The organism is Luteibacter mycovicinus (genome assembly GCF_000745235.1).
Taxonomy (GTDB): domain Bacteria; phylum Pseudomonadota; class Gammaproteobacteria; order Xanthomonadales; family Rhodanobacteraceae; genus Luteibacter; species Luteibacter mycovicinus.
In genome coordinates this window covers 1936730-1992223 of the sequence record NZ_JQNL01000001.1, presented here as the reverse complement: position 1 = coordinate 1992223, position 55494 = coordinate 1936730, and the positions used below count along the sequence as shown (strand labels likewise).

At 65.1% G+C, this 55494-nt stretch carries 58 protein-coding genes and 1 tRNA gene (2 of these 59 only partly in view); 34 read left to right on the top strand and 25 right to left on the bottom strand.

Annotated features, from left to right (window positions below):
- The 4 genes in view from FA85_RS09005 to purD are tightly spaced (at most 33 nt apart) and all read left to right on the top strand, a layout consistent with a single transcriptional unit that may run on beyond the window.
- Positions 1-2124, top strand: partial view of a DNA topoisomerase I gene (locus FA85_RS09005; RefSeq protein ID WP_036109494.1) — the 3' portion only. 414 nt of this gene lie to the left of the window's left edge; only the last 2124 of its 2538 coding nucleotides appear in the window; its start codon lies off the left edge, out of view; it ends in the stop codon at positions 2122-2124.
- Between the two features lies 1 nt (position 2125).
- The gene (tsaC, locus tag FA85_RS09000) at positions 2126-2695 is read left to right on the top strand and encodes an L-threonylcarbamoyladenylate synthase type 1 TsaC (RefSeq protein WP_036109497.1); all 570 of its coding nucleotides are present in this window, start codon (positions 2126-2128) and stop codon (positions 2693-2695) included.
- Positions 2696-2709: 14 nt separating this feature from the next.
- Positions 2710-4074: an AMP-binding protein gene (locus FA85_RS08995; protein WP_036109503.1), complete on the top strand. Its 1365-nt coding sequence runs from the start codon at positions 2710-2712 to the stop codon at positions 4072-4074.
- A gap of 33 nt (positions 4075-4107) precedes the next feature.
- Positions 4108-5391 carry a phosphoribosylamine--glycine ligase gene (gene purD, locus FA85_RS08990; protein WP_036109505.1) on the top strand — a complete coding sequence of 428 codons (1284 nt, stop codon included), beginning with the start codon at positions 4108-4110 and terminating at the stop codon, positions 5389-5391.
- A gap of 19 nt (positions 5392-5410) precedes the next feature.
- Here purD and FA85_RS08985 read toward each other — a convergent pair whose 3' ends face one another.
- Positions 5411-6928 carry an RICIN domain-containing protein gene (locus tag FA85_RS08985; protein WP_036109506.1) on the bottom strand — a complete coding sequence of 506 codons (1518 nt, stop codon included), beginning with the start codon at positions 6926-6928 and terminating at the stop codon, positions 5411-5413.
- A 196-nt stretch (positions 6929-7124) separates the two neighbouring features.
- Between FA85_RS08985 and FA85_RS08980 the strand changes: the two genes are divergently transcribed.
- Complete coding sequence (locus FA85_RS08980; RefSeq protein ID WP_036109507.1) at positions 7125-8999, top strand: MFS transporter; 1875 nt, start codon at positions 7125-7127, stop codon at positions 8997-8999.
- A gap of 45 nt (positions 9000-9044) precedes the next feature.
- On the opposite strand, the gene FA85_RS20865 is transcribed toward FA85_RS08980, so the two are convergent.
- The 9 genes from FA85_RS20865 to FA85_RS08925 form a co-directional block, all read right to left on the bottom strand.
- Positions 9045-11078 carry an RICIN domain-containing protein gene (locus FA85_RS20865; RefSeq protein WP_051943212.1) on the bottom strand — a complete coding sequence of 678 codons (2034 nt, stop codon included), beginning with the start codon at positions 11076-11078 and terminating at the stop codon, positions 9045-9047.
- 141 nt (positions 11079-11219) lie between these two features.
- Positions 11220-12086 (bottom strand): cobalamin biosynthesis protein, encoded by an 867-nt coding sequence (locus FA85_RS08960; RefSeq protein WP_036109511.1) that lies wholly within the window; start codon positions 12084-12086, stop codon positions 11220-11222.
- A 45-nt stretch (positions 12087-12131) separates the two neighbouring features.
- Entirely contained in the window at positions 12132-13118 is a 987-nt protein-coding gene (gene nudC / locus FA85_RS08955) for an NAD(+) diphosphatase (RefSeq protein WP_239739743.1), read from the bottom strand.
- Positions 13119-13131: 13 nt separating this feature from the next.
- The gene (erpA, locus tag FA85_RS08950) at positions 13132-13518 is read right to left on the bottom strand and encodes an iron-sulfur cluster insertion protein ErpA (protein WP_036109513.1); all 387 of its coding nucleotides are present in this window, start codon (positions 13516-13518) and stop codon (positions 13132-13134) included.
- 31 nt (positions 13519-13549) lie between these two features.
- Positions 13550-13984 carry a bactofilin family protein gene (locus FA85_RS08945; RefSeq protein ID WP_036109514.1) on the bottom strand — a complete coding sequence of 145 codons (435 nt, stop codon included), beginning with the start codon at positions 13982-13984 and terminating at the stop codon, positions 13550-13552.
- A complete protein-coding gene (locus FA85_RS08940; RefSeq protein ID WP_051943214.1) occupies positions 13971-14717 on the bottom strand; it encodes a DUF6776 family protein in 747 nt (248 codons plus the stop codon). Before FA85_RS08940 ends, FA85_RS08945 begins: the two co-directional genes overlap by 14 nt.
- 132 nt (positions 14718-14849) lie before the next feature.
- A complete protein-coding gene (bfr, locus tag FA85_RS08935; RefSeq protein WP_036109515.1) occupies positions 14850-15332 on the bottom strand; it encodes a bacterioferritin in 483 nt (160 codons plus the stop codon).
- A 103-nt stretch (positions 15333-15435) separates the two neighbouring features.
- Positions 15436-15627 carry a (2Fe-2S)-binding protein gene (locus FA85_RS08930; protein ID WP_428977043.1) on the bottom strand — a complete coding sequence of 64 codons (192 nt, stop codon included), beginning with the start codon at positions 15625-15627 and terminating at the stop codon, positions 15436-15438.
- 89 nt (positions 15628-15716) lie between these two features.
- Positions 15717-16259: an RNA pyrophosphohydrolase gene (locus tag FA85_RS08925; protein ID WP_036109517.1), complete on the bottom strand. Its 543-nt coding sequence runs from the start codon at positions 16257-16259 to the stop codon at positions 15717-15719.
- Between the two features lie 174 nt (positions 16260-16433).
- On the opposite strand from FA85_RS08925, the gene FA85_RS08920 reads away from it, so the two are divergent.
- A tRNA-Met gene (locus FA85_RS08920) sits at positions 16434-16510 on the top strand.
- 44 nt (positions 16511-16554) lie between these two features.
- Here FA85_RS08920 and FA85_RS22630 read toward each other — a convergent pair.
- Positions 16555-17187 carry a LuxR family transcriptional regulator gene (locus tag FA85_RS22630; RefSeq protein ID WP_051943216.1) on the bottom strand — a complete coding sequence of 211 codons (633 nt, stop codon included), beginning with the start codon at positions 17185-17187 and terminating at the stop codon, positions 16555-16557.
- A gap of 209 nt (positions 17188-17396) precedes the next feature.
- On the opposite strand from FA85_RS22630, the gene queD reads away from it, so the two are divergent.
- From queD to glmU, 13 genes are all read left to right on the top strand, one after another.
- Complete coding sequence (queD, locus tag FA85_RS08910) at positions 17397-17753, top strand: 6-carboxytetrahydropterin synthase QueD (protein ID WP_036109518.1); 357 nt, start codon at positions 17397-17399, stop codon at positions 17751-17753.
- Positions 17754-17846: 93 nt separating this feature from the next.
- Positions 17847-18173 carry a phasin family protein gene (locus FA85_RS08905; RefSeq protein ID WP_036109519.1) on the top strand — a complete coding sequence of 109 codons (327 nt, stop codon included), beginning with the start codon at positions 17847-17849 and terminating at the stop codon, positions 18171-18173.
- Between the two features lie 169 nt (positions 18174-18342).
- Positions 18343-18708 carry an ATP synthase subunit I gene (locus FA85_RS08900; RefSeq protein ID WP_036109520.1) on the top strand — a complete coding sequence of 122 codons (366 nt, stop codon included), beginning with the start codon at positions 18343-18345 and terminating at the stop codon, positions 18706-18708.
- Between the two features lie 3 nt (positions 18709-18711).
- Positions 18712-19551 carry a F0F1 ATP synthase subunit A gene (atpB, locus tag FA85_RS08895; RefSeq protein WP_036109521.1) on the top strand — a complete coding sequence of 280 codons (840 nt, stop codon included), beginning with the start codon at positions 18712-18714 and terminating at the stop codon, positions 19549-19551.
- An 85-nt stretch (positions 19552-19636) separates the two neighbouring features.
- Positions 19637-19924 (top strand): F0F1 ATP synthase subunit C, encoded by a 288-nt coding sequence (atpE, locus tag FA85_RS08890; RefSeq protein ID WP_036109522.1) that lies wholly within the window; start codon positions 19637-19639, stop codon positions 19922-19924.
- An 82-nt stretch (positions 19925-20006) separates the two neighbouring features.
- Complete coding sequence (locus FA85_RS08885; RefSeq protein ID WP_036109523.1) at positions 20007-20477, top strand: F0F1 ATP synthase subunit B; 471 nt, start codon at positions 20007-20009, stop codon at positions 20475-20477.
- Between the two features lie 2 nt (positions 20478-20479).
- A complete protein-coding gene (locus tag FA85_RS08880) occupies positions 20480-21013 on the top strand; it encodes a F0F1 ATP synthase subunit delta (protein ID WP_036109524.1) in 534 nt (177 codons plus the stop codon).
- A gap of 50 nt (positions 21014-21063) precedes the next feature.
- Complete coding sequence (gene atpA / locus FA85_RS08875; RefSeq protein WP_036109525.1) at positions 21064-22614, top strand: F0F1 ATP synthase subunit alpha; 1551 nt, start codon at positions 21064-21066, stop codon at positions 22612-22614.
- Between the two features lie 71 nt (positions 22615-22685).
- The gene (atpG, locus tag FA85_RS08870; RefSeq protein ID WP_036109526.1) at positions 22686-23594 is read left to right on the top strand and encodes a F0F1 ATP synthase subunit gamma; all 909 of its coding nucleotides are present in this window, start codon (positions 22686-22688) and stop codon (positions 23592-23594) included.
- Between the two features lie 76 nt (positions 23595-23670).
- A complete protein-coding gene (atpD, locus tag FA85_RS08865) occupies positions 23671-25083 on the top strand; it encodes a F0F1 ATP synthase subunit beta (protein WP_036109527.1) in 1413 nt (470 codons plus the stop codon).
- A 42-nt stretch (positions 25084-25125) separates the two neighbouring features.
- Positions 25126-25551 carry a F0F1 ATP synthase subunit epsilon gene (locus FA85_RS08860; RefSeq protein ID WP_036109528.1) on the top strand — a complete coding sequence of 142 codons (426 nt, stop codon included), beginning with the start codon at positions 25126-25128 and terminating at the stop codon, positions 25549-25551.
- A gap of 110 nt (positions 25552-25661) precedes the next feature.
- Positions 25662-26738 carry an AsmA family protein gene (locus FA85_RS08855; RefSeq protein ID WP_036109529.1) on the top strand — a complete coding sequence of 359 codons (1077 nt, stop codon included), beginning with the start codon at positions 25662-25664 and terminating at the stop codon, positions 26736-26738.
- 67 nt (positions 26739-26805) lie between these two features.
- Positions 26806-28185 (top strand): bifunctional UDP-N-acetylglucosamine diphosphorylase/glucosamine-1-phosphate N-acetyltransferase GlmU, encoded by a 1380-nt coding sequence (gene glmU / locus FA85_RS08850; protein WP_036109530.1) that lies wholly within the window; start codon positions 26806-26808, stop codon positions 28183-28185.
- Positions 28186-28190: 5 nt separating this feature from the next.
- Here the strand turns inward: glmU and FA85_RS08845 are convergent, their stop codons facing one another.
- Complete coding sequence (locus FA85_RS08845; RefSeq protein ID WP_239739745.1) at positions 28191-29177, bottom strand: chorismate transformation FkbO/Hyg5 family protein; 987 nt, start codon at positions 29175-29177, stop codon at positions 28191-28193.
- Positions 29178-29354: 177 nt separating this feature from the next.
- Between FA85_RS08845 and FA85_RS08840 the strand changes: the two genes are divergently transcribed.
- From FA85_RS08840 to FA85_RS08825, 4 genes are all read left to right on the top strand, one after another.
- A complete protein-coding gene (locus FA85_RS08840; RefSeq protein WP_036109531.1) occupies positions 29355-29627 on the top strand; it encodes a phosphopantetheine-binding protein in 273 nt (90 codons plus the stop codon).
- Positions 29628-29694: 67 nt separating this feature from the next.
- The gene (locus FA85_RS08835; RefSeq protein ID WP_051944160.1) at positions 29695-30009 is read left to right on the top strand and encodes an ApeI family dehydratase; all 315 of its coding nucleotides are present in this window, start codon (positions 29695-29697) and stop codon (positions 30007-30009) included.
- Complete coding sequence (locus FA85_RS08830) at positions 30006-30962, top strand: lysophospholipid acyltransferase family protein (protein WP_036109532.1); 957 nt, start codon at positions 30006-30008, stop codon at positions 30960-30962. The genes FA85_RS08835 and FA85_RS08830 overlap by 4 nt, the downstream gene beginning before the upstream one ends.
- Before the next feature lie 8 nt (positions 30963-30970).
- Entirely contained in the window at positions 30971-31405 is a 435-nt protein-coding gene (locus FA85_RS08825; RefSeq protein ID WP_036116984.1) for a hotdog family protein, read from the top strand.
- A 108-nt stretch (positions 31406-31513) separates the two neighbouring features.
- On the opposite strand, the gene FA85_RS08820 is transcribed toward FA85_RS08825, so the two are convergent.
- From FA85_RS08820 to FA85_RS08805, 4 genes are read right to left on the bottom strand one after another with little or no spacing between them, the layout of a single operon-like run.
- Positions 31514-33109 carry an NAD(P)/FAD-dependent oxidoreductase gene (locus FA85_RS08820; RefSeq protein WP_036109533.1) on the bottom strand — a complete coding sequence of 532 codons (1596 nt, stop codon included), beginning with the start codon at positions 33107-33109 and terminating at the stop codon, positions 31514-31516.
- A 38-nt stretch (positions 33110-33147) separates the two neighbouring features.
- Complete coding sequence (locus FA85_RS08815; protein WP_036109535.1) at positions 33148-33918, bottom strand: glycosyltransferase family 2 protein; 771 nt, start codon at positions 33916-33918, stop codon at positions 33148-33150.
- Positions 33915-34715, bottom strand: a complete 801-nt coding sequence (locus tag FA85_RS08810; RefSeq protein WP_036109537.1) for a beta-ketoacyl synthase chain length factor — start codon at positions 34713-34715, stop codon at positions 33915-33917. Before FA85_RS08810 ends, FA85_RS08815 begins: the two co-directional genes overlap by 4 nt.
- Complete coding sequence (locus FA85_RS08805; protein ID WP_239739747.1) at positions 34712-35914, bottom strand: beta-ketoacyl-[acyl-carrier-protein] synthase family protein; 1203 nt, start codon at positions 35912-35914, stop codon at positions 34712-34714. The genes FA85_RS08810 and FA85_RS08805 overlap by 4 nt, the downstream gene beginning before the upstream one ends.
- Positions 35915-35949: 35 nt before the next feature.
- Between FA85_RS08805 and FA85_RS08800 the strand changes: the two genes are divergently transcribed.
- Positions 35950-36741, top strand: a complete 792-nt coding sequence (locus FA85_RS08800) for a YdcF family protein (RefSeq protein ID WP_239709128.1) — start codon at positions 35950-35952, stop codon at positions 36739-36741.
- A 109-nt stretch (positions 36742-36850) separates the two neighbouring features.
- Positions 36851-37753 carry an oxygen-dependent coproporphyrinogen oxidase gene (gene hemF, locus FA85_RS08795; RefSeq protein WP_036109541.1) on the top strand — a complete coding sequence of 301 codons (903 nt, stop codon included), beginning with the start codon at positions 36851-36853 and terminating at the stop codon, positions 37751-37753.
- Between the two features lies 1 nt (position 37754).
- On the opposite strand, the gene FA85_RS08790 is transcribed toward hemF, so the two are convergent.
- A complete protein-coding gene (locus FA85_RS08790) occupies positions 37755-38405 on the bottom strand; it encodes a DUF4097 family beta strand repeat-containing protein (protein WP_036109544.1) in 651 nt (216 codons plus the stop codon).
- A gap of 158 nt (positions 38406-38563) precedes the next feature.
- Between FA85_RS08790 and gpmA the strand changes: the two genes are divergently transcribed.
- Both gpmA and FA85_RS08780 read left to right on the top strand, forming a co-directional pair.
- Positions 38564-39301 (top strand): 2,3-diphosphoglycerate-dependent phosphoglycerate mutase, encoded by a 738-nt coding sequence (gpmA, locus tag FA85_RS08785; RefSeq protein WP_036109548.1) that lies wholly within the window; start codon positions 38564-38566, stop codon positions 39299-39301.
- Between the two features lie 183 nt (positions 39302-39484).
- A complete protein-coding gene (locus FA85_RS08780) occupies positions 39485-40012 on the top strand; it encodes a CcdC protein domain-containing protein (RefSeq protein WP_036109552.1) in 528 nt (175 codons plus the stop codon).
- Between the two features lie 15 nt (positions 40013-40027).
- Here the strand turns inward: FA85_RS08780 and glnK are convergent, their stop codons facing one another.
- Positions 40028-40366, bottom strand: coding sequence for a P-II family nitrogen regulator (gene glnK, locus FA85_RS08775; RefSeq protein WP_036109554.1), 339 nt, complete (start codon positions 40364-40366; stop codon positions 40028-40030).
- A gap of 182 nt (positions 40367-40548) precedes the next feature.
- Between glnK and ubiK the strand changes: the two genes are divergently transcribed.
- From ubiK to FA85_RS08755, 5 genes are all read left to right on the top strand, one after another.
- Positions 40549-40803, top strand: coding sequence for a ubiquinone biosynthesis accessory factor UbiK (ubiK, locus tag FA85_RS21425; protein ID WP_079522345.1), 255 nt, complete (start codon positions 40549-40551; stop codon positions 40801-40803).
- A gap of 176 nt (positions 40804-40979) precedes the next feature.
- On the top strand, positions 40980-42479 hold the full coding sequence (locus tag FA85_RS08770; RefSeq protein ID WP_051943218.1) for a YifB family Mg chelatase-like AAA ATPase: 1500 nt from the start codon (positions 40980-40982) through the stop codon (positions 42477-42479).
- 486 nt (positions 42480-42965) lie between these two features.
- Complete coding sequence (locus FA85_RS08765) at positions 42966-44282, top strand: ABC transporter permease (protein ID WP_036116987.1); 1317 nt, start codon at positions 42966-42968, stop codon at positions 44280-44282.
- 7 nt (positions 44283-44289) lie between these two features.
- Positions 44290-45540: an ABC transporter permease gene (locus FA85_RS08760; RefSeq protein ID WP_036109557.1), complete on the top strand. Its 1251-nt coding sequence runs from the start codon at positions 44290-44292 to the stop codon at positions 45538-45540.
- Positions 45541-45886: 346 nt separating this feature from the next.
- On the top strand, positions 45887-47674 hold the full coding sequence (locus FA85_RS08755) for a cation:proton antiporter (protein ID WP_036109561.1): 1788 nt from the start codon (positions 45887-45889) through the stop codon (positions 47672-47674).
- Between the two features lie 112 nt (positions 47675-47786).
- Here the strand turns inward: FA85_RS08755 and aceA are convergent, their stop codons facing one another.
- Together aceA and aceB are read right to left on the bottom strand one after the other, a co-directional pair.
- Positions 47787-49076: an isocitrate lyase gene (gene aceA / locus FA85_RS08750; protein ID WP_036109563.1), complete on the bottom strand. Its 1290-nt coding sequence runs from the start codon at positions 49074-49076 to the stop codon at positions 47787-47789.
- A gap of 24 nt (positions 49077-49100) precedes the next feature.
- A complete protein-coding gene (gene aceB, locus FA85_RS08745; protein WP_036109568.1) occupies positions 49101-50699 on the bottom strand; it encodes a malate synthase A in 1599 nt (532 codons plus the stop codon).
- A gap of 154 nt (positions 50700-50853) precedes the next feature.
- Here aceB and FA85_RS08740 point away from each other — a divergent pair, with 154 nt between their 5' ends.
- The gene (locus FA85_RS08740) at positions 50854-51867 is read left to right on the top strand and encodes a LysR family transcriptional regulator (RefSeq protein ID WP_428977042.1); all 1014 of its coding nucleotides are present in this window, start codon (positions 50854-50856) and stop codon (positions 51865-51867) included.
- Positions 51868-51870: 3 nt separating this feature from the next.
- Here the strand turns inward: FA85_RS08740 and FA85_RS08735 are convergent, their stop codons facing one another.
- On the bottom strand, positions 51871-52338 hold the full coding sequence (locus FA85_RS08735; protein WP_036109571.1) for a hypothetical protein: 468 nt from the start codon (positions 52336-52338) through the stop codon (positions 51871-51873).
- Positions 52339-52772: 434 nt separating this feature from the next.
- On the opposite strand from FA85_RS08735, the gene FA85_RS08730 reads away from it, so the two are divergent.
- Complete coding sequence (locus FA85_RS08730; RefSeq protein WP_036109573.1) at positions 52773-52958, top strand: hypothetical protein; 186 nt, start codon at positions 52773-52775, stop codon at positions 52956-52958.
- 10 nt (positions 52959-52968) lie between these two features.
- Here FA85_RS08730 and FA85_RS08725 read toward each other — a convergent pair whose 3' ends face one another.
- The 4 genes in view from FA85_RS08725 to ubiB are tightly spaced (at most 29 nt apart) and all read right to left on the bottom strand, a layout consistent with a single transcriptional unit that may run on beyond the window.
- Positions 52969-53568, bottom strand: a complete 600-nt coding sequence (locus tag FA85_RS08725) for a 1-acyl-sn-glycerol-3-phosphate acyltransferase (protein WP_239709127.1) — start codon at positions 53566-53568, stop codon at positions 52969-52971.
- Complete coding sequence (gene arfB, locus FA85_RS08720; protein WP_036109575.1) at positions 53565-53987, bottom strand: alternative ribosome rescue aminoacyl-tRNA hydrolase ArfB; 423 nt, start codon at positions 53985-53987, stop codon at positions 53565-53567. Before arfB ends, FA85_RS08725 begins: the two co-directional genes overlap by 4 nt.
- 29 nt (positions 53988-54016) lie before the next feature.
- A complete protein-coding gene (locus FA85_RS08715) occupies positions 54017-54745 on the bottom strand; it encodes a pseudouridine synthase (RefSeq protein WP_036116989.1) in 729 nt (242 codons plus the stop codon).
- Between the two features lie 5 nt (positions 54746-54750).
- Positions 54751-55494, bottom strand: the 3' portion of a protein-coding gene (ubiB, locus tag FA85_RS08710) for a ubiquinone biosynthesis regulatory protein kinase UbiB (RefSeq protein ID WP_036109579.1). 906 nt of this gene lie beyond the right edge of the window; only the last 744 of its 1650 coding nucleotides appear in the window; its start codon lies beyond the right edge, outside the window; the stop codon is at positions 54751-54753.

Genomic DNA, 55494 nt, shown 5'->3' with positions numbered 1-55494 from the left:
GCCCAGCAGGCGCGTCGCGCGCTGGACTACCTGGTCGGCTTCAATCTCTCGCCGGTGCTCTGGCGCAAGGTGCAGCGCGGCCTGTCGGCTGGCCGTGTGCAGTCGCCCGCGCTGCGGATGATCGTCGAGCGCGAGCTCGAGATCGAAGCGTTCCAGGCCCGCGAGTACTGGACGATCCAGGCCAACCTGAACCACAAGGACGGTGCGTTCGACGCCCGCCTCGTGCGGCTCGACGGCAAGAAATTCGAGCAGTTCGACCTCACCAACGAGGCCGATGCCACCGCCGCGCGTTCCGCGCTCGAGCGTGCCGCCGCCGGCAATTTCACGGTGGGCGAGGTCGCCAGCAAGGAGCGCAAGCGCCGTCCCGCGCCGCCGTTCACCACCTCCACCCTGCAGCAGGAGGCCGCGCGCAAGCTCGGTTTCTCGACCAGCCGCACCATGCGCGTGGCCCAGGGCCTCTACGAAGGTGTGAGCATCGGCAGCGAGGGCAACGTCGGCCTCATCAGCTACATGCGTACGGACTCCGTGGCGCTGTCCGATGACGCGGTCGCCGAGCTGCGCGGGCTGATCGCCAGCGAATACGGCAAGAACGCCCTGCCTGACGCGGTACAGGTCTACAAGTCCAAGTCCAAGAATGCCCAGGAAGCGCACGAAGCGATCCGCCCGACCTCAGCCATGCGTACGCCGCGCAGCGTCGCGTCGTTCCTCAATGACGACCAGCGCAAGCTGTACGAGCTGATCTGGAAGCGCACCGTCGCCTGCCAGATGATCCACGCCACGCTGAATACGGTTTCCGTGGAATTTCCGGTCGGCGACTCCGCGTTCCGCGCCACGGGCACCACGGTCATCGACCCCGGCTTCCTGGCCGTCTATGAAGAGGGCAAGGATCAGAAGGGTGACGAGGATGAAGATCAGCGTCGTCTGCCGCGCCTGAAGCAGGGCGAGGTGGTGCCTGTCGCCGCCATCGTGGCCGACCAGCACTTCACCGAGCCGCCGCCGCGCTTCTCGGAAGCGAGCTTGGTCAAGACGCTCGAGGAATACGGCATCGGTCGTCCGTCGACCTACGCCAGCATCATCCAGGTGCTGCTCAGTCGCGAATACGTCCTGCTCGAAAGCCGGCGCTTCAAGCCGACCGACGTCGGCCGCGCGGTCAGCCAGTTCCTGTCGGGGCACTTCACGCAGTACGTCGATTACGACTTCACCGCCCGGCTGGAAGACGAGCTCGACGCCGTCAGCCGCGGTGAGGAGGCGTGGGTGCCGCTGCTCGAGCGCTTCTGGCAGCCGTTCAAGACGCTGGTCGACGACAAGACCGAATCGGTCGACCGAAACGAGGCTACCGGTGCGCGAGAACTGGGCGACGATCCGAAATCGGGCAAGCCCGTGTCGGTGCGCCTGGGCCGCTACGGCGCCTACGCCCAGATCGGCACCAAGGACGACGAGGCCAAGCCGACCTATGCCAGCCTGCGCCCCGGCCAGAGCATGCATACCATCACCCTCGAAGAGGCGATGGAGCTGTTCAAGCTGCCGCGCAACCTCGGCCAGTCGGAAGCCGGTGACGATGTCACGGTCGGTGTCGGTCGTTTCGGGCCGTTCGTGAAGCAGGGCAGCACCTATGCCTCGCTCAAGCCGGAAGATGACCCGTACACCATCGAGCTGCCGCGGGCCCTGCAGCTCGTTCAGGAGAAGCTCGAAGCCATCGCGAACCGCATCATCACCGACTTCGGTGACGGCGTGCAGGTGCTGAACGGCCGCTACGGGCCGTACATCACCGACGGTGAGAAGAATGCGCGCATCCCGAAGGATAAGGAGCCCAAGTCGCTGACCGAGGCCGAATGTCGCGAGTTGCTCGCCGCCGCACCGGTCAAGAAGCCGCGTGGTGGTCGCGCCGCCAAGAAAACCGCGACAAAGAAGGCCGCGGCAAAGAAGACGGCAACGACCAAGGACGCCGCGGTGAAGAAGACGGCCGTGAAAAAGACGGCCGCCAGGAAGACCGCGACGAAGAAGACGGCCACGAAGAAGACTGCCGCGAAGAAGGCCGCCACGAAGAAAAGCGCAACCAAAAAGGCGGCGGTGAAAAAAACCGCGGCCCCGGCATCGAAAACGGCGGCGCCTGCCGCGGACTGATATGCGACGTTTCACTCTTCCCGACGTCGCCCTGGCCGCCGACCGGCTTCGCGAGAGTGGCGTCATTGCCTACCCCACCGAGGCCGTTTTTGGCCTCGGTTGCGATCCCCACGATCAAGGCGCGTTCGAGCGTCTGTTCGCGCTGAAGGGGCGTCCGCCGACCCAGGGCGTGTTGCTCATCGCGGCGGACTTCGCGCAGGTCGAGCCGTATATCGACGTAGCCGCCGTTTCTTCGGAGATCCTTCGCGATGTCCGCAGCTCATGGCCAGGTCCACATACCTGGGTGTTTCCGCGTAGCGCGCGCGTACCCGCATGGGTGGCGGGCGCACACGCCGGCATCGCCCTGCGCGTGACGGCGCACGAGCCATCGGCGGCGCTCTGCCGGGCGTTCGGCGCACCGCTGGTGTCGACCAGCGCGAACCCGCATGGCGAGCCGCCCGCTCGCGACGTAGCGACCCTCGAGCGCTATTTCGGCGACCGCCTCGATGGTGCGCTGGACGCTCCGCTGGGCGGCCAGGAGCGCCCGACCACCATACGCGACGCCCTCACCGGCGCTATCATCCGCGCCTGACAGGGGGAATCACGTTGTCGACCGTTTACGAAATCACCGGGCGCGAGACCGCGCCATCGTTGCCGCTGCTGGTAGGCGCGCCGTCGCGCGCGATCGCCTGGCGTGACGGCCGGGCCGTCACCGCGTCCACCTTCCTGGCCCACGTCCGCCAGGTGGCCGCGTTGCTTCCCGAGGCCGACAGCGCCGTCAACCTCTGCGAGGACCGTTACGCCTTCCTCGTCGCCTTCGCGGCGCTGGTCACGCGTGGTCAGATCAACCTCTTGCCCCCTTCGCGCGCGACGCATGCGGTCGACGAGGTCATGGCCAGCCACCCGGGCTCCTACGCCATCGGCGAGCTGGCCCTGGCGCCCGCACCGGCCGGCTACCTGCGCATGCCGACGCTGGACGATACGTCGTTGGCCGGCGGTGAGGTGCCCTCGATCCCGACGGACGCCGTGGTCGCCATCGGTTACACCTCCGGGTCCACCGGCAGGCCCAAGCCCAATGTAAAGACCTGGGGCAGCTTCGTCGCCAGCAATGCCGGTAACGCCGCAATGCTCGGTGGCACCATCGGACGCGCCTTCGATGTCGTCGCCACGGTGCCCCCGCAGCACATGTACGGCATGGAGATGTCGGTCCTGATGCCGTTGCTGTCCGAAGTGAGCGTCCATTCGGGGCGTCCGTTTTTCCCGGCCGATGTCGCCGCCGCGCTGGCCTCGATGCCGGAACCGCGCGCACTCGTGACGACGCCCGTGCACCTTCGCGCGCTGGTCGAATCCGGCGTCGTTCTGCCGAGCCTCGCCGCGTTCGTCTCCGCGACCGCACCGATGCCGGTGGAGCTGGCGCGTGCGGCGGAAGAGCGCTTCGGCGCACCCCTGCACGAGGTGTTCGGTTCGACCGAAACCTGCGTCTTCGCCAGTCGACGCACCGCGACCGACGACGACTGGTCGCTCTACCAGGGTGTGACGCTGCATCCGCAGCCGGACGGGACCCTGGTCGACGCGCCGCAGCTCGCTGAACCGATCGCCCTTGCCGACATCGTCTCGCTGCACGACGGCGGGCGCCGCTTCCAGCTCCGCGGCCGGAACACCGATCTGCTCGAGATCGCCGGCAAGCGCGCTTCGCTGGGCGACCTCAATCGCCGTCTGCTGGCCATCGACGGCGTGCGCGACGGCGTACTGTTCCAGCTCGACGATGCCGACGCCTCCGGCATCCGCCGCATCGCGGGCCTCGTGGTAGCGCCGGGGATGACCGAGCAGGCCGTACTGGCCGCCTTGCGCCAGGCGATGGACCCGGTGTTTCTGCCGCGCCCGCTGCGCGTCGTGGAGGCGCTGCCGCGCAACGAGACCGGCAAACTGCCGCGCGGCCTCCTGTTGGAAATGCTGGCCGCACGCGGCTGATAGAATCTCCGGCTACTTGTCGGGAGAAGCAGCATGAAGGTCCTCGTTATCGGCGGCGGCGGTCGCGAACACGCGCTTGCCTGGAAACTCGGCCAGTCGGGCCGCGTCGACGAGGTCATCGTCGCTCCCGGCAATGCGGGTACGTCACGTGAGCAGGGCCTCCGTAACGCGGCGGTCCCGGTCACCGACATCGACGGTCTCGTGGCCCTGGCGAAAGCCGAAGGCGTAGGCCTCACCGTGGTCGGCCCCGAAGTTCCCCTCGTCGCCGGGGTGGTCGATCGCTTCACCGCCGAAGGCCTGCGCTGCTTCGGCCCGTCCGCCGCCGCGGCGCAGCTGGAGGGCAGCAAGGCCTTCGCCAAGGACTTCCTCGCCCGCCACGGCATTCCTACGGCGCACTACGCGGTCTTTACCGAGCTGGCGCCTGCGCTCGCGCATGTGCGCGGTACCGGCGCCCCGATCGTCATCAAGGCCGACGGCCTCGCCGCCGGTAAAGGCGTGGTGGTCGCCATGACGCTCGCCGACGCGGAAGCCGCGCTCGAGGACATGCTCGGTCAGCAGGCCTTCGGTGACGCTTCGTCCCGTGTGGTCATCGAAGAATTCCTCGACGGGGAGGAAGCCAGCTTCATCGTCATCGCCGATGGCAGGCATGCGCTGCCGATGGCGACCAGCCAGGATCACAAGCGGCGCGACGACGGCGATCTCGGCCCGAACACGGGCGGCATGGGCGCGTATTCGCCTGCCCCGGTCGTGACCGACGAGGTCTCGGCACGGGTCATGCGCGAGATCATCCAGCCCACGCTCGACGGCATGATCGCCGACGGTGCGCCGTTCACCGGGTTTCTCTATGCGGGGCTGATGATCGACAAGGCGGGCGCGCCGAAGGTCATCGAGTTCAACGTGCGCTTTGGCGATCCGGAAACGCAGCCGATCATGCTTCGCCTCCGTTCGGACCTGGTCGATCTGATCGAGGCGGCGCTGGATGGCCGCGTCGGCGACGTCACCGCCGAGTGGGATCCGCGCCCCTCGCTGGGCGTGGTGCTCGCCGCGGGCGGCTATCCGGGCAAGGTCCGCGCCGGCGATGTGATCACCGGCGCGGAGGGTGACTTCGGTGCGGACGTGAAGGTGTTCCATGCGGGTACGGCCGACAATGCCGACGGGCAGGCCGTCACCGCCGGGGGCAGGGTACTCACCGTCTGCGCGCTGGGCGTGGACGTGGCGGCCGCCCGCGCGTCGGCCTACGAGGCGCTCGGCAGCGTGCGGTTCGCCGACATGTATTTCCGCCACGACATCGCACACCGCGCGCTCTCGCGAACGTAAGGCAGCCACGCCACATCGGCTAACGGTTTGAATCGATCGGCAAGGGTTGCCAACGTTCTTCCGCACTGACCGCCTTGTGCCGCAGCAGTCCCTGGGAGATGGCGGGTGAGGCACCCGCGACAGCCGGGACGACATCGCCCGGTGTCGGTGCCTGCGGATACGACGACCACGGTCGCAGCAGATGATGGAACGGGTTGCTGCCGATCTCCTGGTGTCGCACGGGATCGAAGATAGCCCGGGGTACGCCGTCGCGTACATGAAGGCGCCAGGAACCTCCGTCCATGTAAGTGGAGTGCAGGCGGTCGGCGCGCCACTGCCACTGCTTGTTCAGCATGGAGCCTGCGCAGGATTCGGTCCTGACGCCGCCACCCGCCGGATCCGCGGCAAGGCAGAGCCGGCTCGCGACGTTGCGGTAGGTATGGTCGCTGTCGAGATACCACTGCTGCTCCGCACCGTCGGTGCCGCCTTTGCACGGCGCCAACGCCACGGCAGGCTGGTCCCGCTGAGGCTGGGTGAGGCAATGGCCCTCGCCTGCGAGGGACTGCAATCTCACGACGGGTTGCCGTTCGAGATGCGGCGAGCCGAGGTCGATGCGCGTCAGATGGCCGATGCCGGCGTCGTCGTCGCGCCATGTCTCCATCGATGACGTCGGCGCGAGCCGCGTGGAGTTGTCCACGGAGCTGCGCGTGGCGATGTCGATGGGACCGCTGTAGCCACCCGGGAGGCGCCACTCCGAGACGGTCTCGATCGTGGCTCGCTGCATCATCGGAGTCGTCGTGGGGAGCGTGAACAGCCAGCCTGGCCCCACCCGATAGTGCGAGTACGAATACCAAACGTCGTTGGCGATGTCGGGCGCCAGCCGGAATCGCCACAGCGCCGATGCCTCACCTGCGGCGTTCTTCGTGACGGCGCTCTCGGTGAAGTAATCTTTCAGCGTCATTGTGACGCTGCGCTCCGATGTCTGCTCGAATCCCGCGTTGAACGAGACAGGCAGTTTTCCCCACGAGAAACCGCTGTCTTTCGACACGGCCGCCGTCAGTTCCGTACTCGCGCCCGCGCCCACGCTGGTCTTCACGCCGACCTTGTCCACGAAGGTGCGATCGGTCGCGCCATCCGAACGGGGTGCCTGCGATATCAGGCGCACCTGTCCGTCCTGCAGGTCCGGTGCGGTCAGGGTGGTTTCCACCTCGTAATGCAGGGGCAGGGTCAGAATGTTTCCGTAGTTGTCTTCGCTCTCCCGCCCGCCCCACATGTGGAGACCCTGCACTGTAGGCAGCTGGTTGACGACGGTCTTCACGATGACGACCTTCTCGTCGACGCTCGGACTCACTTCCCGGACGACGACGATGTCGTGGTGGATGCTCCGGCCGTTGTCGAAGACGTCACTGTCGCGTACTTCCAGGCGTGGCACGTATCCGCCGACGGTGCGCGCGTCCTGGGCGACGACGGCCGCGAAAGGCGCCGCCGCGAGCACGGTGGCGACAAGCCAGGGTTCGGGGTGGCGCGTGCGGTCCGGTGCTCTCTTCCTTCTTGTCATGGGATGTCTTCCTTGGATCGTGGGCAATCATGCCGGTCAGGATGGCATCTGCTGGCAGGCGGCGAGGTAGGAACCCGACGTTGCTGTCCGTGAGGTTTTTCCTGAAAACGCAGCGCACCGCGACGAGACCGGGTGTGCCGGCCACGGTGACCCACGTCTCAGCTACACTCCGGAAAAATCAGAGGGTCGATCACGGATGTCCCAGTTCTCACTGCTCGCCACGCGCCGCTTCGCACCTTTTTTCTGGACCCAGGCGCTGGGCGCCTTCAACGACAACGCGTTCCGCAACGCGATGGTGATGCTGGTCGCCTTCCAGATGAGCCTGCCGGACGCCGAGGTCTCGCTATACACGAACCTCGCGCCCGCGCTCTTCATCCTGCCGTATTTCCTGTTCTCCGCCACGGCGGGACAGCTGGCCGAGAAGTTCGAGAAAACCCGGATCATCCGTTACGTGAAGCTCTTCGAAATCGCAGCGATGACCATCGCGGCCGTCGGCTTCTTCACTCACCACGTATCGCTGCTGCTCGTCGTCCTGTTTCTGATGGGTATCCATTCGACCGTCTTCGGCCCGATCAAGTATTCCATTCTTCCGCAGACCCTCGATCGTAGCGAACTCGTCGGTGGCAATGCGCTGGTCGAGATGGGTACGCAGCTTGCGATGCTGATCGGCATGATCGTCGGCAACTCGCTGATGCTGATCGCCGGCTACGGAACGCTCGCGGCATCGCTGACGACCATCGCGATCGCGGTGACCGGTTACCTCGTCAGCCGGTCCGTACCTCCCGCGCCCGCGACCGCGCCCGATCTGAAGTTCAACTGGAACCCGCTCAGCGAAACCTGGCGGGTGCTGAAGATCACGAACGCCGATCGCGCGGTCTTCAACGCCGTGCTCGGCATCTCGTGGTTCTGGTTCTTCGGCACCGTCATGATCGCGCAGCTGCCGAACTACACGCGCCACATCCTCGGCGGGGACGGTTCGGTCAATACGCTCGTGCTGACGTTGTTTTCGCTGGGTACGGGCGTGGGCTCGCTCATGTGCGAGAGGCTGTCGGGCAAACGCGTCGAGATCGGCCTGGTGCCCATGGGCGCGTTCGGCCTGACTGTATTCGCTGTCGATCTGTTCTTCGCGCGGCCCGGTGTGACGCCCGGCGCCTCGCTCGACTGGCTGGCCTTTCTCGCCGTGCCTGGAGCGTGGCGCGCCGCGCTCGACCTGACCATGATCGGAGCCTTCGCGGGCTTCTACGTCGTCCCGCTGTTCGCTTTCGTGCAGAGTCGCGCGCCTCGCGACCGCCTGTCGCGCGTGATCGCGGGCAACAACATCGTCAATGCGCTTTTCATCTGTGCCGCTTCCGGCTTCGGCATCGGCCTGACGGCGCTGGGACTCTCCGTGCCGACGATCTTCCTCGTGACGGGGCTGATCAACATCGCGGTCGCGGTGTACATCTTCACCCTCGTTCCCGAATTCATGATGCGCTTCATCACCTGGGTGCTCGTGCACACGCTTTACCGGGTGCGGGTGGACGGTCTGAAGAACGTGCCGGACGAAGGTGCCGCGCTGGTCGTGTGCAACCACGTGAGCTTCATGGATCCGTTGATCCTGATGGCCAGCGTGCGCCGCCCCATGCGTTTCGTCATGTACTACAAGATCTTCAACATCCCGGTGCTGCGCTTCGTCTTCCGCACCGCGAAGGCGATTCCCATCGCCGGGCGTAACGAGGATGTGGCGCTGATGGACAAGGCGTTCGACGAGATCGACGAGGCGCTGGCGGCCGGAGAGGTCGTCTGCATCTTCCCGGAAGGTGGTCTGACGCGCGACGGTGACATCCAGACCTTCCGCCCTGGCGTGGACCGCATCCTTGCGCGTCGGCCGGTGCCCGTCGTGCCGCTGGCGCTGCGAGGCATGTGGGGCAGTATCTTCAGTCGCCGTGACGGTGCCTTGCGCCGTGCGCGTCTGCCACGCCGGTTCTGGTCGAAGATCGAACTGGTGGGTGGTGCACCGCTGCCTGCGGAGGCCGCGAATGCAGCGTCACTGGAAGCGCGTGTCAGCGAACTGCGGGGCGACAAAGCCTGAGGGCATCGCCGGCGCGTTGAGCGCCGGCGATTCGATTTTCCTGCTTCAGCGACTGAGGGGGATCGTCTGCCAACGCTCCGTTGCCGGTACACGACGGTAGCTCAGGTAGCTGTCCGGCACCGTCGGCGAATTCGTCGACAGGCGTGGAATGGTGCTGCCGGGTGACGGTGCCAGCGGATAGTTGCTCCACGGTGGCAGCAATGCGTTTTCCGTGTTGACCACGACTTCATCATGTCGCACGGCATCGAACTTTGCGATCAGCGAGTCATTCGACACTTCGAGGCGATGATGCGTGCCCCCGTCCATCAGGGACACGACGCGATCCGCGGCCCACTTCCAGCGCTGGTTGTGACGAATGGCGCACTTCGCCGTGCCGACCGTGCCACTCTTCGTGTCGATCTGAAGGCACTGCGCACTCTCGCGGTTGCGGTATCGGCCTTCCGAATCCATGTTCCATTGCTGGGCGCGATGGCTTTCGGCTTCGTCGCATTCCGTGAGCTGGGCGGCGCCGGCTTTCTCGTCAAAGGGGCCCTGGGTGATGCAAAGGCCTTCGCCGCTGCTCGACTGAATCAGCACCGTCGGGCTGGACGTGAGAAAGGGTGAGCCAAGGTTGATCTTTACCACTTGCGTCGGCTGCGCGGGTACCTGGCGGAGATGCGCCCACGGGTCGTTGCCCTTGTGCCAGAACCACCATGGAATGTCGGCCGTGTAGTCGGGATGGACATCGGAGCTGCGGTCCCAGGAAACGCCCATCGATCGGTTCCATCCGTAGCGTCGATTCTCGACGCGCCCGCCCGTACCGATCAGCAGATTTCCTTCGTAGTCGCCACGGACTCGCCATACCGACATAAGCTGGGCGGAGGCTTTGCGCATCATCGGCGTGACCATCGCCGTGCTGACTTTGTACTTGCTCTTCGCGTTGAAGTATCCGGGGCTGCCTGCGACATCGTTGGCGAGGTGCATGTTCCAGGTCACGCCCTGGGCTCGGCCGTAATTCTCGGTCACGGCGTCGATGTAATAGGACTCCGTCTCCATCGATACCGAGGTGGAGTCGGTGTACGTGCGATTGGCGGAGAATTCGAACGGGACCTTGCCGATGGCGGAGATGCCGATACCCTTGAGTGCATCCTCAGCCTTGAATGCGGTGCTGACGCCATAGGACGTGCTCACCTGGCTGCTCTTCGCAACGGAACGATTCACGTCCGGCGAGGTGTCGGGAACCATCCGGTCCAGACGGAGCTCCGGGCCACGGTCCTTGCCTTCCCAATCCACAAGCGTCCTGAATTCGTAGCGACCCGCGATGGCGAGGAAGTCGTGGATACCATCACGTTCGAAGGCGGGGCGGTTTTTGCCGTAGACGCCGTTGTCCCATGGCGCGATATCGACTCCCGCCTTGACGACGATAACCTTGCTGTCCCCGCTGGTGCGCGCATCGCGCAGTACGACGATGTCGTGGACGACCTTGTTTCCATGGGCGCTGATGGGTTTGTAGCGGAAGCGCTCGTGTGGCACGTGGTCGGGTATGTCGTCGGACGCGGAGTTCGCACCGTTCAGGGTGGCGCTGCGCGCGAATGCCCTGAACGCTGGAGCCGCCGCCAGCTCGCGATAGAGCCGTTGGGACGTTTCGACGTCGGCTGTGGTGTCGTCGAGGGTCGAGACTTCCAGTACGCCATCCTTGCCACGCCTGTACAGCGATGTCCGTCCCTGGCCTTCGATGCCGAAGACTTCCGCCTCATGACGGGTGGTCCCTTCGGGCGAGGTCACCAATACGCCGATGCCCTCGTGGAGAGCCTTGCTTGCAAGCGAACGAACGGTGGCGTCGCTCAGGGCGTCACCGGAGATCCACGCGACGACGGGTTCTCGCTCCGCGGCGGCTTCCCGGTAGGACAGGCCGCGGAGTTCGTCGGGGGTTCGCCAGCGAGCCGGATCGCGTTGAGCCGTGGCCATGGCCTCGGGGAGCGCCTTCAGTCGCAGGAAGTGGATGGCGCTGTCGTTCGGTGCGGAGGCGGGCGGCGAATGGGCATGTACGCCAGTGCTCAGGCTGGCCATCAGGACCAGGGCAAGGGTGCGGGTTTTCATGGTTGCCATATCCTTGGCAGGGGGGAGTACGAAGCGTGCCGCATTCCCCTACGAGGCGAGGTCAGTCCTTCGCCCCGAGTCTGGCTCAGTCAACCCTTCACTTGCGCGTAGGGCTTCGCCTCAGATCAGCGTAAGTCGATATCACGCCACCCAGGCGGCCAGCACGATCAGCGCAACCACTGCCAGCCAGACCACAAGCACGCGCCGTATGACCCGGCGAGCATCTTCGAGTTCGACGACGGGGTCGCTGACGTCCTGCGCGTAGCCGTCGCCGGCTTCCACGTCGGCATCGACACCGGCACGGGCGACGGCACCCAGGAAGTCCGGGTCCAGCCGCGAGCGCGGGCTCCCCGAGGTGCGATGCCACTGCTTCCATGCGCCCATGACGGCGTCGAAATCGGAGACCAGCGCCATCGCAAAAACCATCAGGTGGGCGGGAATCCAGTCGAGCGCATCGGCCAGACGACGTGCCGCGGTACGCGTGTCCGTGTCGACGGATAGCGACGCGTCGCGACCCAGCAACTGCGCGAGGCGATAGCCGAGCGCGCCGGCCGGCCCGAGCAGCAGGAACCACAGCAGCACGCCGAAGCGACGACGAAGCGCGCCGTAAAAGGCGGCCTCGACCAGAGCCGGCGCAAACCACGGAAGGGTCTCTTCGTCGTGGCGGAGCGCGATCAGGGCCTCGTCGCGGCGAAGCGTATCGCTCGCACGCAGGATCGCGTCGATATCGGTCTCGATTTCGCGGGGTCCGAGTGCGTAGGTCAGCACGACGATCGCGAAAGCCAGCCATGCCAGATCGAAGAAGGGCAGGGCACGGAGTACGCCGGCGATGATCGCCGCCGCGATGACGGGAACCAGCAGCACGACCGCGACGCGACCGGGACCGGAAAGATCGCTCAAGCGGGAGACCCAGCCCCGGAACCAGCGGTCGTCACGCCAGCGCGCCAGCCGGGGCACGCTCCAGACGATGGCCAGGGAGATGAGAATCGCGAGGAGACGTAGAGCCATGGCAAGCGGAATCCGCAGATCGATGGCCCGATTGTAGGCGAACCGTCAGCGGGCCGGCGAACTCGCGATCAGTTCCTCGAGGGAGATATTCCGCTGCGCCAGCCAGTGTCCGATCAGGCGATACGAGACCGATAGCGGCGGCGGTACGCCCAGTTCACCCGAACGCATGCCGGACACGATGTCGTCGGCGGTGAACCAGCGGGCGTCTTCCAGCTCGTCGTCGCGGAGGATGATCTCGCGGGTTCTGGCCGTGGCCGTGAAACCGACCATCAGGGAGGCCGGCAGGGGCCAGGGCTGTGACGAGTGGTAGGTCGCGTGAAGTACCTCCACGCCGGACTCTTCGCGCACTTCGCGCCTGACCGCATCCTCGAGCGACTCGCCCGGCTCGATGAAGCCGGCCAGTGTGGAATACCGGCCCGCCGGCCAGCCGCGCTGTCGGCCCAGCAGGCAACGGTCGCCGTCCTCCACGATCACGATGATCGCGGCGTCGGTGCGGGGAAAATGCATGTGCGGACCGTCGGGATTCGTGCACTGCACGCGATGTCCCGAAGCCACGACGAGCGTGGGAGCACCACAGAGACTGCAGAAACGCGTCTGCCGCTGCCAATGCGTGATGCCCTTGGCGAACGCGAAGAGTCCCGCTTCGAAGGCCGGCAGGATCAACCCGGCTTCGCGCAGCGACATGCGTCGCGCGGAGGTCAGGTCGACGAAGATCTCAGCATGCGCCTCGTCGAGCACCAGCGCGAACCATGCCGTTCCGTTGGCGATCCCCAGCAGCGTGGAGACCACATCGCCGAAGCGTTCGGCCCGCATCACGGGAGTCATCCACTGAGGATGCTCGCCACGCTCGTCGACGAAGGCCTGCCCTTCGCTGTCCAGCACCAGGAAGCGCGTGTCGTCGGCGCGTTCGGTTTCTTCGACCCAGAGACGATCGTCGCGGCGCTCGGCCATACGGTCGATGGCGACGCCGGCGAAGACGTTATCCCGCACGCGACCTTCTACGGGCGTGTGGCGCTCCGTTCCGTAGCTCACGCGGTACGACCGGTCATGCGCTGAACGAGGAGCCGCAGCCGCACGTGGTCTTCGCGTTCGGATTGCGAATCACGAACTGCGAACCGCTGAACGACTCGGCGTAATCGATCTCGGCGCCGGTCAGGTACTGCAGCGACAGCGGATCGACGACAAGGGTCACGCCCTCGCGCGATACGGCCAGGTCGTCCTCGGCCTGCTCTTCGTCGAAGGTGAAGCCGTACTGGAAACCCGAGCAGCCGCCTCCGCTGATATACACGCGGAGCTTGAGCGAGGGGTTGCCCTCTTCGTCGATCAGCTCGTGCACCTTTCGTGCGGCGGCCTCGGTAAAGATCAGGGGCGAACCCGCCGAGCGGTAATCCGGCGCGGCTGCCGACGGAGCCATGGGGAAGGGGTTGTTCATGCCTCCCATAATGGCGCCGATCGGCTACAGGTCAAGCCTCGGACAGCGTCGGGGTCTTCTCGATACCCGCCTGGGCCAGCTGCCGTACGGTCGGGGGCGCCCGATGGATCATCTTGCCGTTGACCTGTGCACCGGCGGCCATTTCCAGCACCTGGTAGTGAACGTCGCCTTCGATACGCGCCAGCGGCGCCAGTTCGAGCCTTTCGGACACATCAATGTCGCCGGTCACGCCGCCGTTGATGCTTGCGTGTGGCACCTCGATCCGCCCGGTGACGCGTCCCGTCTCACTGATGGTGAGAAAGCCGTCGCTACCCGTGTCGGCGTGGACGGAGCCCTCGACCGCGCCATCCAGGTGCAGCGAGCCGCTGAAAAGCACGTCTCCACGAATGATCACGCCCCGCGCGATCAGGCTCGTGGCGGCGATACCGACGGCCGGCCCCTGGTTCTTCCCCTTACTGTTGAACATCGCTTGCCTCGTCGTTGCGTGTTGCCTCGGCCCAGGGCACGGTGGCGCTGACGGTGTCGTCCCCGGCAGGCCGCGCTTCGAGGCGCAGCCGCGTCGGCTGGAACCCAGCCGGCAGCGTGAAGCTGCCCTGGATCTGTTGAAAATACCGGAAGGCGAAGGGCAGACCATCCACGGATGCGGCCTGGCCGAGAGCGGCGCCTTCGAGGGTACGCACCTTGTTGTCCTGGATACCCTCCACGGCGAGGTGGACATCGCCTTTGACCTCATCGCCCCGGCGCGCGTTCTGAGTCAGAGTGATCACCACGTTCCATCCGTTCGGCGCGCCCTTGATCGCCGTGGTGCGTGTGCCCTGGATTTTCAGGCCGTCGCGCTGCCCGTTACCGCCGACCAGGCGCGAATAAAACGCCAGATCCGTACGCAGACCACTGATCTCCTCATCGCGCTCAGCGAGGTTTCTCCTGAGTTCCCTGGCGGCGATCTCGCTGACCTGGCCCGCCCGCTGCAGGTTGGCGACCTGCTGGCGCAGGTCTTCGGCCTCGGTCTCGTGCGCCACGATGGGGCCATGGCCTGGCTTGCCGGCCGGCGCCTTGCCCGCCGTCAGACTCAAGGTCAGCAGCGTGGTCAGGAACAGGCTGCCCAGCCACGCGGCGCCCATCAGCAGCCGTTTTCGCCGCTCGACGGACATGTCGTCGAGCCGGCGCACGACGAAGCGGGGTGGATGGCTTGGGGCCATGAATGGATCCGTGGAGAAGGCGTGAAGGCCGGATGGTATAGCCCCCGGCTTCCGCCGCGGTCAAGGAACCCCGCCTCGTTCCACGAAAAAGGCCGCCTGGCGGCGGCCTTATGTGGCTTTGTAGCGACCTGATCAGTGCTTGTCGAGCGAGCCGACCTTGCTGAGCATGTAGCGCTCCGGACCGATGTCCGAAATCAGACTGAACTGCGTCTCCAGCCAGTCGATGTGCTCTTCTTCCTGGCCCAGGATGAACTTGAAGAGGTCGCGGCTGACGAAGTCGTGGATGCCTTCGCTGTAGGCAATGGCCTCGCGCAGATCCTTCGTCGCGATCATTTCGAGATCCAGGTCGCCCTGCAGCGCTTCGACCACGTTCTCGCCGATGCGCAGCTTGCCCAGGTGCTGAAGGTTCGGCAGGCCGTCGAGGAACAGGATCCGCTCGATCAGCTTGTCGGCGTGCTTCATTTCCTCGATGGACTCCTCGTACTCGTGCTTGGCGAGTTCGTTGTAGCCCCAGTCCTTGAACATCCTGTAATGCAGGAAGTACTGGTTGATGGCGGCCAGCTCGTTGTAGAGGACCTTGTTGAGGAATTCGATGACCTTCGCGTCGCCCTTCATGGGGGTGTCTCCCTGGATATTCAGCGGCGACTATACGACTCGCGGAGAAGCGATGACGTAACGAGAATGAAGACGGTTTGCGTCCGCAAAGGCGGGCGCGAGATCAGGCCGGGGTAGGGAGAAAGCTCAGCACCGGGCGCATCTCGGAGACCGCCTCACGGAGGCATTGCCGGGCCTCGGACTCACAGGCGCCGCAGCAGTCGGAACAGCCGGTGCGGGCCTGGAGCTCGGCGAACGATTCGACACCATCGGCCGCGGCGCGGCGAATGGCGTGGTCGGTGACGGCGTTGCACATGCATATGTACATGGGTCGGCATTCGAATACGAATGCGAACGATTGTCAACTACACAGATGTGAAATTCAGCCGCGAGGTTACCGCGCCATCATTCGCCGCCGCGGGCGAGCCGTTCGGCTTCGGCCTGCTGTGGGCAGGTACCCACCGTGACCGAACAGACGGTCTCGACCGTGGGTGCGAACTGACGTAAGGCGCGCTCGTACACCTGGCGTTTGAAGTTCACCACGTGGTTGGCGGGATACCAGAAATCGACCCAGCGCCAGAGGTCGAACTCCGGCTTTTCGCAGGCATCCAGGCGAAAGGTGTCCTCGGTGCACTTGAGGCGCAGCAGGAACCACACCTGCTTCTGGCCGATGCAGGTGGGGCGCTGATGGTGTCTCACGAAGCGGCTGGGCAACCGGTAGCGCAGCCAGCCACGGGTCTCGGCGAGGACTTCCACGTGCTTGGCGAGCAGGCCGGTCTCTTCTTCCAGCTCGCGATACATGGCCTCCAGCGGCGTTTCGTCGCTGCGCATGCCCCCCTGAGGAAACTGCCAGCCGTCGCGATTGACACGGCGCGCCCAGAACAGGCGCCCGTCCCCATTGAGGAGAACGATGCCCACATTCGGTCGATAGCCATCTGCGTCGATCATCCGCCCTCCGCGAATCCATGCCGCGCGCCAGCCTTGCAGGCCGGAAACGTGCGCGATGGGCCCGATTCAACCACAGCGCGAGAAGACGGGGCAAGGCACCACTTGAACGGAAGCTCAGCCCCGATTAAACTGCCCGGCCTTCGTGAGCCTCGCTTACGAACGACCAGGTTCCACGGCTAGGTAGCTCAGCTGGTCAGAGCGCGGCACTCATAATGCTGAGGTCGGCGGTTCGAGCCCGCCTCTAGCCACCAAAACGAGAAAAGCCGCATCGTCACGATGCGGCTTTTTTTATGCCTCAGGCGGCCGACAGGTCGGTGTCCGCGACCCGCTCGTCGGGACGGGAGGGAGGCCCGTCCAGAACGGCCCTCGCCAGTTCCACGACGTTATGCACGCGCAGCTTCGCCATCAGATTGGCGCGGTGGAGTTCCACGGTCTTCGGGCTGATCCGCAGTTCGCTGGCGATGACCTTGTTGAGCTTGCCGCTCATGATTCCGTCGAGCACCTGCGATTCCCTTCGCGTCAGGCCGAGGTCCGGACGCGTGGCGGCAATCGAGACGGGGCTGGCCGGAGAAGAAGAATCCGCCGCCACGCTCTCATCATCGGAGAGGGGCATCAGGAAAACGGCCTGGAACGCACCGCTGGGTGCTTCGAGACGCTGCCGGGTCACGCGATAGCGGCGAGGCTGGCCGTGCGGATCGCGGAAGGCGAATTCATCGGCGCCGCCGGAAGGCTCCAGGTGGTCGGCGATCCAGCGCGGTCCGGCTGTTCCGCGGCCCACGCCAAACTCCCGCCGGAATGCGGCGTTGGCCATCACCGCGCGCCCGCCTTCATCGCGCCACACCACGCAGGGCATGGGCAGGGCGGCAAACACTTCTTCGGCCAGCCCGCACTGGTGCGGGCGGTCGAGCGAGTCACGACCAAGGCACATGGATGCCTCCTCAGTGAGCACGAATCCCCTCAACGGACGCCCCCCGGCTCCGTCGGACAAGTTACCACTGCAACCGTTCCGGTCGTAAAAGTCCACGAAACGACGCCCTGACGGTTCGAAAATGCGAACCACGTCGTGAAGGCGGTCGCTGAGATCGTTTGAAGCCCGGTCCGCTACACTGTCCAGTCATCAGAGATCGATTCACCCTCATGCGTATCTATAAGACGTTCAACATCGAGGCGGCGCATCGCTTGCCGAATGTGCCCGAAGGCCACAAGTGCGCGCGGCTGCACGGTCATTCGTTTCGTGTGGAGCTCCACGTGGAAGGCCCGGTCGACCCCGTCTTCGGCTGGGTCATGGACTTCGGCGACCTGAAGGCGCGCTTCCAGCCGCTCTACGACCGCCTCGACCACAACTATCTCAACGATATCGAAGGTCTCGAGAATCCGACCAGTGAAAATCTCGCGCGCTGGATCTTCCAGCGGCTGCGTGTCGACGTGCCGGGTCTGGCCAAGGTCGTGGTCAACGAGACCTGTACCTCGGGTGCGGAATACACGGGCGACTGAGGCAAAGGCTGTCATCGCAACAATTAGCGGTTGCTGCGCCGCCGCAGACAGGTCTACACTCCGGCACCTCCCCGTTCCCCACGGATGCACTCGATGCCTCACGTAAACGGTTACGCCGATCTTGCCCGCTTCGTCGAGCAGGCCACTTCCGCGCAGGCCCTGGCCTGGCGCGGCATGGAGCGCGTGGCCGACCTGCACCTGCAGGCGATGGAAGGGCATGCGCGTGCGGCATCCGGCCTGATGGCCGATGCCATGCTCGCTACAGATGCGAACGCGATGCGCGCCATCATGGCGCGCGGTGGGGACCTCCAGCGGGAAGGCGTCGAGCGTGCCGCATCGGCCGCCGGTGGCATATTCGACGTGGCCGTTGAGACGGCCACCTCGCTCGGCGCGCTGGTAGGTCAGCCCGCCAGGGCCTGATCCACCGCCGCTCCCTCGCCAACGACGCGACGGACGGTCGCGCCGGCGGGTGGTTATTGGACTTTCGTCGCTTGTCCCGTCGTTTACGGCGCTGGTATACTTTTCCAGATTAGACCGTGGCCCGTTGAACCAAAGGTGCCGCCTCGAGCGAAACCACGGGAGCCTCGCGTTGCTCAACAGTCTTGCCGCCGGTCGTCATCTCGCCATGCGCGTCGTTATCGCGCAGATCGGGGTGGCTATCATCGCGGGACTCGCTTTTTCACTGCAGGGGCGTGCCGCCGGACTGGCCGCGTTTGCAGCCGCCCTGATCGTCGCTATCGCCAACGCGCTTTTCGCAGCGCGAGCGTTCAGCGCGCTGGGTGGAGGCGCGGCGACGTTCATGAGGTTCCTGGTGGGAATGATCCTTCGATGGATCGTCCTCGTCGGCGGGCTGGCGCTCATTCTGGTCCAGTGGAAACTGCCGTTCCTGCCCGCGCTCGTGGGGTTGGTGGCGGGTTTCACGGTCAACGTATTTGCATTCAGATTCAAGGGTTGAGGCATGGCGAGCGAACCGCAAGGCGGTCTGACCGAATACATCCAGCACCACCTGAACCACATGACGGTGAATTTCAGCGCCGATCATTTCTGGTTCTGGAACATCCGCCTCGACTCGATCGTGGTGTCCTTCGTGCTGGGCGCCATCTTCTGCCTGTGGTTCTGGCTGTTCGCCCGCAAGGCGACGTCGGGTGTCCCGTCCAAGGGTCAGGCGCTGGTCGAACTCGCCGTCGAATTCGTCGACACTCAGGTGAAGGACACCTTCCACGGCGACCGCCGCACGGTCACGCCGCTGGCGCTGTCGATCTTCATGTGGGTGTTCTTCATGAACGCGATGGATCTGCTGCCGGTGGATCTGCCCGGCTGGCTGGTGCATACGTTCAGCGGTGCCGAAGTCGCGCATCACACCTATTTCCGCCAGGTTCCCACGGCTGACATCAACACCACGGTCGGTCTGGCCCTCGCGGTGATCCTCATCGTCATCGGCCACGGCATCAAGGCCAAGGGCGGCTTCGGTTTCGGTAAGGAAATGCTCACCGCGCCGTTCCATGCGGAGAGCATGGGCGCCAAGATCGTCCTGCTCATCCCGAACCTGCTTCTTAACGTCGTCGAGACCCTGTCGAAGCCCGTGTCCCTCGCGATGCGACTCTTCGGCAACATGTACGGTGGCGAACTGGTGTTCATGCTGATCGCCGGCCTGATGGTGAGCTGGATCGGCTTCGTGCCTGGTGTCGTGTTCAACACGGCCTGGGCGATCTTCCACATCCTGATCATCGCCCTTCAGGCGTTCATCTTCATGATGTTGACGATCGTCTATATCGCCACGGCACGTGAACACCACTAACTCACCGCACCGACGTTAGACCGCTCAGTCCAGTTTCGTTTCGTTTCCACCCATTCGTCATTCTTAGATATCCCAGGAGAACACCATGGAACTCACCGCACTCTTCGCACACGTGCAGGGCATGACCGCCATCGCCATCGGCGTGATCATCGGCCTCGGCGCGCTCGGCGCCTGCCTCGGCATCGCGATCATGGGCTCGAAGTTCCTCGAGTCGGCCGCTCGTCAGCCGGAACTGGTTCCGCTGCTGCAGGGCCGCATGTTCCTGCTCGCCGGTCTGATCGACGCCGCGTTCATTATCGGCCTCGCCATCGCCCTGCTGCTCGCCTTCTCGAACCCGCTGATCGGCGTTCTGCGCACCGCCGCCGGCGGCTGAGCAAGCGTTCGTCTTCGTCGCCGTGGCGTAATGCGTCACGGCGACCGTCAGTACCCCAGCGTTCGGAGTCTTTGGAGAGATCATGGAAATTAACATGACCTTCCTGGGCCAGATGATCTCTTTTGCGATCCTGGTCTGGTTCACCACCAAGTTCATCTGGCCCCAGCTCAACGGTGCCATCGAAGAACGCCAGAAGAAGGTGGCCGAAGGGCTCGCCGCGGCGGAGCGCGCCCGCGCCGAGCTGAAGGATGCCGACGCCAAGGTCGCCACCGAGATCAAGCAGGCCCGCGTGCAGTCGACGGACATCATCGACAAGGCGCAGCAGCAGGCCAACCAGATTCTCGAGAAGGCCCGCGCCGACGCGATCGAAGAGATCAACCGCCTGAAGGCTTCGGCCCAGGACGAGATCGCTTCGATGGCCCAGCGTGCCCGTGAGCAGCTTCGCGAGCAGGTCGGCGCCCTCGCCGTCCGTGGCGCGGAGAAGATCGTGCAGCGCGAAATCGATCCGGCGGCCCACAAGGCCCTGCTCGACCAGCTCGCTGCCGAGATCTGATCATGGCCCAGGCGCTCACCCTCGCCCGTCCCTACGCACGCGCCGCCTTCGAAGTGGCGCATGCGTCGGGTTCGCTGGCCGACTGGTCGTCGGCGCTGAACTTCGCGGCGCTCGTCGCCGCGGACCAGCGCGTCGCCGGCCTCGGCAACGATCCGCGCGTGCTGCCGACCCAGCTGGTCGCGCTGCACCTGCCGCAAGGCATGGCCGCCGAGGCGCCGTTCGCCCGCTTCCTCGAGGAGCTCGCGGAAAACGGCCGCATGGCGCTCCTGCCGGAAATCGCCTCGCTGTACGACGACTACAAGCGTGAGTCGGAGTCGACCCTGCTGGTCAAGGTCACGAGCGCGATGGATCTCGACGCCGCCGAGTCGGACAAGCTTCGCGTTTCGCTGAAGCGCCGCTTCAAGCGTGAGATCGAACTGGATACGCACGTCGATCCGGCGTTGCTTGGCGGTGTCGTCATCGACACGGGCGAGCAGGTCATCGACGGTTCCGCGCGAGGCCGCCTGCAGCGGCTGGCCAGCGCGCTGACGCACTGATTCTCATACCACCGGGTGCCGTGAAAGCGGCGCGACCCAAGGAACCGACCATGTCCAGCACCACACTGAATCCGTCCGAGATCAGCGAGCTGATCAAGACCCGCATCGAGCAGTTCAAGCTCGGCGCCGAGGCACGCAACGAAGGCACGATCATCAGCGTGTCCGACGGCATCGTGCGCATCCACGGCCTGGCCGATGTGATGCAGGGCGAAATGATCGAACTGCCGAACGACACTTACGCCCTCGCGCTGAACCTCGAGCGCGACTCGGTCGGCGCCGTGGTGCTCGGTGAATACCAGCACCTGCGCGAAGGCGATGCCGCCAAGACGACCGGCCGCATTCTCGAAGTGCCGGTCGGCCCGGGCCTGCTTGGCCGCGTCGTCGACGCGCTGGGTAACCCGATCGATGGCAAGGGTCCGATCGACGCCGCGGGCAGCAGCCCGGTCGAGAAGGTCGCTCCGGGCGTCATCTGGCGCCAGTCGGTCGACCAGCCGATGCAGACGGGCTACAAGTCCATCGACTCGATGATCCCGATCGGCCGCGGCCAGCGCGAGCTGATCATCGGCGACCGCCAGACGGGCAAGACCGCCGTCGCGATCGACGCGATCATCAACCAGAAAGATTCGGGCATTAAGTGCATCTACGTCGCCATCGGCCAGAAGCGCAGCTCGATCGCCAACGTCGTGCGCAAGCTCGAAGAGAACGGCGCGCTGGCCAACACCATCGTGGTCGTCGCTTCGGCATCCGAGGCGGCCGCCCTGCAGTACGTCGCGCCGTATTCCGGCTGCGCCATGGGCGAGTACTTCCGTGACCGCGGTGAAGACGCGCTCATCGTGTACGACGATCTCTCCAAGCAGGCCGTGGCTTACCGCCAGATCTCGCTGCTGCTGAAGCGTCCGCCGGGTCGCGAAGCCTACCCGGGCGACGTGTTCTATCTCCACTCGCGTCTGCTCGAGCGCGCCTCGCGCGTCAGCGCCGAATACGTCGAGAAGATGACCAACGGCGAAGTGAAGGGCAAGACCGGTTCGCTGACCGCGCTGCCGATCATCGAAACCCAGGCCGGCGACGTTTCCGCGTTCGTTCCGACCAACGTCATCTCGATCACCGACGGCCAGATCTTCCTCGAGACCGATCTGTTCAACGCCGGTATCCGTCCGCCCGTCAACGCCGGTATCTCGGTGTCGCGCGTCGGTGGTGCCGCCCAGACCAAGATCATCAAGAAGCTGTCCGGCGGCGTGAAGCTCGCTCTCGCCCAGTACCGCGAGCTGGCTGCGTTCGCGCAGTTCGCCTCGGACCTGGACGCCGCGACCCGCGCTCAGCTCGATCGTGGCCAGCGCGTCACGGAACTGATGAAGCAGGCGCAGTACTCGCCGCTGTCGATCGCCGAACTCGGCGTCTCGGTCTACGCGGCCGAGAAGGGCTACCTCGACGACCTGCCGGTCAACAAGGTGCTGCCGTTCGAGAAGGGCCTGCACGCCTTCTTCCGCCAGAATCACGGCGACCTGATGAAGAAGATCGACGAGACCGGCGACTGGGACAAGGACATCGAGGCGACCTTCAAGTCGGCCGCCGACGAGTTCAAGAAGACCGGTAGCTGGTAATAGCGAGACCCGCGGGGCGGCGGCAACGTCCGCCCCGTGATCCGGCGTCACCCTTTACAGACGAGTAAGCCATGGCTAGCGGCCGCGAAATCAAAACCAAGATCAAGAGCACGCAGAACATGCGCAAGGTGACGCGTGCGCTCGAAATGGTCTCGGCGTCGAAGATCCGCAAGGCGCAGGACCTGATGAAGGCGTCGCGTCCTTACGCGCGTCTGATGCGCAAGGTCATCGCGCACGTCGCCCAGGCCAGCACGGACTTCACCCATCCGTACCTCACCGAGCGTCAGAACGTCGCGCGCGTGGGCTTCATCGTGGTGTCGACCGATCGCGGCCTCGCGGGCGGTCTCAACTCGAACCTGTTCCGTCGCACGCTGACCAGCATCCGCGAGTGGCAGGAGAAGGGTGCCGAGATCGACGTCGTCGCCGTCGGCCAGAAGGCCGTGCAGTTCTTCCGTCGCATCAAGGGCGTCAACCTGATCGGTTCGGCCACGCACCTCGGCGAAAAACCGAAGCTGGAAGACCTGATCGGCGTGATCAAGGTCGTGCTCGACGCCTACGGCGACAACAAGCTCGATCGCGTTTTCCTGGTCTACAACGACTTCGTTAACACGATCGTGCAGAAGCCGACCATCGAGGCCCTGCTGCCGCTCACGCTGGTGGCGAAGGAACTCGAGGACGCCGAAGGCGAGGCATCCACGGGCGTGAAGGTCGAGCAGACCCACGACTGGGATTACATCTACGAACCCGATGCGCGCACGGTCCTCGAGCACCTGATGACGCGTTACATCGAGTCGGTGGTGTATCAGGCCGCGCTGGAGAACCTCGCCAGCGAACACGCCGCGCGCATGGTCGCCATGAAGGCCGCGTCGGACAACGCGAACAAGGTCATCGGCGAACTGACACTGGTCTACAACAAGGCACGTCAGGCCGCGATCACCCAGGAAATCTCGGAGATCGTCGGCGGCGCCGCCGCGGTCTGACCGAAAGCTACACGCGATGGCGACGCAGTGAGCGGCGCCCGAACAGAACCTTACGAAGATTCATCCGGAGCATTCCATGAGCCAGGGCAAAGTTGTTCAGATCATCGGCGCGGTCGTCGACGTCGAATTCCCGCGCGACCAGGTGCCGCAGGTTTACGACGCACTGAAGATCGACGGCACCGAGATCACCCTCGAAGTGCAGCAGCAGCTCGGTGACGGTATCGTGCGCACCATCGCGCTCGGTTCCACCGACGGCCTGCGCCGCAACCTGCTCGCCCGTAACACCGGCGAAGGCATCAAGGTGCCGGTCGGTACCGCCACGCTCGGTCGCATCATGGACGTGCTGGGTAACCCCATCGACGAAGCCGGCCCGATCGGCGAGAAAGAGCAGTGGGTCATCCACCGCGAAGCCCCGTCGTATGACGAGCAGGCCGCGGCCAGCGAACTGCTCGAAACCGGCATCAAGGTCATCGACCTCATGTGCCCGTTCGCCAAGGGCGGCAAGGTCGGCCTGTTCGGCGGCGCCGGCGTCGGCAAGACGGTCAACATGATGGAGCTCATCAACAACATCGCCAAGGCGCACTCGGGTCTGTCCGTGTTCGCCGGCGTGGGTGAGCGTACTCGTGAAGGTAACGACTTCTATCACGAGATGAAGGACTCCAACGTCCTCGACAAGGTCGCGATGGTCTACGGTCAGATGAACGAGCCGCCGGGCAACCGCCTGCGCGTCGCGCTGACCGGCCTGACGATGGCCGAGTACTTCCGTGACGAGAAGGACGAGTCGGGCAAGGGTAAGGACGTCCTGCTGTTCGTCGACAATATCTACCGCTACACGCTGGCCGGTACCGAAGTGTCCGCGCTGCTCGGTCGTATGCCGTCGGCCGTGGGTTATCAGCCGACGCTGGCCGAGGAAATGGGCGTGCTGCAGGAGCGCATCACCTCGACCAAGACCGGCTCGATCACGTCGATCCAGGCCGTTTACGTTCCCGCGGATGACCTTACCGATCCGTCGCCGGCCACGACCTTCGCGCATCTCGATGCCACGGTCACGCTGAGCCGCGATATCGCCTCGCTGGGTATCTACCCGGCCGTCGATCCGCTCGCTTCCAGCAGCCGTCAGCTCGATGCCTCGGTTATCGGCCAGGAGCACTACGACACGGCCCGTCGCGTGCAGGGCACCCTGCAGCGCTACAAGGAGCTGAAGGACATCATCGCCATCCTCGGCATGGACGAGCTGTCGCCGGAAGACAAGGCCTCGGTGTCGCGCGCCCGCAAGATCGAGCGCTTCTTCTCGCAGCCGTTCCACGTGGCCGAAGTCTTCACCGGCTCGCCGGGCAAGTACGTCGCCCTGAAGGAAACCATCCGCGGCTTCAAGATGATTCTCGACGGCGACCTGGATCACCTGCCCGAGCAGGCGTTCTACATGGTCGGCGGCATCGACGAAGCCATCAAGAAGGGCGAGGACATGGGTGCGAAGAAGGCCGCGTAAGCGACCTTCTCCTCCCATTCCCGACCAACGGAAGACAAGCCCATGACCCACACCATCCGCGTCGACATCGTCAGCGCCGAAGCCGAGATCTACTCCGGCGAAGCCACGCTCGTGGTCGCCACCGGTGAGCTTGGCGAGCTGGGTATCGCGCCGCGTCACGCGCCGCTGATCACCCGCCTGAAGCCGGGCCACGTGGACGTGGTCGGCACCAACGGCGATCGCCAGCAGTTCTATGTCTCCGGCGGCATCCTCGAGGTGCAGCCGCAGGTCGTGACGATCCTCGCCGACACGGCCGCCCGCGCGGCCGACCTCGACGAGGCGGCGGCCCTGAAGGCGAAGGAAGAAGCCGAGGCCGCGCTGTCCAACCGTGGCCCCGAGATGGACGTCGCCGAAGCCCAGGCCAAGCTGGCCGAGGCGCTGGCGCAGCTCCAGGCACTCGAGCGCATGCGCAAGACGCTGAAGCACTGAGCGACACCGTATCGCCGATAAACCCCTCTCCGGAGGGGTTTTTTTGCTTCTTCATCCGGAAATGACTGCCGCGGCGCAACACTGGGCTGTCGTTTCAAGGTGAAAGTCTCATGCGCACCCGCTACCGCCGAAGCTTCTGGATCCTGGGGATCGTCGCCGTCGTGCTCATCGCGGCCCGCGTCGCGCTGCCGTATGTCGTGCTCAACTACCTCAACGGTCGCCTGGCTCACATGGGCGCCTACGCCGGACGGATTGCCGACATCGACATCCATCTGTGGCGCGGGTCGTACTCGATCGACCAGATGTCGGTCACCAAGGTCGACGGCAAGGTGCCGGTCCCGCTGTTCAAGACCACGCGCGCGGACATTTCGCTGACCTGGCGCGCGCTGGTGAAAGGTCACTTCCGCGGCAAGATCGATTTCTACGATCCCGTCGTCAACTTCGTGGACGGCAAGTCGGAGGGCGACAAGCAGACGGGTAAGGGCGTGGACTGGCGCGAGCAGCTGCGTGCCCTGGCGCCGTTCCGGTTCGACGAAATCAATGTCATGAATGGCACGATCACCTTCAACAACTTCGTGTCCAGCCCGAAGGTCGATCTGAAGATGACCGACGTCAACGGCACGGTGACCAACCTCACCAACGTCCAGCGCGAAGGCGGCGACCGGGTCGCCCATATGCACGCGACGGCCAAGGTGCTGGGCGACGCGCCGCTCGAAACCCATGCCGACATCGATCCGGTGGAACGCCTCGGCGACTTCCATTATTCGATCACCGTCCACGACATCAAGCTGGTCAAGGCCAACGATCTCGCGCGCGCGTATTCCGGCCTCGATTTCGCGGGCGGCGAAGGCGACTTCGTCATGGAGCTCCAGGCCAAGGATCGCAAGCTCAGTGGCTACGCCAAGCCACTCTTCCACGGACTGAAGATCTTCAGCTGGAAGCAGGACGTGGAGGAAGACAAGAAGGGTCCGCTGAAGATCGTCTACGAAGCGGCGGCCGAGGGCGTGGCCAAGCTGTTCAAGAACCAGTCCAAGGACCAGTTCGCGACGCGTGTGGCGATATCCGGCAACATCGACGACAAGAGTGTTTCCACGTCGGACGCCATCATCGGCATCCTGCGCAATGCCTTCGTCGAGGCCTATAAGCCGAACCTCGAAAACCTCAGCAAACGGAAGGACGACGAGTAGCCGACTTGGCAGCGCCGGCCAAACGCGCGACAGTGCGGCCCTCACTTCCAGGCAGGTACGAGAGCCCATGACCGCTACGCCCCTTCACGTCCTGATCCTCGCCGCGGGCGAAGGCAAGCGGATGAAGTCCGCATCCGCCAAGGTGCTGATGCCGTTGGCCGGGCGGCCCCTGCTGTCGCACGTGATCGGTTCCGCGCGTGCGCTGAATCCCGCTGGCGTGCACGTCGTCTACGGACATAACGGGCAGCAGGTGCGCGATGCGTTCGCCGCCGATGGCTCGCTGGGCTGGATCGAGCAGCGCGAGCGTCTGGGTACCGGACATGCCGTGCGCACGGCGCTCGAGGCCCTGGAGGCGGATGGCAAGCTCGATGGGCGCGTCCTCATCCTCTATGGCGACGTTCCTCTCATCCGCGCCGAAACGCTGGGGGTGCTGGTCGGCACCGGCGAGGGTCTCGCCATGCTGGCGACGCGCCTCGCGGATCCGAAGGGTTACGGGCGCGTCGTGCTCGATGCGGCCGGCAAGGTCCGTCACATCGTCGAAGAAAAGGATGCCAACGCCGAACAGCGCGCGGTGGACCTCGTCAACACGGGTATCGTCGCCGGCGATGCGGCACGCCTTCTCGCCTGGACGCGTGCGCTGGGCAACAGCAACGCGCAAGGCGAGTACTACCTCACCGACGTCTTTGAAATGGCCGCGGCCGAAGGAGCGCCCGCCGCCTGCGTCGATTGCGATCCGGTCGAAGCGTCAGGCGCGAACGACCCGTGGCAGCTGGCCGGTCTCGAGACGCTGTACCGGGAACGCGCCGCGCGCGAGCTGGCACTCGCGGGTGTCCGTCTCGCCGATCCGGCGCGGCTGGACGTGCGTGGCAGCGTGAGCGCGGGACGCGACGTCGAGGTCGACGTCAATGTGATCTTCGAAGGCGAGGTCGTGCTCGGCGACGACGTGCGCATCGGTCCGTTTACGCGCGTGCGCAACGCGACGCTGGCTGCCGGCACCGTCGTGCTCGCGCATTGCGACCTGGATGGCGTGGTCACCCACGGGCCTTGCACGATCGGTCCGTTCGCCCGCTTGCGCCCGGGGACCGACCTGGCGGCCGGCGTGCATATCGGAAACTTCGTCGAGACGAAGAACGCCGTGATCGCGGAGGGATCGAAGGCCAATCACCTCAGCTACCTGGGCGACACCGTGATCGGCAGCAAGGTCAACATCGGTGCGGGCACGATCACCTGCAATTACGACGGCGTAAACAAGAGTCGTACCACGATCGAAGACCGGGTGTTCGTGGGATCAAACAGCTCGCTCGTTGCGCCGGTGACCCTGCGCGCCGGTTCGACGATCGGTGCGGGCTCGGTGATCACCAAGGACGCACCGGCCGATACGCTGACGATCTCGCGTGCACGGCAGACGGCGATCGAGGGTTGGGTGCGGCCCGTCAGGAAGCCGTAAGCCTATCAGCCCCGGTAGCGCCATCCATCGATCTCCACCAGCAACTCCGCCCGGCAGATATCGCCGTGCACAAGCAGCAAGGGGGCGGAGGGGAAGCGCTTTGCCGCGAAGGCCCGCACCGCGGCTTCATCCTCGGGATGCCGCACGTACACCTTCAGCGGCGCCCCGCCATCGAGGCCGGCGGGCATGCCGCCGGATTCGAGCAGGGCATCGAGATTCCGCAGCGTTTCCGCCAGCTGAGCTTCGAGATCCCCGGCGTGCGCGGAGGCGTGACCCACGACCGCGGCGGTGCCTGAAATCGCCAGTACATCGCCCGCCGGCAGCAGGGTGGCGCGCGCAAAGCTCGGGGGCGTGCGCCCGTACTGACGCGGATACTGCCAGGCACTGACCTGACGCGGGTTTTCCACGCGGGTGCCGGGCCGGTCGGTCGCGAGCAGATACACCTGCAACAGCCCGGGATCGCCGTGATGTCCGATCGCCGAGGCAGCCGGAAAGCCCTGCGCGAACACGTCGCCCATGCCGCGGATACGCCCCGTGCAGAAGTGCTTGTAGCGTTCGTCGTCGCCCGAGCCCTCGTTGATCGCGCCGAGGTAATTCCAGATGCGCTGCACGTGCCGTTCTTCGGCGGCCTCGACGAATCGCGAGAGCAAACCATACGCATGCACGGCCGCGCCTTCGGGTCCGCCATGGTCGTCCTCGTGGCATTCGACGGCGGCGTAGAGCCAGCCGCCTCCGCGCGACCAGCGCAGATCGCCCTGGCGGCCCGCCTCGACCGTGGCATCCACTTCCCACGCTTCCAGCGGCGCGTCGCCCAGCGGATCGAGGACGACCCGCAGCCAGCGCGGATCGTCGATGTCACGAGGTGTCGAGCCAAAGCCGAAAAGGGCCAGCGTCCGCGGACCCGGCGAAGCGGAGCCGTCGCGGTAACGCACCAGCGGGGAAGGGTGGGCGGTGAGCGCCGTGCGCTCCCGCATTTCATTGCCGTGGGGCATCAGGTAGTCCATAGAACGCGTTCGGGGCATCATATCGTCACGCCGTCGGCGAGAAACGTGAACGGTCGATTCTTCACGAAGCTGAGTGGCCGCAGGGGCTTGCCCGGGGGCCCTGTGATAAACTCCGCGACCGCTGCCATCCGGGGGGAGGCAGGAAATCCAGGACCTGGAAACACAATGGCAACGCAAACCGCAGCACAGCACGAACTCGCCGAACTGATCGTCACGAGCCTCAACCTCGAGTCGGTGCAGCCGGCCGACATCGACCCGGAAGCGCCCCTGTTCGGCGGCGACCTGGGCCTGGATTCCATCGACGCCCTCGAAATCGCCCTGGCGGTGTCCAAGCGCTATGGCTTCCAGCTGAAGTCCGACAATCCGGACAACCGGACCATCTTCACCAGCCTCCGCACGCTGTCCGAGCACATCGAACAGCACCGCGCTGCGGCCTGATCGTCGTTCAGGCACCACTCGCCCGGAGCGTGCTTTGCTTCGCCCCGACCGTGAGCCTGAGATGCCCATGACCGATCCAGCCGACATCGCATCGTTCGTGCGCCCGCTGCGTTTCGACGCGGCGCACCCGAGTTTCGCCGGACATTTTCCCGGTCGCCCCATCGTTGCCGGCGTCCTGCTGCTCGAAGCCGCGGCCGACGCGTTGCGCGCGTGGCGCGGTGTCGGCGTGGGCCAGGTGATCGACGCGAAGTTCCTGCTGCCGCTGCTTCCCGATGAGAATGCCGAGGTCGAGCTGACCGGGCTGGATGCCGCGCGGGTGCGTTTCACCGTTCGCCGCGGCTCCGACACCCTGGTCCGCGGCACGCTCGAGGGCCGGGCATGAGTCACTGGAAACAACGGGAAGGCGGCGGGCGCTTTGCGATCTGGCTGATCCGAACGATCGCCCTGCGCCTCGGACGGGGCGTCGCGCGCCTGCTGCTTTATCCCATCGCGCTGTATTTCTTCCTGCGTCGCGCCGACGAACGCGCGGCCTCGCGCACCTATCTGTCGCGCGTGCTCGACCGGCCGGTGACCGCATATGACGTGTTTCACCATATCCACATGTTCGCCGCGACGCTGCTTGACCGGCTGTTTTTTCTGGCCCGTGGCGAGCGCGACTTCGAGGTCGAGGTGGAGGGCCTGCCGGAACTCGACCGACACCTGAATGCGGGACGCGGTGTTCTCCTGATCGGCTCCCATCAGGGTAGCTTCGAAGCATTGCGCGCGCTTGGCGGACGCCGTCCCGATGTGCCGCTGCGCGTCGTGCTGGACAAGCAGAAGACACCGGCGCTGACCGCCGTGCTCGAGGCGCTCGCGCCCGATGTCGGCGCCGCGGTGATCGACGCGGCGCTGGGAGGCGCATCCATCGCGCTCGCAATGGCCGAAGCCGCGGAGCAGGGCGGCATGCTCGCGCTGTTGGCCGACCGCGGGCATCGCGGTGAAGCGACGCGCATGGTGCCGTTCCTCGGCAAGCCTGCGCCGTTTCCCACGGGGCCGTGGCAGCTCGCCGCCGTGCTCAAGGTTCCGGTGGTGGTCTGCATGGGTATCTATCTGGGCGGCAACCGCTACCGGTTGATCTTCGAGGCCTTCTCCGAAGGCATCGACGTGCCTCGTACGGAACGCGCCGCCGTCCTCGATGCGGTCGTGGCGCGCTACGCCCAGCGCGTCGAGCACTACGCCCGCGCCTATCCGTTCAACTGGTTCAACTTCTACGACTTCTGGCAGGAGATGGAGTCCGTAGAGGAGCCAGCCGCCGCCGTCGCTCTCTCCGGGCACTCCGATGCCCACGGCGGATGACCGTGTCCCTGCTGTCCAGACACGAGTTCATCGACCTGATTCCGCATGCGGGCGATATGTGCCTGCTCGACGGCGTGGTCGCCTTTGACGCATCCGCCCTCCATGCGTTCAGCACGAGCCATGTACTGCCGACGCATCCGCTGCGCGGCCCCCACGGCCTGCACGCGTTGCATCTGGCCGAATATGGCGCACAGGCGATGGCGGTGCATGGCGCCTTGTTGGCGAAGGAACGCGGGGACACCGAGCCCCGTCCGGGGATGCTGGTCAGCCTGCGAGGGGTGAAGCTGGCGGTCGAACGGATCGACACGCTGGAAGGACGCCTCGACGTGCACGCGGAGTGCCTGATGGCCGATACGTCCGGTGCCCAGTACAGTTTTCGTATCGCGCACGATGGCGTCGAGATCGCCTCGGGTCGGGCCGCGGTCATTCACCCGGCGGGTTGATTCGCCGGGCCGGAGGGGCAGCGCGAAAGGGTGACTGATGAGGAGCCTGACCGGCCCCTCCGGACCGACCGCCGTAGTGTCGATCCGCGGCGTCTCAGATCGCGCGACTCACGCCACCTGAGCGAACAGCGTCGTCCGCGCGCCCTCGACATCCACCAGATGCTCCGCACCTTCGATCAATGACGGATGATCCGCCGCCGCACGCTCGACCACGTGGGCCGCGAGCAGCCGCATCATGTGCACGTTGGCGCGGATGCGATCGCCGAGCGCTTTTTCGTTGAGCGAATCGTGCAACGTGGCATTCATGTCGGCGAACCAGGTGAGGTCGCGCTGATCCAGCATCATCTTCGGGTTACGGCGCGCGGACACGGCGTGCCAGCGCTGGAAGAAGACCTGCATCTCCTTGTTGAGGTCGGCCGCGGCGAGCAGCTCCGGCGCCAGGCGCCCGATGAAGTGCGTGTCGGCCAGTCGCTCCTGGAACATGATCTGGCAGAGCACACCCCAGTAATAGGCGTAATCCCAGATCACCTTGATCGACAGTACTTCGGGATCGCCGAACAGGTTGTACTGGCCGCGGTACATGTGCAGCGTATTCTCGTAGAACGAGAAGAACAGCCGCTCGTAGGCACGCGCGTGCGGCGCCAGCGGTTCGCCGCGCCGGTCCACACCGATCAGTTCGGTGATGTACGTGTTGGAGATGGCGATGAAGTCGCTGCCGGGCGAATAGAACGGATCGAGAAACGCGCCCGCTTCGCCGGTGAGTGCCCAGCGGTCCGACGAAAACATCCGCGAGCAGCCATAGGAGAAATGCCGGAAGAAGGCGAAGTCCAGCAACTTGTCGCGGCGCTTTTCGATCTCGCGCGCGACCACGGGCTGGTGCTCATGGATCCACGCCAGCGCCTTCTCGAAATCGCGCATGCCATCCAGGGGATGCATCTTGGCGTCGGCCACGATACCGACCGAATGCGCCCCCGACGACAAGGGAATCAGCCACAGCCAGTAGCCCGGGCCGACCAGATGATTGGTGGAACGCCAGCGCTCCGGCGGATGCACGCGGTCCTTCCATTCGGCGTCATCGCACCAGCCGTCGATCTCCAGGCGATCGTCGATACGGAACCACACCGCGTTGGCGTGGTGGCCGTTGTCGCGGGTGAGATCGAGTTTGCGCCGTATCATGCCCGCACGCCCCGATGCGTCGAGCAGCCAGCGTGCCTGCAGCTCGTGGTCACTGCCGGACTGGCTGAAGCGAACCGTGTGGCTGTCGTCACCCTTGCCGATGTCAAAGCCACGGACGGTGGCGCCCTCGCGGAAATCGATGCCGCGGCGTACCGCTTCCTCGCCGAGGAAGGTTTCCAGAATGCCGCGATCGATCTGGTAGCTCGGCGTCGGCAACACAGCGCTGACCCCCAGTTCAAGAACGTCGGCGAGGTCGTCGCGACCTTCCGAGAAAAAGAACCGGAAGCCGAACTTGCGGATGTGCTCCGTCTCGAAGTGTTCGCGCAGGCCCAGCGTATGCGTGAAGTAGTGGGCGGCGATTTCCACCGTCGACTCGCCGACCTTGTGCGCCGCCACCGGCAGCGGTCGTGCCTGCCGCTCCAGCACGACGATGTCCATGTCGGGGTAGGCGCCTTTCAGCTGCAGCGCCAGGGACAGTCCGGCCAGGCCACCGCCAAGGATGACTGCGTCATATAACTTGCGATCCATCGTATCGACCCCTTGCGCGGTGCGTGCGCGTAGCGTTTTCAGTGCGTGTCGCGTGTCCCAGGTGCCGTCGCGACAATCGTCGGTGTCGCGCGGGAGGACCGGTAGCATGCCATTACGTGACCGTAATGGAAGATGCGGCCTACCGTATACACCGTGATCCGGGTGACGTCGCGCACCGGCTGGAAGTGGCTGAGGCGGAACTCGCCCTCGTAGCGCGAGGCGATCGGCACCGAAACCACGCCGATGCCGCGCTCGCGGCACGCCGTGATCAGCAGCGCGGCTTCGAAGACGAAGTTCTCGGCGGGAAGATCGACGAGGTCGAGCGCGGCACGCGGGTACAGGCGCTGGCCGCTTTGCGTATCCGCCACCGGGCGACCGCAGGCCCAGGAGATGCCCCAGTCGGCCACGGCGTTCGCACGGCGGCGTCCGGGCGGCTGCTGTTCGCGCTCGAGCAGCCGCGCACCGATGACGATGCTGCCGGGATAGCGGCGGTGAGCTTCGAGGATCGCCGGGATGTCGGACGCCAGGTGTTGTCCGTCGCCGTCCATCGTGATGACGTTGTCGAAACCCTGACGCAGCGCCTCGCGAAAGCCGCTGCGCAGGGCCTCGCCCTTGCCGCGTCTTGTCGCGTGGCGAATCAGGGTGACGGGCAGCTCACCCACGATCCCGGGCGTGCGGTCGTCCGAGCCGTCGTCGACGACGATCACCGGCAAGCCCAGCTCCATGGCTTCGGCAACCACGCGACCGATGGCACGTTCCTCATTGAGGCAGGGAATCAGGATGCAGCAGCGATCACCGGTGGCGTTCATGATACGGCCTCGATATCCACGTGAAGGTCCAGGCCGGTGGCGGCGGCCACGCGCAGGGCGGTTGGGCGTGCGAGGGCCAGTGCACGCAACAGCGGTATCGCCTGGGCCGAGGGGCTGCTGGCCGCGATGTCGTCCATCCAGGCGTCACCCAGCGCGACAGCGCCCGTATTGCCGGCCGACGGCGTCAGATCGAGGCGCGCCAGGGCGCCCTCCGGACGCGGCGACAACACCAGCGCGCAGGCGAACGGGCCGGTGGTGCTGGTCATCTCACCGAGCGGGCCGGTGCCCGCGATGTCGTAACTGGCCAGCAGGACATCGCGCTCGTCGGCTACCGCAAGGGTGGCCGCCTCGAGCAGTCCGGCGCCAAAGCTCGTCTCGCCACCGGACACCGCGCTTGAACTGGCATGGCAATGCGTGGCGATGGTCCAGTAGCCGGCAGGGGCGTTATGCACGGAGTTGTGGAATTTGGTGGGCGACAGTTCGGTGGGTGCCGTCGCCAGCGTGGTGCACATGTAGTCGGTGATCACCTGGTCGCCGTGCGCGGAAGCGAAAACGCAAGGCAACGCGGCGGCGTCGAGGCCACTCATTCGCACGGCCTGGCCCGCGGCGGCGGCGGCCAGCAGCACGCTTTCCGGAGCGCGTCGCCGTTCGTTCGGCGGCAGGACGTCGGCCACGGGCCGCGTGGTCGCACCCGGCGCGGCGGCACCGTTGGCGATCTCGCGGAACGCCTGCCAGTCGTCGGCGCCGGGTGCCCACGTGCCGATACCCTTGATCCATACGGTCAGCGCGGCGCTCATGCGGCAACCTCCGCCCGGGCGAAGGCAAGACAGGCGTTGTTTCCGCCAAAGCCGAACGAGTTGCTCAGGGCGATGCGAAGATCGCCGCGCTCGGATGTCCACGCCATCTGCGGCCCGCACAGCGGATCCGGTGTCGTCGCACCCAGGTTCGCGGGCACAACGCCGTCGCGCATCGACAACAGCGTGAGCGTGGCCTCGAGAATGCCCGCGGCGCCCAGCGTATGACCGGTGAAGCCCTTGGTCGAGCTGGCGCGTGTGCTCGCCGGGAAACGCCGTGCCACCAGTGCCGCCTCGACCTCGTCGTTCTTCTGGCTGGCGGTTCCGTGCAGATTGATGTAATCGACATCGCCCACGACGATGCCCGCCCGCGCCAGCGTGTCGTTCAGTGCGAGCTCGGCGCCGAGCCCTTCGGGATGCGGTGTCGACATGTGATGCGCGTCGCTGGCTTCGCCGTAGCCGATCAGCAGCGGCAGGCCGCCACCCTCCACGGCGCGCTCGATGAGCGCGAAGCCGGCCGCCTCGCCGATCGAGATGCCGCCACGGTTAGCGTCGAACGGACGGCAGGGTTCAGGTGACACGAGCTCGAGCGAATTGAACCCGAACAGGACGCTGTCGCAGAGCGTGTCGGTACCACCGACGATGGCGGCGTCGATCAGTCCGAGGCGGATCATCCGCTCGGCGTTGGCGAACACCTTGGCGCTGGAGGAGCACGCGGTGGCGACGGTCAGGCAAGGCCCTTCCAGGTCGAACGCCGTGGCGACGAATCCGGCCAGCGAATGGGGGGTGTGCAGGACGGAGCGATGGAGATCCGCCGGCATCCGGCCTCCTTCCAGGCGTCGATAGCCTTCTTCGGTCGCACCGATGCTGGCGGTCGACGTGCCGAGCAGGACGGCGACGCGCGATGCGCCGTAGCGCTCGCGTGCGTCCCTGACCGCATCGATAAAACCGTCCTGACGCAACGCCAGCCAGGCCAGGCGGTTGTTCCGGCATTCCCATTCGGCGAGAGCCGGCGGGAGCGGTTCGTCTTCGAGTCCGGCGACGCGGCCGATCCAGCAATCCAGGGGCGCTGAGCTGAAGTCGTTGGGTTGAAGGCCGCCCCGGGAGGTGGCGATGGCGGTGGCGTGAGCGTCGAGACCGCGACCGAGCGCGGAGGTCGCCGTGTACGCGCGGATGGCGAGAGGAGGCATGGGATGAGGCATGCGGCGAGCCTATCCTTTTTGAGCCGCAGCGTCGCGTGAATGACGGCACCCATGACATGGCCATTCATTCGCAGGACCGCATCGTTGCGCCTCGCCAGCCAAGTCGCCAGACTCCGCTGTCTATGGCCGGTCTTCTCAAACCCCTGCGTCGCGGCGTCTGGCGTTACCTCAGTGACCGCGACATCCTGATCGCGGCGTTCGTCACCGTCGTGGTCTTCGTCGGCACCCTGGGCCTGGTCTACGTCGCGCACGTGATCAACGTATGGGGCCTCGCCCGACGCAGCCCGATCGCCGGAGGGCATCGTCGGGCGCTGCTGATCTTCGGGCGTCGCCTGGTCGACGATCTGCCGGAGGCCGACTTCACCGAGCGTCTGGCGCGCGGGCGCGAAAACGTGCTCGCCGGCGCCGCCGACCGCGTGTTGCTGCTTGGCGGCACGAGTGGCGGCTCGGTCAGCGAAGCGGAGGCGGGACGTCGCTGGCTCGTCGCCGCCGGCTGGCCCGTCGATGTGCCGATGACGCTCGAGCAGCTGTCGATCGATTCCCTCGAAAACCTGCGGCACGCCCGCGAACTGTTGCGTCCATCGGACGAAGGCCGGCTGCCCGCCGTCTGGCTCGTCACCAGTCGCTACCATCTGGCGCGTTGCCTGTACCTCGCCCGCCGTCTGGGTTTCGACGCCTCGCCCATCGCCGCCGAACCCCGGCTCGCGCTCAGCGGTCGTTATGTCGTGCGGATGCTCATGGAAGCGGGCTATCTGATGTGGATCGACATCGGCATGCGCTGGGCCGCGCTCACGGGCAACCGCCGCATGGCCGCACGTATTTCCTGACCCGTCATCCCTGACCCCGTCATCGTTACGCGGCGGCGTGCCGCAGCGGGCCTCCCGGCCCGACTTGCTAAGCTTCGCGACATTTCCCGCCCAAGGATCCTGCGCCGTCATGTCCGAACAAGCCGATCTTGCCGAGTCGTTCCTGCGCGGGCTCCAGGACCGCATCTGCGCCGCCATCGAGGGGATCGACGGCAAGGCGACGTTCGAGGAGGATGCCTGGACGCGCCCTGCGGGCGGCGGCGGTCGCACGCGCGTCCTGCGCGACGGCGCCATCTTCGAACAGGCGGGCGTGAATTTTTCGCGGGTCGCCGGTTCGCCGCTGCCGCCGAGCGCCACGGCGCACCGGCCCGACCTCGTCGGCGGCAGCTTCATCGCCACCGGCGTCTCGCTGGTTCTGCATCCGCGTAACCCGCACATCCCGACGACGCATGCCAACGTGCGTTACTTCGAGGCCTCGAAAGAAGGCGCGGAGCCCGTGTGGTGGTTCGGCGGCGGCTTCGATCTCACGCCGTTCTATCCGGTCGACGAGGACGTGCGTCACTGGCATCGGGTCGCCAGGGACCTCTGCGCGCCGTATGGCGATGACGTGTACTCGCGATACAAGCAGTGGTGCGATGAGTATTTCTACCTCAAGCACCGCGGCGAGACGCGCGGTGTCGGCGGTCTTTTCTACGACGACCTCAACGAGGGCGGCTTCGAGCGGTGCATGAGTTTCACGCGCGACGTCGGTCAGGGTTTTCTCGACGGCTACCTGCCCATCGTGGAGCGCCGTCGCGACACGTCGTACGGCGAGCGCGAGCGCGAATTCCAGCTCTATCGTCGCGGTCGTTACGTCGAGTTCAACCTGGTCTACGACCGCGGCACCTTGTTCGGTCTGCAGTCGGGCGGGCGCACGGAATCGATCCTGATGAGTCTGCCGCCACGCGTTCGCTTCGAATACGCGTACGCGCCCGAGGCGGACAGCCCCGAAGCGCGGCTGCAGGAATACCTGAAGCCGCGCGACTGGATCTGAGTTACGGGGCGCTGCCCGAGAACGTGTGCGGCGTGGCGCCTTCGATCTTGCCGACCGTCGCGGAGTCGCTCACGTAGAGATCGACCGCGCGTTCGAACCTCAGCGTGCCCTGGACCACGGCATGCGGTCCGATCACGATCTTCGGATTGCGGTCGTTGTTGGTGTGCCAGCCCATGTTGGGCTTCTTCACCAGGATGCCGCCCTCGACCTTCGAGCCGCCACCGATATCCATGTCCGCGTTGACGGTCTCGATGCCGCCGCCCACGTGCGCGCCGTCGAGCGAGATCTCACCATTGACGTTGGACAGGTGGCCTTTGACGTCGGCACCGCGCTCGAGCTGAACCCGGCCGTTGACCGTCTGCACGTCATCGCTCACACGCGACTGCTCATGCAGGGAGACCGCGCCGTTGACCGACTTCACGGCGGTAGCGGTGGCTCCTTCGCCGAGCTCGACCGAACCGTTGACGGTACTGGCCTTCTGTACCGTGGCGCGCGAACCGATGCGGACCGAGCCGTTCACCGTATGGACGTCGCCCGCGTTCTGGCCAGCGTCGACCGACGCGGTGCCGTTGACCTTGCTGATGTCGTCGGCCGCGACGGCGGCGCCGGCGAGGGACAGGGCGATGAGGAGGGAAATCAGGCTACGACGCATGCTGCGGCACTCCGCGAGTGGACTGGGACACCTGAGATGCGCGCGCCCCGCGCAAGGTTTAGCGTGACTTCCGGCACGGCTGCCTGCCGTCGCCGCGTAAGTTGACGCCTCGCGGGCGAGGTTCCACCATCGGATTTTTCCTCCTGACGTTGGATGCCATGTACAAGCTTGTCATGATCCGCCACGGCCAGTCGGCCTGGAACCTCGAGAACCGCTTCAGCGGCTGGGCCGATGTCGACCTGACCGAGCAGGGCGTGGCCGAGGCCCGTGAGGCCGGTCGCCTGCTCAAGGACGCCGGTTTCACCTTCGACCTGGCCCACACCTCCTACCTCAGGCGTGCCGTGCGCACCCTGTGGCATGTGCAGGACGAGATGGGCCTGATGTGGATCCCGGTGGTCACCGACTGGCGCCTCAACGAGCGCCACTACGGCGCCCTGACCGGCCTCAACAAGTCGGAGACCGCCAGTAAGTACGGCGAAGACCAGGTCAAGATCTGGCGCCGTAGCTACGACACGCCGCCGCCGGCCCTGAAGCCGGGCGAGATGTCGTTCGCGGACGACGGCCGCTACGACGGCATTGCCGACGTCCCGCTGACCGAGTGCCTGAAGGACACCGTCGCCCGCGTGCTGCCGTACTGGCACGACGTACTGGCGCCGGCGATCAAGAGCGGCAAGAGCGTGCTGATGGCCGCCCATGGCAACTCGATGCGCGCGCTGGTGAAGTACTTCGACGGCATCTCCGACGACGACATCGCCGAGCTCAACATCCCCAACGGTATCCCGCTTGTCTATGAGTTCGACGCCGACCTCAACCCGGTCAGGCACTACTACCTGGGGGACGAGGCCGAGATCGCGGCCAAGATGGCCGCCGTCGCCAACCAGGGCAAAGCCAAATAACGCTGGCCGCTTCGTGTAGGAGCGCGCCCCGCGCGCGATGTCCTTTCGCGCCAGTCCTCACGGGCTGGCGCGAAACCGGGCCGCATGACACCCGTCACCCCCAACACCTCACATCCCGCCCTCGAATGCCCGCCACGGTCGCCGTAAGGTAGCGTCACAGTCACCACCACCGAGACCGCGCCCATGCTGGCTCCGACCACCATCCCGTTCATCGTCGCCCCGCTGATGGCCTTCGCCGTCTACCGCCGTGTTCGCGGCAGTTTCGGCCGGCAGCCGATCCGGACGAAGCGGATGACCGCTCGCATCGTCATCTTCGCGGCGATCGCCTGCCTGATGATGACCTCGGGTCTGCAGGACATCCGGCTTGCGGAGGGCGCCCTCGGCGGCCTCGTGCTCGGCGGTGCGCTGGCCTTCGTCGGCCTGCGCCTCACCCGTTTCGAGTCGAGCCCCCAGGGCGGCGACTTCTATATCCCGAATCCCTGGCTTGGGGCCGCGCTCACCGCGCTGCTGCTGGGCCGCATGGCCTGGCGCTTCCTGGTGCTGGCCCCCCTGTTTCAGGGCGAGGGCCCAGCTGTCGCCCATACGCCGCCGCCCGGTAACAGCCCGCTCACCATGCTGGTGGTCGGTCTGACGATCGGCTACTACGCGGCCTACTACGCGGGGAACCTGGTGCACCACCGCCGCTTCAAGCGGCTGGAGCAGGCGGTCTGATCGCCGGAGACGCACTCAGAGGGCGTCGTTGTCCAGTTCGCCGGTACGGATACGCACGACCTGGTCGAGCTGACTGACGAAGATCTTGCCGTCGCCGATCTTGCCCGTGCGGGCCGCCTGCTGGATGGCCTCGACCACGCGCTCGACCTGATCATCGGTGATGGCGACCTCGAGCTTGATCTTGGGCAGGAAGTCGACCACGTACTCCGCCCCGCGATACAGTTCGGTGTGGCCCTTCTGCCGGCCGAAGCCTTTCACCTCGGTGACCGTGACGCCCTGGACGCCCACATCGGCGAGGGCTTCGCGGACGTCGTCCAGCTTGAACGGCTTGATGATGGCGACGACCAGCTTCATGTAACACTCCTCGGGGCGCGTCCGGCTGTCGGCGCGCGGACGGTCATTGTGCCATCCGCGGTCGGTCGGCGTCCTCCGGGAGCATTTTTGTAGGGGAAACCCTACACGACGTGTAGGCATCCGCCTATAGCGCCTACAAACGAATCACCTAAACTTCATTCCACGACATCGAGGTGCGCAAGATGGATGTGCAGGGTATCGATCAACTCGCACAGCGGTTGGCATCGTTGGTTCCGCCAGGGTTGGCGCAAGCGCGTGAGGATATGCACGCCAACTTCAAAGACATTCTGGCGCAGGGACTACGCCGCCTCGATCTCGTAACCCGCGAAGAATTCGATGTGCAGAGCCAGGTATTGGCTCGTACGCGAGAAAAGCTCGACGCTCTGGAAAAGCGCATTGCCGACCTGGAAGTCAGCGCTGCGCAGCGCGGCCAATAGGGAAGGCCGCACAGCCCGGGACCGCCCCCGATCCGTCACCCTCACCCCGAGAGCGGTCGGGGGCGGTTATTTTTCTCCGAACAGGCGCAAGGAGTGCGTATGCGAGCCGGATCCCTTCAGGATCGCCGACGTTCGCATCCCTTGTGGATGCGTAACCGGTTACGATACTCCCCGTCATGAGCCTCGCCGTCACCCTTTCGCGCGCGCAGGAAGGCGTTGCCGCGCCACAGGTCATCGTCGAGGTGCATCTCTCCGGCGGCCTGCCTTCCACCTCCATCGTCGGTCTGCCTGAAGCGGCGGTGCGCGAGGCGCGGGATCGTGTTCGTGTCGCCATCCAGAACACCGCCTTCGAATACCCGGCCCGTCGGGTCACCGTGAATCTGGCACCCGCCGAACTCCCGAAAGACGGTGGCCGGTTCGATCTGGCCATCGCGCTGGGCATCCTCGCCGCGGGCTCCCAGGTGCCCCGCGAGCGGCTCGACGATTGCGAGTTCCTCGGCGAGCTTGCTCTGTCCGGCGAGCTCCGTGCCGTACCCGGCATCCTTCCCGCCCTGATCCGCGCTCGCCGTAGCGGCCGCCGCATCGTCGTACCCCGGGCCAACGCCGCGGAAGCCGCGTTGATCGGGGAGGGCGACATCCTGCTGGCGGACAGCCTCGCCGAGGTCTGCGCCTGGCTGCGCGGCAATGGCGATCTGACCAGTCCCGCCACGGCCGACTTCTACGACCTGCCGACCTGCGGCCCCGACATGCGTGACGTGCGCGGCCAGTATCAGGCGCGCCGCGCCATGGAAATCGCCGCTGCGGGTGGTCACCATCTTTTGCTTATCGGTCCGCCCGGCACCGGCAAGACGATGCTGGCTGAGCGTCTCCCGGGGATCCTCCCGCCGATGACCGAATCGGAAGCGCTTGAGAGCTGCGCCATTCGTTCGCTGTCCGGCGAGGAGATCGAGCCGGGTTGCTGGCGCCGTCGTCCCTTCCGCGCACCTCATCACACGGCCTCAGGCGTCGCCCTGGTCGGCGGCGGGGCCAATCCGCGTCCTGGCGAGATCTCGCTGGCGCACAACGGCGTGCTCTTCCTCGACGAGTTGCCCGAGTTCAGTCGGCACGTGCTCGAGGTGCTTCGCGAGCCGCTGGAGTCCGGGCAGATCGTAATTTCACGCGCCGCGCGGCAATCGACGTTCCCGGCCGAGTTCCAGCTCGTTGCGGCGATGAATCCGTGCCCCTGTGGGTACAACGGCGATCCGCTGCATGAGTGCCGCTGCACGCCCGACCAGGTACAGCGTTATCGCGGGCGTATCTCAGGCCCGCTGCTCGATCGCATCGACATCTGCGTCGAAGTGCCACGCGTTTCCATCGCCGAGTTCTCGGCCATGCGTGGGCCCAGGGACGACGACAGCGCGACCGTCCGAGCGAGGGTGGTCAAGGCCCGGGAGAAAGCGCTGCTGCGCGCTGGCCAGGCGAACGCGGAGCTGAGCGTCGTCAACCTCGAACGCGACTGCGCGCTGCCGTCCGCGGAGCGCGAGTGGTTGCAGGTGACGCTGGATAAGCTGGGTGCCTCGGCGCGGGCGTATCACCGGATTCTGCGCGTCGCGCGGACCATCGCCGATCTGGAGGGCGGGGCGGGGTGTGTGGAGCAGGTGCATCTGGCGGAGGCGCTGCATTACCGGCGGTTCTGACGCATCGTCATCGGCACGTTGATCCGTTACTCGCTTCTGCCGAGCTCATGCGCGAATTCGGCAGTTGTGGCGAGAATCCCCACTCGCGACGCGTGAATCGATTACCAAAGACGTTTGTCGATGTTGTGCCATTTCTTCTCAGCTCGCCTTAAATAGCGCGAGCCCATTTCTCACTTTCATTTAGTGGAACGCCTACAGCGCACCGCCTAATGCGTGCTCTTCAATAGCAGAAAAGAGCTTTTTTGAAGGCATGGCTATCGCAAAGCCTGGCCTGCGTGCTACATCACGCTAAGACAATTTCGCATTGATGCGATTGTCACGAGCTTTTATAGCTACGTCGCGGAATGTCGGATGCTGATGACGCGGGCGCGTGTTTTAGTTGCTCGCTAAGCTCGCGTTACCTCGACAACTGAATCAACGCGAGTCGCCTGCACCGGTCTGGAAGATGCTGTGCGGTGCTGTGGATGGAACCAGGAGACGGACACTTTGTTCTCTTACTACACTGAATTGGCACTCTTGAGTTTCCGGCGAAGCCCGGGTCTGACGGCATTGATGGTGCTAGCCATAGCCTTTGGCGTCGCCGCTTCGATGACGACCTTCTCTGTTTACCGGGCTGTATCGGGCGATCCCATGCCGTGGAAATCGGGGCGGATTTTCGTCCCGCAGGTCGATACCTGGGGCCCGACAGAGCGTGACAAGGATGGCGAGCCTCGGTCCTCTCTCGACTACGCTACCGCCGTTGCGCTTACCCGCGCGCATCGAGGTACCGCGCAAGCACCGATGTATAAGATTTCGCCCGCTGTGCAAGCCGAGGCTGCGGCGAGTCACCCTGTCAATATCGACGGCCATGCCGTGGGCAGCGAGTTCTTTCCCATGCTCGATGTGCCTTTCCTGTACGGGGCGGGTTGGACACTTCAGGACGATGAACGGCGTGCAAATGTTATCGTTATCAGCCAACGGCTCAACGGGAAGCTGTTTCAGGGGCGTAATAGCGTAGGTCAAAGCCTGCTGGTGGCTGGAAGGAGCTACCGAATCGTCGGCGTTGTCGGTCACTGGGATCCGCAGCCGCGCTTCTTCGATGTGGTCAATACGGGTGGCTTCACGACAACTCGCGAAGACGCGTTTCTCCCGTTCAATACGGCGATAGCGGCTGGCATCGAAACTACAGGCAACACTGGCTGCAGCAAAACTCCCACCGAGTCGGGAATCGCGGGCCTGACGCGTTCGAATTGCGTCTGGATTTCGTACCTGGTGCAACTGGACGATGAGCGCTCCGTCGCCGCCTACATGGCTTACCTCGACGGGTATGCACGGCAGCTGCGCGATTCGGGCGCCGTCACCTGGGAGCCGAATAATCGCTTGCGTGACATCCCGGCGTGGTTGGATGCGCGGCATGTGGTGCCTGCGGACACGGGCGCGTCACTGCTGGTGGCACTTGGCTTGCTCGTGGTCTGTCTTGTCAATACGTCAGGACTTCTTTTGGCCAGGTTCCTCAGGCGTAGCGGTGAAATCGGTGTTCGCAGAGCGCTGGGTGCGCCTCGCCATGCGATCTACGCCCAGTTTCTCACCGAGGCGGGGATGATCGGCCTCGCCGGCGGGGTGCTTGGCATCGCGCTCACCGGCGTCGGTGTCGCGTGCGTTCACTGGCTGTTGCCCGTGGACATCGCACAGCTAGCACGTATCGACCCAAGCTTGCTGCTGCTCACTCTTGGCCTCGCGCTAGGATCGACGCTGGTGGCCGGTCTGTATCCGACGTTCCGGGCAGCGCTGGTGCAACCCACCTGGCAACTCAAGTCGCAGTGAGGGGCACATGACGATTCATCCCATGATCTCCGCGCTGCGCCGACATAAAGCCGGAGTGATACTCATCGTTCTGCAGATATCGCTGACTCTCGCGATAGTCTGCAATTCGGTGTTCATCATCGGTTCGCGCATCGAGCGCATCGGGCGCCCGACGGGATTGGCCGAGTCGGACCTTTTCCTCGTCACACAGCAGTGGGTGGGCGGCGGTGCCGCCGACGGACCCGACGCACTTCAGCGGCTCGACACGATGCAGCGCGAGGACCTCAGTACGCTTCGCAGCGTGCCCGAGGTCGCCTCGGCCACGCCGATCAACTCGTTGCCCCTGCTTAACTCGGCAGCGTGGAACGGTGGCGTCGCTCTGACGCCAGACCAGCGGAAGCCGAACGCCCAGGCCAGCTTCTATTTCGTCGATGAATCGGTGGTGCCCACGCTGGGCATCAGGTTGATCGCAGGGCGAACCTTCAACGCCGGTGAGATCGATCACAAGGCGCTGGGTGACACCAACACTCCGTCTGCGATCATCGTCAGTAACGAACTCGCTGGTCGACTCTTCCCCGGCGCCAATGCGTTGGGGCAGCGGGTTTATCTGGATGGCGGCGCCGCTCCGGCGACCATCGTCGGCATCATGGAGCGCCTGCAGACACCGGGAACCAGCGAGTTCAGCACGAGCTTCGCGTACAGTTCCCTGCTGGTGCCGAGCCGAATGAATTCGACTTTCTCCCGCTATGCGATCCGTGCCAAGGCCGGGCAGCTCGATGCTGCGATGCAAGCGGCGTCCAGCGCGTTGTACAAGGCCAATCCGCAGCGCGTTATCGCGGACGACGGTATCCAGTCGTATGCATCGGTGCGCGAACAGGCCTACCGCGCCGATCTGGGTATGGCGATGCTGATGGGCGGCATATCGCTGATCCTTCTGGGCGTCACGGCGGCGGGAGTCTTCGGACTTACCAGCTTTTGGGTTGATCAGCGCGAACGGCAGATCGGTATACGTCGCGCGCTTGGGGCAACGCGAAGGAACATCCTCGGCTACTTTCAGTTGGAAAACCTTCTGATCGTCGGCAGTGGCGCGACCACGGGAATCATTCTTGCCGTGGGCCTCAATATGCTTTTGATGTCCCGTTACGAGATGCCACGGCTTCCTGTCACGGACGTGATGGTGGGCGTCGTGCTGGTCGTTTTGCTCAGTCAGGTCTCGACCCTCATACCAGCTCGCCGAGCGGCTCGCGTCGAACCGGCCAGTGCGATCCGCGCGACCTAGTCACGTTGGAGGGGAGTCGTGGGTACGACCCGGGCCGGGACGTCATCATGCTCAGCTCGTTCAGTAAACGCTACCGGAGAGCCGCCGGTGGCCCTGACGCTGATGTCCGAGCCGATTAAGACTTATTTCATGTACTGACCAGTTGACGAATCCCCCGGCCAGGAGCATGATTCTGTACCAGGCGGTTCTCTAATGGACTGTCTGCCCCGCTCCGGTGCTGGATACCCCTCCCTCCCCCCGCTCCAGCACCGGGGCCCGGCCTTTATCTTCACCAACGATTCCCTATGCTCTTCTTGACGGCCCGCCTCTGGCGCTGGCCGTTTTCTTTTTTGGAACAGGGAAAATCATGGGACTCGAACTCGGCATCCTGCTGACACTGATGCTTGGCATCGGCTTCCTCTGCCAGTGGGTAGCATGGCGGGTACGCCTTCCGGCCATCCTCTTCCTGCTGCTGGCAGGCATTCTGGCGGGCCCGGTGACCGGGCTCCTTCACCCGGACAAGGTCCTGGGCGACCTGTTGTTCCCGGTTGTATCGCTTGCGGTGGCGGTCATCCTTTTCGAAGGCAGCCTGACCCTGCGCTTCAGCGAGCTGAAGGGTATCGGGCACGCGGTCCGTGGCCTCGTCAGCTACGGCGCGATCATCGCGCTGCTGATGCTGGCGGGTGCGGCCCACTGGATCGGTGGTCTCAGCTGGGAACTGGCGCTGCTGTTCGGCGCACTGACCTGCGTGACCGGCCCGACCGTGATCGCGCCCATGCTGCGCACGGTTCGGCCCAATGCCCGTATCGCCAACATCCTGCGCTGGGAGGGGATCATCATCGATCCGATCGGCGCCCTGTTTGCGGTGCTGGTCTATGAAGCGATCGTCTCGCACCGCGAAGGTCACTCGATCCAGATCTTCCTCGGCACGATCGCGTGTGGCGCGATCGTCGGTGGCGTCGCCGCGTTCATTCACGGCAACCTGCTGCGTCGCCACTGGATCCCCGAGTACCTGCAGAACTTCGGCACGCTGGCCGCGGTGCTCGCTACGTTCACGCTGTCCAACACGGTGGCACACGAGTCGGGCCTGCTGGCGGTGACCCTCATGGGTATCGCGCTGGGCAACATGCGTGACGTACACATCGACGACATCATGGACTTCAAGGAGCACCTGACCACCTTGCTGGTCTCGATGCTCTTCATCCTGCTGGCGGCGCGTCTGGACTGGCCGCTTCCCGATGGCGCGCTGCTGGGTGGTGTGCTGATCTTCTTCGTCGCGCAGCTCGTCATTCGTCCGCTGTCGGTCCTGGTGGCGAGCGTTGGCGGCGGGCTGTCGTGGCGTGAGCGTGCATTGATCGCCTGGGTCGCGCCGCGAGGCATCGTCGCCGCATCCGTGTCGGCGTTGTTCGCCATTCGCCTGGAGAAGGCGGGCATGGCCGGTGCCGACAAGATGGTGCCGCTCGTCTTCCTGATGATCATCGGCACGGTGGTCTTCCAGAGCGCGACGGCGCGTCCGCTGGCACGCTGGCTCAAGGTTGCCGATCCCGAACCGCGTGGCGTGCTGATCTACGGATCCGACATCGTCGCGCTGGAGATCGCGCGCGCCTTGGCCGCCAATGAGGGGCTGCGTGTCGTCGTCGCCGACGACGACTGGAACGGCATTCGCACGGCGCGCATGGCGGGACTGTCGACGTTCTTCGGCAATCCTTCGTCGCAGGCGGCGGATCGCAATCTCGATCTCGCGGGCATCGGCCACCTGCTCGCCGTATCGACACATCGCGAACTGAACTCGCTGGCCAGCGTGCACTATCGCGAGGAATTCGGTCGCGACAAGGTATTCCGCCTGCGCAACCTGTCGCCCGAGGAAAGCCACGGTCGCGCCTCCCTGGCGGGGAGTCTCGTCGCCACCGCGTTGTTCACCGAAGACATGACGCACGCGCGCTTCGCGGAACTGCTGCACGAGGGATGGCGAATCAAGTCCACGCGACTGACCGAGACGTTCGACTGGCCGCATTTCATCGAAGAGTACGGTTCGCGCACGGTGCCGTTGTTCGGGGTCGAGGAGAAAGGCGACCTTCGCATCGCTTCGGGCAAGAAAGTGCTGGAGCCGAAGCCCGGCTGGACGGTGATCGCCCTGGTGCCGCCCGAGCGCTGATCGCCGCCGCGACGCGAGGCGGCGTTCGCATGGTCCATCAGTGAATATGAGCACGGCGGCGAACATACTTTCGCAGCCGTGCCCAGGCGCAAAGCGCTTCGCGTCGAACGCGTTACGCCGCTGAGGCCGGATGAAACTGCTGTTCTTCCGTCGAACCGCTCAGCGCGGAGAGCGAACTGAACGAGCCTGAGATCACCTGGTTCACCGTGTCGAAGTAGCCGGTGCCGACCTCGCGCTGATGCTTCGCCGCCGTATAGCCATCCTTCTCCGCGGCGAACTCCGCCTCCTGCAGTTCCACATAGGCCGCCATCTGGCGATCCTTGTAGCCACGTGCCAGCTGGAACATCGAGTAGTTCAGCGCATGGAAGCCAGCCAGGGTGATGAACTGGAAGGCGTAGCCAAGTTCGCCCAGCTGCTTCTGGAACGTCGCGATCGTCCTTTCGTCGAGGTTCTTCTTCCAGTTGAAGCTCGGCGAGCAGTTGTACGCCAGCTTCTTGCCCGGATACTTCGCATGGATGGCCTCGGCGAACCGGCGCGCTTCTTCCATATCGGGCGTCGAGGTCTCGCACCAGAGCAGGTCGGCATAAGGTGCATAGGCCAGCCCGCGACTGATCGCCTGATCGATGCCTTGCGTCGCTTCGTAAAAACCTTCCACGGTGCGTTTGCCGGTGAGGAAAGGCTTGTCGTAGTCGTCCACATCGGAGGTAACCAGTGCGGCACCCATCGCATCCGTACGCGCGACGATCAGCGTCGGCACACCGGCGACGTCGGCCGCCAGTCGTGCGGCGATCAGCTTCTGCACGGCTTCCTGTGTCGGCACGAGCACCTTGCCACCCATGTGGCCGCACTTCTTCGCACTGGCTAGCTGGTCTTCGAAATGCACGCCGGCGGCGCCCGCCTCGATCATGTGCGTCATCAGCTCGTACGCATTGAGTACGCCACCGAAGCCCGCCTCGGCGTCCGCGACGATCGGCACCAGCCAATCGAGACCATCCTTGCCCTCGGCGTGATGAATCTGGTCCGCGCGCAGCAGCGTTTTGTTGATCTTGCGGACGACGTTAGGCACCGAGTCGACCGGATAGAGCGACTGGTCGGGATACATCGCCCCGGCCGTGTTCGCATCGGCGGCGACCTGCCAGCCTGAAAGGTAGATGGCCTGGAGCCCGGCCTTCACCTGCTGCATCGCCTGGTTGCCCGTGAGCGCGCCCAGCGCATTGACGTAAGGCGTGTCATGAATGGCGCGCCACAGGCGATCGGCACCGCGGCGGGCGAGCGTGTGCTCAACCTGGACCGTGCCACGCAGCTTCACCACGTCCTCGGCGGCGTAGGGGCGCTCGACGCCCTTCCAGCGTTCGTTGTTGGTCCAGTCCAGCGTGATGTGCTCGGCGTTATGCGTCTTCATCGTAAGGCTCCTTCGAGAGGTCGGTCAGGACAGGTGTTCGTAAGCGGGAAGGGTGAGGAAGTCGCGTAGTTCGTCGGCGTGAGTCAGTGCGGAAATCAGGCGGGCCGCATCATCGGCGCGCGATGCGCCGGGCAGGTCGCTGCCGCGAAGGCGGTGCGCATGGGCCGCAAGTGCCTGGTCGAAGAGGCCGAAGTCGATGTGTGCGTGGTCGCTAAACTCGACCGGTCCGTGATGCAGCCATTGCCAGAGCTGCGCGCGGGCGATCTCCGCGGTGGCGGCGTCTTCCATGAGGTTGTGAATCGGTACGCAGCCGAGGCCTTCAAGCCACGCCGCCGTATAGCGAAGGCAAACCTCGACGTTATTGTCGAAGCCGGAGCGGGTGACCGTACCGATGGCGGGCGCGATGAGCGCGTCACGCGAAACGGTCACGTCGTCGCGTGTCACATGCAGCTGGTTCGACGTCGGCATGTGTTCATCGAAGATTTCCATCGCGATGGGGACGAGCGCTGGATGGGCGACCCAGGTGCCATCGTGTCCCGCGGTCACTTCGCGCAGCTTGTCGGCGCGGACCTTGGCCATCGCAGCGTCGTTCGCGGCGTCGTCGCCGCGGATCGGAATCTGCGCCGCCATGCCGCCCATCGCGAACGCGCCGCGGCGATGACACGTCCGGATCAGCAGTTCGGAATACGCCTTGAGAAAGGGCACGGTCATGGTGACCTGGCCACGCTCCGGGAGCAGCCGGTCGGCATGGGCGCGGAACGTCTTCAGGTAAGAAAAGATGTAGTCCCAGCGGCCGCAGTTCAGCCCGACGATGCGGGCACGCAGCGCGTGCAGGATTTCGTCCATCTGGAACACGGCGGGGAGGGTTTCGATGAGCACGGTGGCCTTCATCGATCCGTGGGGCAGGCCGAGCTGCTCCTCCGCATAGGTCATCACCGATTCCCATAATGCGGCTTCTTCCATGCTCTGCAGCTTTGGCAGGTAGAAGTACGGGCCGCGATCGCGTTCGTGCAGCGCGGCGGCGTTGTGGAACGCATAGAGCCCGAAGTCGACGAGCGCACCGGCGACCACGTCACCGTCAACCTCGGCATGGCGCTCCGGCAGGTGCCAGCCGCGCGGGCGGATCACCAGCACCGCGGGATCCTTGCCGACGCGATAGACCTTACCCTCGCCGTTCGTGAACTCGATGCTGCCGTTCACCGCATCGCGGAGGTTGCGCTGCCCTTCCATCTGGTTGGCCCAGGTCGGCGCGCTCGAGTCCTCGAAGTCGGCCATGAACACCTTCGCGCCCGAGTTCAGGGCGTTGATGATCATCTTCCGCTCGACCGGACCGGTGATCTCGACCCGGCGGTCCATCAGGGCATCCGGGATCGGGCCGACGGCCCAGTCGCCATCGCGGATCGCCGTCGTATCGGTGCGGAAGTCGGGGAGTTCGCCCGCGTCGTAGCGTTGTTGGCGTGCCGTCCGCTCAGCCAGAAGGCTCAGGCGATGGCCATCGAACCGGCGGTGCAGCCCCGCCACGAAGGCGATGGCATCCGGCGTCAGGATGTCGCTGTAGGTGTCGCGGCCGTCACCGAAGCGGACGCCGGAGAGGGGATCGATCGCGCTCTTTGGAACTGCCATGGGTCCGTGCCTCGGGATGCGGGTCTGGAGTTGAAGCTATGCCCGGGGCTATGCTTTTGACAAAGCATATGTTTCAAAGATCAATATTAAATATGTTAATGTAGTACGTATCTCGCGGAAATATCGGAAGAAAATGTCGGATAAGAAGACGGTTGTGCGAGCCAGACGCTCATCGAAGCCGGCTCCGACACGGACGAAAGGCCGCGAGAGCCCCGATGCCACGAGCCGCTTTTACTACAAGGGCAATCGTCTGAAGCAGCTGCGTGCCTTCGTCTACACCACCCGCCTGGGCACGCTGAGCCGCGCTGCTGAGGCTTTATTCCTGTCTCAGCCTTCAGTGAGCCTGCAGCTCAAGGCGCTCGAGCGCGAGATGGGTATGCCCCTCCTCGAGCGCACACGACGTCGCGTCACCCTGACCGACGCCGGCGAAGCCCTCTATGAGATGGCCCGTCCACTGGTGGAAGGCTTCGAGAACCTCGACCGGGAATTCCAGAAGAAAACGCGGGGTGCGCAATCAGGCAAGCTGACCGTGGCGGCGGGATCCTCGACCATCCAGTACCTGCTGCCCGAGCTCGTGAAGGCGTACCGGGAGCGGTATCCGTCCGTACAACTCCAGCTCGCAAACGTTACGGGTAAGGATGGCCTCGCGCTGCTTCGTGCCGACGACGCCGATATCGCGATTGGCTCGATGCTCGACGTGCCCAACGACATCGCATGGGCGCCGGTCTATCACTACGACCCGATGTTGATCATGCCGCCCGATCATCCGCTGGCTGCGAAGTCGGAGATTCGGCTTGAAGATCTTTCTCCCTATGGGCTGATCCTGCCGCCGCAGCGGCTTACGACATTTCGCCTGGTCGATATGGTTTTCCAGCAACGGCATGTGCCTTACACCGTCGCGATTGAAGTCGGTGGCTGGGACGTGATCAAGCAGTACGTCGCGATGGGTCTGGGTATCTCCATCGTCACCGGCATCTGCATCACGGAAGCGGATCGCGAGAAGCTTGCTGTGCGAAACCTGCGGCAGTATTTCCCGCAGCGCAGCTATGGGGTTGTGATGCGTAAAGGAAAATTTCTCAGTCCTGAAGCACGCGCCTTCATCGATCTTATTCGACCCGGTCTGCTGACCCATCGTGATTACGATGAATCGGGGCATTCGGAACGCTGACACTCATGCGTAGGTGTCGATGCTCCGCTCGGGGTGCAACGCGCGGATCATGTCGCGCAAGCCGGTGGCCAGTTCCATCCCTTTCTCATAGATGCGAATGGTATCGGTCCAGTCGATTCCGGACGTCGAATTCCTAACGTATGAAAGGTGGCCATTGAGCCGTTCCATGACATCGAACGGCGTATCGATCCCCCGGTCATAGCCCATGGCCGCGAGCGTATCCTCGCCCTCGATGTCGATCGCTCCCTCCCAGAACAGTCGAGCTGTAATGGAATTTAGCTGGCGGGGAGTCGCATGCGTCAGATCGAGATCGCGAATCAGCTCTTGCGTCTCAGGTTTAAGACGACGCAGAGCGTCTGTCGCGGTGCCTGTGTTGAATCGCCCGGTGCCGATTCGCTGGACATGGCCGCGAACGATATTGGGATCTTGCTGTGTCAGATGCGGGCCATGAGTGCGATTCGCGATTTGCATGTTGATCTCCCTTCTTTAGCACGAGAATGCAGCTGGCGTCGGAAAATCGATGTCAGTTTGGTTCGCGTGGACGCGCAGGTGACTGGCGCGAAGTGTGTGGGTAAGTCGACCTCGTGAGCTGCCGACGAACATCGTGTCGTCTCGCCGCCTGACTGCCGTCAGATCGCCGTTTGAGGTCGTCGATACCGCATACCTTGCCGAAGCGCGGTTCTGCGCGTCGCCAAGGAATATCTATGCGTCATCAAAAGAAGGTAGTGGTACTCATTGCGTTCGGACTTCTGTCTGCCGCCGCACTCGCCGCGCAAGCGGGGTCCCGTGGCGTGCCAGCGGGTACGTGCCAGATCTACACGAGGTTGGAAGGGCTTAGTGGAAGGCTGCAGAGCCAACAGTTCGCGGTCGTCCGGGAGTGGCGCACTGGATGCACGGGATCGGTGATGGCTTCCGCCGGACGAGGCTACCTGTCGTTCGAGCAGTTTCAGGACGGTGAATGGCGTCCCCGCGCCGAAGGCATCTCGGTCAACCTTGCGCGACTCCCGCCCGGTACCTACCGCCTCCGCGTAAAAAATATCAACCACACCCCACTCGATTACCTCGTGCGCCTGTCCTACGGCATCGGGTGATCGTCACGCTTCACACCCCGCGATGCTTCCCGCGATACCCCGCGAACATGGCGCGGATGCGCGTCATGTCCGCTTCCATATCACCCGAGGCATGGACCAGCGGTCCCACGGTGAATGTCTTCGTCGGGTAATCGATGAACACCGTCTGGATAGGCACGCCGGCGGCTCGCGCGATACGCAGAAATCCCGACTTCCATTGCTTGACGGGCTTACGCGTGCCCTCGGGCGCAATGGCGACCCACATCTTCTCGTGCTCGGCAAAGCGCTTGACCATCTGGTCGACGACATTGGTGGCCGCGGAACGATCGATGGGAATCATGCCGAGCCTGCGCACCACAGGACCCAACGGCCCGTTGAGGACTTCACGCTTGATCATCACCCCGACGTCCATGCCCATGGCCGACTTCACCAGCAAGCCCCACACACCGTCCCAGTACGACGAGTGCGGTGCGCCGATGAGAATGACTTTGGGCAGGTTCGGCATGTCGCCGACGACACGCCATCCGCTGCGCTTGATCACCCACCGGCAGATGCGCATCCAGCGGGACACGGGCAGCTGCGGAATGTTCGGGCCGAGTACGGGAATGCCATCCAGGGGAGGGAGGGTCACTCGGCGCTCCACTTGGTGGAACGACCTTTCTTGGTCTGGCTGCGCTGGGTCTTGCCCGCGAGACGGCGTTCTTTCGAGGCGCGGGTCGGCTTGGTGGCAACGCGCTTCTTCGCCACGACTGTCGCAGCGCGAATGATCTCGGCAAGACGGTCGCGGGCGTCATCTCGGTTGCGCGCCTGCTCGCGGAAACGCCGGGCCTGGATCACCAGCACGCCGGCATCCGTGATCCGGCGGTCGCCACGGGCAAGCAGGCGCTCGCGAACCGCGTCGGGCAGCGACGGCGACGACGCGACGTCGAAGCGCAGTTCGACCGCGCTCTCGGTTCGGTTGACGTGCTGTCCTCCGGGGCCGTCCGCGCGCGTGAAGCGCTCGATCAGTTCGGCATCGGGAATCGCAATGGAGGCGGTGACGATAAGCATGATGGCTGCGGATTCTAGCAGCCGGCCCGCTAAATCCCGTCGTGCGCTGCCGCAGGCCAGGCGTAGGCATCCCGCCAGGCGAAGCGTTCGATCAGGCGCAGCCAGGTGTCGTCCAGACTCGCCTCGATGCACATCGGGCGAATCGCGGTGGGATGCACGAACTCGAGCGCCGCGGCGTGCAGCAGCAGGCGATGCGATGCGAAGTGCTGCTTGAACAGGCGATTGTGGTCGCCGCGTCCGTGCTGGCTGTCGCCCACCAACGGATGATGGATGTGGGCGAAGTGCTTGCGGATCTGTCGGAAGCGGCCGGTCCGTGGCTCGGCGAGCACGAGGGCGTATCGCTGTTTCTCGTAACGGCCCAGCGGAATGTCGACTTCCGTCGTGGCCAGTTGCCGGTAGTCCGTACTGGCCTCGCGTCGTGGACCCGTGTCCTTCGAGCCTGGCAACGGGTAGTCGATGGTGCCTTCCGCCGGATCGGGCCAGCCGCGCACCACGGCGAGGTAGCGCTTACGGACACTGCGGCCCATGAACTGTTCGCCAAGCTGGGCGGCGACTTCCGGCGAGCGTGCCACGAGCAGGACACCCGACGTGGCGCGATCCAGTCGGTGCGCCAGGTGCAGCGGCCCATCGACTTGCTCACGGAGCATGTCGATCAGAAACGCATCGTCCGGCCCGACGAACTTCGACCGGTGTACGGCGAGGTTCGCGGGTTTGTTGATGGCGACGATGTCGTCGTCCTGATAGAGGATCTCGAGCACGTCGGTCAGGGCACCCGGCGCGGCCAGCCCGCGATGAATGCGGCGACACCCACCACGGCGGCGGCGATCGCCGGCCACATGCCACGCGACGACAACGTACCGATCAGGGCCGCACAGATCAGCAGCGTAGCGCCGAGCAGGCCGCAGGCGATCAGGCGCCGCATGCGTCTCGCATCGTCGCGTGCCAGGGCGAGAGCGATCGGGTCCGCTATCTCGCGGCGTTCGCCGCTGGCGACCTGACGCAGCGCGTCGCGCACCAGCTCGGGCACGCGCGGCGCCGTATGGATCCATTCCGGCAGGCGACGACGCACGTCGCGCAGGGTAGCCCGCACGCTGTAGCGCTCGCGCAGGATCCGGCGAAGCACCGGGTGAGCGACGGCCCAGATATCGATCTCGGGGTCGAGCATGCGACCGACGCCTTCGATATTGAGCAACGTCTTCTGCAGCAGGATCAGCTGTGGCTGCAGCGTGAGCTCGAAGCGACGCGCGGTCTGGAAGAGCTTCACCACCAGCTCGGCGATGGATATCTGCGACAGCGGGCGTGTGAAGTAGGGCTCGCAGACCGTGCGCACAGCGGCCTCGAGCTCATCCAGCCGAATGGTCGACGGCATCCAGCCGGCGGCGACATGCAGCTGCGCGATGCGCGCGTAGTCGCGCTCGAACAGGGCGATGAAGTTTTCGGCGAGCCAGTATTGGTCGGCCTCGGGCAGCGAACCCATGATGCCGAAGTCGAGCGCGATGAATCGCGG

Bases quoted from the DNA above. Each gene is read 5' to 3' on its own strand.
- tsaC (WP_036109497.1), top strand. From the start codon at position 2,126: ATGCGACGTTTCACTCTTCCCGACGTCGCCCTGGCCGCCGACCGGCTT.
- purD (WP_036109505.1), top strand. From the start codon at position 4,108: ATGAAGGTCCTCGTTATCGGCGGCGGCGGTCGCGAACACGCGCTTGCC.
- FA85_RS08985 (WP_036109506.1), bottom strand. From the start codon at position 6,928: ATGACAAGAAGGAAGAGAGCACCGGACCGCACGCGCCACCCCGAACCC.
- FA85_RS08980 (WP_036109507.1), top strand. From the start codon at position 7,125: ATGTCCCAGTTCTCACTGCTCGCCACGCGCCGCTTCGCACCTTTTTTC.
- FA85_RS20865 (WP_051943212.1), bottom strand. From the start codon at position 11,078: ATGAAAACCCGCACCCTTGCCCTGGTCCTGATGGCCAGCCTGAGCACT.
- FA85_RS08960 (WP_036109511.1), bottom strand. From the start codon at position 12,086: ATGGCTCTACGTCTCCTCGCGATTCTCATCTCCCTGGCCATCGTCTGG.
- erpA (WP_036109513.1), bottom strand. From the start codon at position 13,518: ATGAACAACCCCTTCCCCATGGCTCCGTCGGCAGCCGCGCCGGATTAC.
- FA85_RS08945 (WP_036109514.1), bottom strand. From the start codon at position 13,984: ATGTTCAACAGTAAGGGGAAGAACCAGGGGCCGGCCGTCGGTATCGCC.
- FA85_RS08940 (WP_051943214.1), bottom strand. From the start codon at position 14,717: ATGGCCCCAAGCCATCCACCCCGCTTCGTCGTGCGCCGGCTCGACGAC.
- bfr (WP_036109515.1), bottom strand. From the start codon at position 15,332: ATGAAGGGCGACGCGAAGGTCATCGAATTCCTCAACAAGGTCCTCTAC.
- FA85_RS08930 (WP_428977043.1), bottom strand. From the start codon at position 15,627: ATGTGCAACGCCGTCACCGACCACGCCATTCGCCGCGCCGCGGCCGAT.
- FA85_RS08925 (WP_036109517.1), bottom strand. From the start codon at position 16,259: ATGATCGACGCAGATGGCTATCGACCGAATGTGGGCATCGTTCTCCTC.
- FA85_RS22630 (WP_051943216.1), bottom strand. From the start codon at position 17,187: ATGTGCCTTGGTCGTGACTCGCTCGACCGCCCGCACCAGTGCGGGCTG.
- queD (WP_036109518.1), top strand. From the start codon at position 17,397: ATGCGTATCTATAAGACGTTCAACATCGAGGCGGCGCATCGCTTGCCG.
- FA85_RS08905 (WP_036109519.1), top strand. From the start codon at position 17,847: ATGCCTCACGTAAACGGTTACGCCGATCTTGCCCGCTTCGTCGAGCAG.
- atpB (WP_036109521.1), top strand. From the start codon at position 18,712: ATGGCGAGCGAACCGCAAGGCGGTCTGACCGAATACATCCAGCACCAC.
- atpE (WP_036109522.1), top strand. From the start codon at position 19,637: ATGGAACTCACCGCACTCTTCGCACACGTGCAGGGCATGACCGCCATC.
- FA85_RS08885 (WP_036109523.1), top strand. From the start codon at position 20,007: ATGGAAATTAACATGACCTTCCTGGGCCAGATGATCTCTTTTGCGATC.
- FA85_RS08880 (WP_036109524.1), top strand. From the start codon at position 20,480: ATGGCCCAGGCGCTCACCCTCGCCCGTCCCTACGCACGCGCCGCCTTC.
- atpA (WP_036109525.1), top strand. From the start codon at position 21,064: ATGTCCAGCACCACACTGAATCCGTCCGAGATCAGCGAGCTGATCAAG.
- atpG (WP_036109526.1), top strand. From the start codon at position 22,686: ATGGCTAGCGGCCGCGAAATCAAAACCAAGATCAAGAGCACGCAGAAC.
- atpD (WP_036109527.1), top strand. From the start codon at position 23,671: ATGAGCCAGGGCAAAGTTGTTCAGATCATCGGCGCGGTCGTCGACGTC.
- FA85_RS08860 (WP_036109528.1), top strand. From the start codon at position 25,126: ATGACCCACACCATCCGCGTCGACATCGTCAGCGCCGAAGCCGAGATC.
- FA85_RS08855 (WP_036109529.1), top strand. From the start codon at position 25,662: ATGCGCACCCGCTACCGCCGAAGCTTCTGGATCCTGGGGATCGTCGCC.
- glmU (WP_036109530.1), top strand. From the start codon at position 26,806: ATGACCGCTACGCCCCTTCACGTCCTGATCCTCGCCGCGGGCGAAGGC.
- FA85_RS08845 (WP_239739745.1), bottom strand. From the start codon at position 29,177: ATGCCCCACGGCAATGAAATGCGGGAGCGCACGGCGCTCACCGCCCAC.
- FA85_RS08840 (WP_036109531.1), top strand. From the start codon at position 29,355: ATGGCAACGCAAACCGCAGCACAGCACGAACTCGCCGAACTGATCGTC.
- FA85_RS08835 (WP_051944160.1), top strand. From the start codon at position 29,695: ATGACCGATCCAGCCGACATCGCATCGTTCGTGCGCCCGCTGCGTTTC.
- FA85_RS08830 (WP_036109532.1), top strand. From the start codon at position 30,006: ATGAGTCACTGGAAACAACGGGAAGGCGGCGGGCGCTTTGCGATCTGG.
- FA85_RS08820 (WP_036109533.1), bottom strand. From the start codon at position 33,109: ATGGATCGCAAGTTATATGACGCAGTCATCCTTGGCGGTGGCCTGGCC.
- FA85_RS08815 (WP_036109535.1), bottom strand. From the start codon at position 33,918: ATGAACGCCACCGGTGATCGCTGCTGCATCCTGATTCCCTGCCTCAAT.
- FA85_RS08810 (WP_036109537.1), bottom strand. From the start codon at position 34,715: ATGAGCGCCGCGCTGACCGTATGGATCAAGGGTATCGGCACGTGGGCA.
- FA85_RS08805 (WP_239739747.1), bottom strand. From the start codon at position 35,914: ATGCCTCATCCCATGCCTCCTCTCGCCATCCGCGCGTACACGGCGACC.
- hemF (WP_036109541.1), top strand. From the start codon at position 36,851: ATGTCCGAACAAGCCGATCTTGCCGAGTCGTTCCTGCGCGGGCTCCAG.
- FA85_RS08790 (WP_036109544.1), bottom strand. From the start codon at position 38,405: ATGCGTCGTAGCCTGATTTCCCTCCTCATCGCCCTGTCCCTCGCCGGC.
- gpmA (WP_036109548.1), top strand. From the start codon at position 38,564: ATGTACAAGCTTGTCATGATCCGCCACGGCCAGTCGGCCTGGAACCTC.
- FA85_RS08780 (WP_036109552.1), top strand. From the start codon at position 39,485: ATGCTGGCTCCGACCACCATCCCGTTCATCGTCGCCCCGCTGATGGCC.
- glnK (WP_036109554.1), bottom strand. From the start codon at position 40,366: ATGAAGCTGGTCGTCGCCATCATCAAGCCGTTCAAGCTGGACGACGTC.
- ubiK (WP_079522345.1), top strand. From the start codon at position 40,549: ATGGATGTGCAGGGTATCGATCAACTCGCACAGCGGTTGGCATCGTTG.
- FA85_RS08770 (WP_051943218.1), top strand. From the start codon at position 40,980: ATGAGCCTCGCCGTCACCCTTTCGCGCGCGCAGGAAGGCGTTGCCGCG.
- FA85_RS08760 (WP_036109557.1), top strand. From the start codon at position 44,290: ATGACGATTCATCCCATGATCTCCGCGCTGCGCCGACATAAAGCCGGA.
- FA85_RS08755 (WP_036109561.1), top strand. From the start codon at position 45,887: ATGGGACTCGAACTCGGCATCCTGCTGACACTGATGCTTGGCATCGGC.
- aceA (WP_036109563.1), bottom strand. From the start codon at position 49,076: ATGAAGACGCATAACGCCGAGCACATCACGCTGGACTGGACCAACAAC.
- aceB (WP_036109568.1), bottom strand. From the start codon at position 50,699: ATGGCAGTTCCAAAGAGCGCGATCGATCCCCTCTCCGGCGTCCGCTTC.
- FA85_RS08735 (WP_036109571.1), bottom strand. From the start codon at position 52,338: ATGCAAATCGCGAATCGCACTCATGGCCCGCATCTGACACAGCAAGAT.
- FA85_RS08730 (WP_036109573.1), top strand. From the start codon at position 52,773: ATGGCTTCCGCCGGACGAGGCTACCTGTCGTTCGAGCAGTTTCAGGAC.
- arfB (WP_036109575.1), bottom strand. From the start codon at position 53,987: ATGCTTATCGTCACCGCCTCCATTGCGATTCCCGATGCCGAACTGATC.